48 protein-coding genes (2 of these 48 cut by a window edge) are annotated in these 56490 nt (G+C 68.7%); 30 read left to right on the top strand and 18 right to left on the bottom strand.

Features of this window, described 5'->3' with window-relative positions; genetic code table 11:
* The 4 genes from xdhC to CLU95_RS22825 form a co-directional block, all read left to right on the top strand.
* Window positions 1-547, top strand: partial view of a xanthine dehydrogenase accessory protein XdhC gene (gene xdhC / locus CLU95_RS22810; protein ID WP_099795697.1) — the 3' portion only. Its footprint begins 260 nt before the window's first position; only the last 547 of its 807 coding nucleotides appear in the window; its start codon lies beyond the left edge, outside the window; it ends in the stop codon at window positions 545-547.
* Window positions 548-762: 215 nt separating this feature from the next.
* The gene (locus CLU95_RS22815; protein ID WP_099795698.1) at window positions 763-1974 is read left to right on the top strand and encodes a urate hydroxylase PuuD; all 1212 of its coding nucleotides are present in this window, start codon (window positions 763-765) and stop codon (window positions 1972-1974) included.
* A 72-nt stretch (window positions 1975-2046) separates the two neighbouring features.
* Complete coding sequence (locus CLU95_RS22820; RefSeq protein ID WP_099795699.1) at window positions 2047-3390, top strand: glycerate kinase type-2 family protein; 1344 nt, start codon at window positions 2047-2049, stop codon at window positions 3388-3390.
* Between the two features lie 206 nt (window positions 3391-3596).
* On the top strand, window positions 3597-5039 hold the full coding sequence (locus CLU95_RS22825; RefSeq protein ID WP_099795700.1) for an NAD-dependent succinate-semialdehyde dehydrogenase: 1443 nt from the start codon (window positions 3597-3599) through the stop codon (window positions 5037-5039).
* On the opposite strand, the gene CLU95_RS22830 is transcribed toward CLU95_RS22825, so the two are convergent.
* The 5 genes from CLU95_RS22830 to CLU95_RS22850 form a co-directional block, all read right to left on the bottom strand.
* Window positions 5036-5752 carry an MgtC/SapB family protein gene (locus CLU95_RS22830; protein WP_099795701.1) on the bottom strand — a complete coding sequence of 239 codons (717 nt, stop codon included), beginning with the start codon at window positions 5750-5752 and terminating at the stop codon, window positions 5036-5038. The two genes, CLU95_RS22825 and CLU95_RS22830, sit on opposite strands and share 4 nt — an antisense overlap.
* Window positions 5753-5843: 91 nt before the next feature.
* A complete protein-coding gene (gene mgtA, locus CLU95_RS22835) occupies window positions 5844-8609 on the bottom strand; it encodes a magnesium-translocating P-type ATPase (protein ID WP_099795702.1) in 2766 nt (921 codons plus the stop codon).
* A gap of 24 nt (window positions 8610-8633) precedes the next feature.
* Window positions 8634-9377, bottom strand: coding sequence for a hypothetical protein (locus CLU95_RS22840; protein ID WP_099795703.1), 744 nt, complete (start codon window positions 9375-9377; stop codon window positions 8634-8636).
* Between the two features lie 218 nt (window positions 9378-9595).
* Window positions 9596-9817, bottom strand: coding sequence for a hypothetical protein (locus CLU95_RS22845; RefSeq protein WP_099795704.1), 222 nt, complete (start codon window positions 9815-9817; stop codon window positions 9596-9598).
* Window positions 9818-10106: 289 nt separating this feature from the next.
* Window positions 10107-10385, bottom strand: coding sequence for a hypothetical protein (locus CLU95_RS22850; RefSeq protein WP_257214700.1), 279 nt, complete (start codon window positions 10383-10385; stop codon window positions 10107-10109).
* Window positions 10386-10585: 200 nt separating this feature from the next.
* On the opposite strand from CLU95_RS22850, the gene CLU95_RS22855 reads away from it, so the two are divergent.
* Window positions 10586-11062 (top strand): low molecular weight protein-tyrosine-phosphatase, encoded by a 477-nt coding sequence (locus tag CLU95_RS22855; RefSeq protein ID WP_099795705.1) that lies wholly within the window; start codon window positions 10586-10588, stop codon window positions 11060-11062.
* A 21-nt stretch (window positions 11063-11083) separates the two neighbouring features.
* Here the strand turns inward: CLU95_RS22855 and CLU95_RS22860 are convergent, their stop codons facing one another.
* The 4 genes from CLU95_RS22860 to CLU95_RS22875 are packed head-to-tail and all read right to left on the bottom strand — an operon-like array spanning window position 11084 to window position 16360.
* Window positions 11084-11530, bottom strand: coding sequence for an acyl-CoA thioesterase (locus CLU95_RS22860; RefSeq protein WP_099795706.1), 447 nt, complete (start codon window positions 11528-11530; stop codon window positions 11084-11086).
* Window positions 11531-11551: 21 nt separating this feature from the next.
* Complete coding sequence (locus CLU95_RS22865) at window positions 11552-12550, bottom strand: Bug family tripartite tricarboxylate transporter substrate binding protein (RefSeq protein ID WP_099795707.1); 999 nt, start codon at window positions 12548-12550, stop codon at window positions 11552-11554.
* Between the two features lie 13 nt (window positions 12551-12563).
* Window positions 12564-14186 (bottom strand): indolepyruvate oxidoreductase subunit beta family protein, encoded by a 1623-nt coding sequence (locus CLU95_RS22870; protein WP_099795708.1) that lies wholly within the window; start codon window positions 14184-14186, stop codon window positions 12564-12566.
* Window positions 14187-14200: 14 nt separating this feature from the next.
* The gene (locus CLU95_RS22875; RefSeq protein WP_099795709.1) at window positions 14201-16360 is read right to left on the bottom strand and encodes a thiamine pyrophosphate-dependent enzyme; all 2160 of its coding nucleotides are present in this window, start codon (window positions 16358-16360) and stop codon (window positions 14201-14203) included.
* Window positions 16361-16447: 87 nt separating this feature from the next.
* Here CLU95_RS22875 and CLU95_RS22880 point away from each other — a divergent pair, with 87 nt between their 5' ends.
* From CLU95_RS22880 to CLU95_RS22935, 12 genes are all read left to right on the top strand, one after another.
* A complete protein-coding gene (locus CLU95_RS22880; RefSeq protein ID WP_099795710.1) occupies window positions 16448-17362 on the top strand; it encodes a LysR family transcriptional regulator in 915 nt (304 codons plus the stop codon).
* A gap of 351 nt (window positions 17363-17713) precedes the next feature.
* Window positions 17714-18967 carry an NRAMP family divalent metal transporter gene (locus CLU95_RS22885; protein WP_099795711.1) on the top strand — a complete coding sequence of 418 codons (1254 nt, stop codon included), beginning with the start codon at window positions 17714-17716 and terminating at the stop codon, window positions 18965-18967.
* A gap of 130 nt (window positions 18968-19097) precedes the next feature.
* Complete coding sequence (locus CLU95_RS22890) at window positions 19098-19895, top strand: sulfite exporter TauE/SafE family protein (protein ID WP_257214701.1); 798 nt, start codon at window positions 19098-19100, stop codon at window positions 19893-19895.
* 186 nt (window positions 19896-20081) lie between these two features.
* Window positions 20082-21698, top strand: coding sequence for a xanthine dehydrogenase small subunit (gene xdhA / locus CLU95_RS22895; protein ID WP_099795713.1), 1617 nt, complete (start codon window positions 20082-20084; stop codon window positions 21696-21698).
* Window positions 21699-21700: 2 nt separating this feature from the next.
* The gene (gene xdhB / locus CLU95_RS22900; protein ID WP_099795714.1) at window positions 21701-24160 is read left to right on the top strand and encodes a xanthine dehydrogenase molybdopterin binding subunit; all 2460 of its coding nucleotides are present in this window, start codon (window positions 21701-21703) and stop codon (window positions 24158-24160) included.
* A 94-nt stretch (window positions 24161-24254) separates the two neighbouring features.
* Window positions 24255-25250: a LysR family transcriptional regulator gene (locus CLU95_RS22905; RefSeq protein ID WP_099795715.1), complete on the top strand. Its 996-nt coding sequence runs from the start codon at window positions 24255-24257 to the stop codon at window positions 25248-25250.
* A gap of 77 nt (window positions 25251-25327) precedes the next feature.
* Complete coding sequence (locus tag CLU95_RS22910) at window positions 25328-26725, top strand: NCS2 family permease (RefSeq protein WP_099795716.1); 1398 nt, start codon at window positions 25328-25330, stop codon at window positions 26723-26725.
* 102 nt (window positions 26726-26827) lie between these two features.
* A complete protein-coding gene (locus CLU95_RS22915; protein WP_099795717.1) occupies window positions 26828-28384 on the top strand; it encodes an ABC transporter ATP-binding protein in 1557 nt (518 codons plus the stop codon).
* Window positions 28371-29534, top strand: coding sequence for an ABC transporter permease (locus CLU95_RS22920; RefSeq protein WP_099795718.1), 1164 nt, complete (start codon window positions 28371-28373; stop codon window positions 29532-29534). Before CLU95_RS22915 ends, CLU95_RS22920 begins: the two co-directional genes overlap by 14 nt.
* Before the next feature lie 3 nt (window positions 29535-29537).
* On the top strand, window positions 29538-30458 hold the full coding sequence (locus CLU95_RS22925; RefSeq protein ID WP_056574139.1) for an ABC transporter permease: 921 nt from the start codon (window positions 29538-29540) through the stop codon (window positions 30456-30458).
* A 52-nt stretch (window positions 30459-30510) separates the two neighbouring features.
* Entirely contained in the window at window positions 30511-31680 is a 1170-nt protein-coding gene (locus CLU95_RS22930) for a BMP family ABC transporter substrate-binding protein (RefSeq protein WP_099795719.1), read from the top strand.
* A gap of 85 nt (window positions 31681-31765) precedes the next feature.
* Window positions 31766-32143 (top strand): hypothetical protein, encoded by a 378-nt coding sequence (locus tag CLU95_RS22935; RefSeq protein WP_099795720.1) that lies wholly within the window; start codon window positions 31766-31768, stop codon window positions 32141-32143.
* A gap of 6 nt (window positions 32144-32149) precedes the next feature.
* Here the strand turns inward: CLU95_RS22935 and CLU95_RS22940 are convergent, their stop codons facing one another.
* The 3 genes from CLU95_RS22940 to fabA all read right to left on the bottom strand — a co-directional run bounded on the left by CLU95_RS22940 (window position 32150) and on the right by fabA (window position 34393).
* Window positions 32150-32542 (bottom strand): nuclear transport factor 2 family protein, encoded by a 393-nt coding sequence (locus tag CLU95_RS22940; protein WP_099795721.1) that lies wholly within the window; start codon window positions 32540-32542, stop codon window positions 32150-32152.
* A 104-nt stretch (window positions 32543-32646) separates the two neighbouring features.
* Complete coding sequence (gene fabB, locus CLU95_RS22945; RefSeq protein WP_099795722.1) at window positions 32647-33867, bottom strand: beta-ketoacyl-ACP synthase I; 1221 nt, start codon at window positions 33865-33867, stop codon at window positions 32647-32649.
* A 10-nt stretch (window positions 33868-33877) separates the two neighbouring features.
* The gene (gene fabA, locus CLU95_RS22950; protein ID WP_056574156.1) at window positions 33878-34393 is read right to left on the bottom strand and encodes a 3-hydroxyacyl-[acyl-carrier-protein] dehydratase FabA; all 516 of its coding nucleotides are present in this window, start codon (window positions 34391-34393) and stop codon (window positions 33878-33880) included.
* A 232-nt stretch (window positions 34394-34625) separates the two neighbouring features.
* Between fabA and CLU95_RS22955 the strand changes: the two genes are divergently transcribed.
* Window positions 34626-35693 (top strand): adenosine deaminase, encoded by a 1068-nt coding sequence (locus tag CLU95_RS22955; protein ID WP_099795723.1) that lies wholly within the window; start codon window positions 34626-34628, stop codon window positions 35691-35693.
* Here the strand turns inward: CLU95_RS22955 and CLU95_RS22960 are convergent.
* Window positions 35654-36946, bottom strand: a complete 1293-nt coding sequence (locus tag CLU95_RS22960; protein ID WP_099795724.1) for an MFS transporter — start codon at window positions 36944-36946, stop codon at window positions 35654-35656. The two genes, CLU95_RS22955 and CLU95_RS22960, sit on opposite strands and share 40 nt — an antisense overlap.
* A gap of 106 nt (window positions 36947-37052) precedes the next feature.
* On the opposite strand from CLU95_RS22960, the gene CLU95_RS22965 reads away from it, so the two are divergent.
* From CLU95_RS22965 to CLU95_RS22975, 3 genes are all read left to right on the top strand, one after another.
* Window positions 37053-38006 (top strand): LysR substrate-binding domain-containing protein, encoded by a 954-nt coding sequence (locus CLU95_RS22965; RefSeq protein WP_099795725.1) that lies wholly within the window; start codon window positions 37053-37055, stop codon window positions 38004-38006.
* Between the two features lie 102 nt (window positions 38007-38108).
* A complete protein-coding gene (locus CLU95_RS22970; protein WP_099795726.1) occupies window positions 38109-38918 on the top strand; it encodes a helix-turn-helix domain-containing protein in 810 nt (269 codons plus the stop codon).
* Window positions 38919-39034: 116 nt separating this feature from the next.
* Complete coding sequence (locus CLU95_RS22975; RefSeq protein ID WP_099795727.1) at window positions 39035-41563, top strand: penicillin acylase family protein; 2529 nt, start codon at window positions 39035-39037, stop codon at window positions 41561-41563.
* A gap of 1 nt (window position 41564) precedes the next feature.
* Here the strand turns inward: CLU95_RS22975 and CLU95_RS22980 are convergent, their stop codons facing one another.
* Window positions 41565-42800: an MFS transporter gene (locus tag CLU95_RS22980; protein ID WP_099795728.1), complete on the bottom strand. Its 1236-nt coding sequence runs from the start codon at window positions 42798-42800 to the stop codon at window positions 41565-41567.
* A 168-nt stretch (window positions 42801-42968) separates the two neighbouring features.
* On the opposite strand from CLU95_RS22980, the gene CLU95_RS22985 reads away from it, so the two are divergent.
* The 7 genes from CLU95_RS22985 (at window position 42969) to CLU95_RS23015 (ending at window position 49928) form a co-directional block, all read left to right on the top strand.
* Window positions 42969-44093 (top strand): BMP family ABC transporter substrate-binding protein, encoded by a 1125-nt coding sequence (locus CLU95_RS22985; protein WP_099795729.1) that lies wholly within the window; start codon window positions 42969-42971, stop codon window positions 44091-44093.
* A 105-nt stretch (window positions 44094-44198) separates the two neighbouring features.
* Window positions 44199-45485: a guanine deaminase gene (gene guaD, locus CLU95_RS22990; protein ID WP_095744216.1), complete on the top strand. Its 1287-nt coding sequence runs from the start codon at window positions 44199-44201 to the stop codon at window positions 45483-45485.
* A gap of 80 nt (window positions 45486-45565) precedes the next feature.
* On the top strand, window positions 45566-46132 hold the full coding sequence (gene dcd / locus CLU95_RS22995; protein ID WP_099795730.1) for a dCTP deaminase: 567 nt from the start codon (window positions 45566-45568) through the stop codon (window positions 46130-46132).
* Between the two features lie 122 nt (window positions 46133-46254).
* Window positions 46255-47139, top strand: coding sequence for a KPN_02809 family neutral zinc metallopeptidase (ypfJ, locus tag CLU95_RS23000; protein WP_099795731.1), 885 nt, complete (start codon window positions 46255-46257; stop codon window positions 47137-47139).
* Between the two features lie 130 nt (window positions 47140-47269).
* Window positions 47270-48745: a DEAD/DEAH box helicase gene (locus CLU95_RS23005; RefSeq protein WP_099795732.1), complete on the top strand. Its 1476-nt coding sequence runs from the start codon at window positions 47270-47272 to the stop codon at window positions 48743-48745.
* A 182-nt stretch (window positions 48746-48927) separates the two neighbouring features.
* Window positions 48928-49578, top strand: coding sequence for a hypothetical protein (locus tag CLU95_RS23010; protein WP_143606039.1), 651 nt, complete (start codon window positions 48928-48930; stop codon window positions 49576-49578).
* Window positions 49575-49928, top strand: coding sequence for a hypothetical protein (locus CLU95_RS23015; RefSeq protein WP_099795734.1), 354 nt, complete (start codon window positions 49575-49577; stop codon window positions 49926-49928). Before CLU95_RS23010 ends, CLU95_RS23015 begins: the two co-directional genes overlap by 4 nt.
* Window positions 49929-49971: 43 nt before the next feature.
* Here the strand turns inward: CLU95_RS23015 and CLU95_RS23020 are convergent, their stop codons facing one another.
* Genes CLU95_RS23020 through CLU95_RS23035 form a run of 4 tightly spaced genes read right to left on the bottom strand, consistent with a single transcriptional unit; the run spans window position 49972 to window position 54405 of the window.
* Entirely contained in the window at window positions 49972-51612 is a 1641-nt protein-coding gene (locus CLU95_RS23020) for a rhodanese-related sulfurtransferase (protein ID WP_099795735.1), read from the bottom strand.
* Window positions 51609-52208: a cysteine dioxygenase gene (locus CLU95_RS23025; protein WP_099795736.1), complete on the bottom strand. Its 600-nt coding sequence runs from the start codon at window positions 52206-52208 to the stop codon at window positions 51609-51611. Before CLU95_RS23025 ends, CLU95_RS23020 begins: the two co-directional genes overlap by 4 nt.
* Window positions 52205-53176, bottom strand: a complete 972-nt coding sequence (locus CLU95_RS23030; RefSeq protein ID WP_099795737.1) for an ABC transporter substrate-binding protein — start codon at window positions 53174-53176, stop codon at window positions 52205-52207. The genes CLU95_RS23025 and CLU95_RS23030 overlap by 4 nt, the downstream gene beginning before the upstream one ends.
* A complete protein-coding gene (locus tag CLU95_RS23035) occupies window positions 53173-54405 on the bottom strand; it encodes an acyl-CoA dehydrogenase family protein (protein ID WP_099795738.1) in 1233 nt (410 codons plus the stop codon). Before CLU95_RS23035 ends, CLU95_RS23030 begins: the two co-directional genes overlap by 4 nt.
* Window positions 54406-54552: 147 nt before the next feature.
* On the opposite strand from CLU95_RS23035, the gene CLU95_RS23040 reads away from it, so the two are divergent.
* Complete coding sequence (locus tag CLU95_RS23040) at window positions 54553-55551, top strand: ABC transporter substrate-binding protein (protein WP_099795739.1); 999 nt, start codon at window positions 54553-54555, stop codon at window positions 55549-55551.
* Between the two features lie 33 nt (window positions 55552-55584).
* Window positions 55585-56490: the 5' portion of an LLM class flavin-dependent oxidoreductase gene (locus CLU95_RS23045; RefSeq protein WP_099795740.1), read on the top strand. The gene runs 204 nt beyond the window's last position; the window shows 906 of its 1110 coding nt (coding positions 1-906); its start codon is at window positions 55585-55587; its stop codon lies off the right edge, out of view.

Here is a 56490-nt window from a genome sequence, read left to right on the forward strand (position 1 = left end):
CGGCGGCGTGATGTTCCTGACCTACCGGCGCATCGGCGCGGCCGACGCGCCCGCGCTACAAAAAGAACTGGTCGCCCAGCTCGAACCCGTGGCGCTGTTCGGCGGCGGCCACGTGGGCGCAGCGCTGGCGCGCCTGCTGGCCGTGCTGCCGTTCTCGGTGCGCTGGATCGACAGCCGCGACGGCGTGTTCCCCGACGCACTGCCTGCGCAGATCGACACCGAGCACTCCGAGCCCGTGCAGGACGCCGTGGCTGCGCTCGCGCCCGGCAGCCGCGTGCTGATCATGAGCTTCAGCCATGCCGAAGACCTCGACATCGTCATCGCCTGCCTGAAGCGTTTGCGCACGCGCAACGACCTGCCCTACATCGGCCTCATCGGCAGCAAGACCAAATGGGCCACCTTCCGCCACCGGCTGGAGGCGCGCGGCTTCACGGCCGACGAGCTGGCGCGCGTCACCTGCCCGATCGGCGTGCCCGGCATCACGGGCAAGGAACCCGAGGTGATCGCGGTGGCCGTGGCGGCACAGTTGTTGCAATCGCTGGGCTGAACAGGGTTTTCCCTTGGCGGCAACGCCGCAAATAGCATCCCGCCTCGTGTCAAAACTGTATACACTTTCGGTCCACAACAAGCCGCAGCGGAGCGAGGTCGTTTTCAACGGACCTGCGTTCGCGGCACTTTCTCTGCTTACAGCGCCCGCAGTGGTGAGCAGGCTGAAACCCCTCATCGGCGCCCCACGCGTCTAGAGGGTTGAGAGAGCGCTATATGGAAAGCTACTACCTCGACTGGGCCAACCTGCTGCTGCGCTGGGTCCACGTCATCACCGCCATCGCATGGATCGGCGCCTCCTTCTACTTCGTGATGCTGGACAACAGCCTCGAGAAGCCGCAGGACCCCGAATCGCTCGACAAGGGCGTGGGCGGCGAGCAATGGGCCGTGCACGGCGGCGGTTTCTACAACAGCCAGAAGTACGCGCTGGCGCCCAAGAAGCTGCCCGACCACCTGCACTGGTCGTACTGGGAGAGCTACTCGACGTGGCTCACGGGCTTTGCGCTGTTCACGATGTCGTACCTGTGGAACGCGAGCACGTACCTCATCGACAAGAGCAAGATGGACTGGCAGCCCGGCGCCGCCATTGCCGTGGCGCTGGCCTTCTTCGTCGTGTTCTGGATGGTTTACGACGGCATCTGCCAGATCTTCGGGCGCCGCAAGAACGGCGACACCATCGTCGGCGTGCTGATCGCGGTCTTCATCGTCTTCGCGACCTGGCTGGCCTGCCAGTGGTTCGCGGGCCGCGCGGCCTTCCTGCTGGTGGGCGCCATGATGGCCACCACCATGAGCGGCAACGTGTTCTTCTGGATCATCCCGGGCCAGCGCAAGAACGTGAAGGCGCTGCGCGAAGGCCGGCCGGTCGATCCGGTGCACGGCCAGCGCGGCAAGCAGCGCAGCGTGCACAACACCTACTTCACGCTGCCGGTGCTGTTCGCGATGCTGAGCAACCACTACAGCTTCACCTACACGCACAAGTACAACTGGATCGTGCTGCTGCTGATCATGCTCGGCGGCGCCGCCATCCGGCAGTTCTTCGTGGTGCGCCACCGCTTCAAGCTGGGCAACGCGGGCAACCCGCTGCCCTACGCCATGGTCGGCATCGCGGTGCTGGGCCTCACGATCGTGTGGATGAAGCCGGAGCCAGTGGCGCCGGTTGCGGCCACCGCCGCCCAGGCCGTGCCCGCCGTGGCCTACCAGGACGTGCAGAAGGTGCTCGAGCAGCGCTGCTTCATGTGCCACGGCGCGGCCGTGCAGATGAAGAACGTGCGCGTCGACACGCCCGACCAGGTGGCGGCGCATGCCCAGGCGATCTACCAGCAGGTCGTGGTGACCAAGATCATGCCGATGAACAACGCAACGAACATCACCGACGAAGAGCGGGCGTTGATCAGCCGCTGGTTCCAGGCCGGCGCCAAGACGAACTAGAAGAAGGCCGCGGTCCGCGAGCGTGGGCCGCCGGTCATCGCACAATCGCCGAACGGAGACAACACGCAAGCCATGACCGCATCGACCTCGCCCTCTGCCACCGCCATTCCCGATCCGCGCGAAGCCCCGCGCGCCTTCCTCGAACACCTGTACCGCGTGGCGGTGGACCGCGCACTGCCGCTGTCCACGCTGGGTGCGCATCTGCCGAAACCGCCCAAGGGTCGCACCGTGGTGCTCGGCGCCGGCAAGGCCGGCGGTTCGATGGTGCAGGCGCTCGAAGCCCTATGGCCGGCCGACGCCCCGTTGTCGGGCCTGGTCGTCACGCGCTACGACCACATCCCGCCGCGCCCCGCAGGCCTGCCGCAGCGCATCGAACTCGTCGAGGCCGCGCACCCCGTGCCCGACGCGGCCGGCAAGCAGGCGGCCGAGCGCATCCTGGCGCTCACGCAGGGCCTCACGGCCGACGACCTCGTGCTGTGCCTGATCTCCGGCGGCGGCTCGTCGCTGCTGGTGCTGCCGGCCGAGGGCCTCACGCTGGCCGACAAGCAGCGCATCAACACGCAGCTGCTCGACAGCGGCGCCCACATCGGCGAGATGAACTGCGTGCGCAAGCACCTCTCGCGCATCAAGGGCGGCCGGCTCGCGGCGGCCTGCGCGCCGGCGCGCGTGGTCACGCTCACCATCAGCGACGTGCCCGGCGACGACCCGGCCGTGATCGCCAGCGGCCCCACCGTGCCCGACGCCACCACCTGCGCCGACGCGCTCGCCATCCTCGACCGCTACGGCATCGAGGTGCCGGCGCCCGTGCGCGCGCAGCTCGACAGCGGCGCGCTCGAAACCCCCAAGCCCGACGACGCCGTGTTCGCCGGCCACAGCACGCACCTGATCGCCACGCCGCAGCAGTCGCTCGAAGCTGCCGCTGCGGCCGCGCGCGCCGCCGGCATCGGCGTGCACGTGCTGAGCGACGAAATCGAAGGCGAATCGCGCGAAGTGGGCAAGGTGCATGCGGCGCTCGCCCGTGCCGTGGCGCTGCGCGGCGAACCGTTCGCCCGGCCCTGCGTCATCCTGTCGGGTGGCGAAACCACCGTCACCATCCGCCCGCGCCAACCCGGCCAGGTCAAGGGCCGTGGCGGGCGGGCCGGCGAGTTCTGCATGGGCCTGGCGGGCGCGCTCATGGGCCAGCCACAGGTGTGGGCGCTGGCCGCCGACACCGACGGCATCGACGGCGTGGAAGACAACGCCGGCGCCTTCGTCACGCCCGACACCCTGGCGCGCGCCACGGCACAGGGCAAGAAGCTCTCCGACCATCTCGACCGCAACGACGCCTACGGCTACTTCGACGCCATCGGCGACCTGTTCGTGACCGGTCCGACGAACACCAACGTCAACGACTTCCGCGCGATCCTCGTGCTGTAGGCAGGTTCGGGCCGGCTCCCTCTCGGAGCCGGAGGACCCCCGGGCCCCTGCGGGGCCGCGGGCAAGCTTTGTGAACTCAGGTTAATCTACGGCCCCGGCGGCGCTTGGCCGCCGTTGTCGCATGCGCACCCCCACGGGGTGCCGCGCCGCGCGCCCGATTTCCCGTTTCGTTTTCACCATCCAGTCCTCGAAGGAAAGAGTTCGCCATGACCGCCACCTACACCGACACCCGCCTGCTGATCGACGGCCAATGGGTCGACGCCGCCGACGGCAAGACGCTCGACGTGCTGAACCCCGCCACCGGCAAGGCCATCGGCAAGGTGGCGCATGCCAGCATCGTCGACCTCGACCGTGCCCTGGCCGCCGCCCAGCGTGGCTTCGAAGCCTGGCGCGACACGCCCGCCAACGAGCGCGCCGCCGTGATGCGCCGCGCCGCCGGCCTGATCCGCGAACGCGCCCTGGACATCGCCAAGCTGCTGACGCAGGAGCAAGGCAAGCCGCTGGGCGAGGCCAAGGTCGAAATGATGGCCGCCGCCGACATCATCGAGTGGTTCGCCGACGAAGGCCGCCGCGTGTACGGCCGCATCGTGCCCTCGCGCAACCTGGCTGCGCAGCAGCTGGTCATCAAGGAGCCGGTCGGCCCGGTCGCGGCCTTCACGCCGTGGAACTTCCCCGTCAACCAGATCGTGCGCAAGCTCGGCGCCGCGCTCGCCACCGGCTGCTCCTTCCTGGTGAAGGCGCCCGAAGAAACCCCGGCCTCGCCGGCCGCGCTGCTGAAGGCTTTTGTCGACGCCGGCATTCCGGGCGGCGTCGTGGGCCTCGTGTTCGGCAACCCGGGCGAGATATCGAGCTACCTCATCGCGCACCCGATCATCCGCAAGGTCACGTTCACCGGCTCCACCCCGGTCGGCAAGCAGCTGGCCGCGCTGGCCGGTTCGCACATGAAGCGCGTCACGATGGAACTGGGCGGCCACGCCCCGGTGATCGTGGCCGAAGACGCCGACGTGGCGCTGGCCGTCAAGGCCGCCGGTGCCGCCAAGTTCCGCAACGCGGGCCAGGTCTGCATCTCGCCGACCCGCTTCCTGGTGCACAACAGCCTGCGCCACGAGTTCGCGAGCCTGCTGGTCAAGCACGCCGAAGGCCTGAAGATGGGCGACGGCCTGGCCGAAGGCACCAACCTCGGCCCGCTGGCCAACGCCCGCCGCCTTACGGCCATGGCCCACGTGCTGGAAGACGCGCGCAAGAAGGGCGCCACCATCGCCACCGGCGGCGACCGCGTCGGCGACACCGGCAACTTCTTCGCGCCCACCGTCATCACCGACGTGCCGCTGGACGCCGACGTGTTCAACAATGAACCCTTCGGCCCCATCGCCGCGATCCGCGGTTTCGACACGCTCGAAGAAGCCATCACCGAAGCCAACCGCCTGCCTTTCGGCCTGGCCGGCTATGCCTTCACCAAGTCGATCAAGAGCGCGCACCTGCTGAGCCAGAAGCTCGAGCTCGGCATGCTGTGGATCAACCAGCCCGCCACGCCTTCGCCGGAAATGCCGTTCGGCGGCGTGAAGGATTCGGGCTACGGTTCGGAAGGTGGCCCGGAGGCGATCGAGGCTTACCTGAACACCAAGGCCGTTTCGATCCTCGGCGTTTAATCCTCGGCGCTGGCGTTCCAGAACGCCTGCTGTACGCCTTCCAAGGCTTCCAGTTCTGCGATCACCTGGTCGAGCTCTTCGGGCTCGACCGCGGTGGCGTAGAGCGTCGCTGCAATCTCCGTGTCGGCCGTGCCGAAGGCGTGCTGGTCGATGTCGCGCACCGGGTAGTTCGCGGCTTCCAGCTGCACCAGCAGCTGGTCCATCACCTCGGGCCGCGCCGCGCGTGAGCAGATCACGCGCACCGTGTAGGTCGCCTCGCTCGATTCCTCGTGCACCGGGCGGCGGTTGATGCGGTTCACCACCGGGCGCAGCAGCGTGTTGCTCGCGAGCACGAAGAGCGCCGCGATCAGTGCTTCGCCCAGCAGGTTGGCGCCCGCGCAGGCGCCCACTGCCGCAGACCCCCACAGCGTGGCGGCCGTGTTCAGGCCCGTGATGTTGGCGCCTTCTTTCATGATGGCGCCCGCGCCCAGAAAACCGATGCCCGAGACCACGTAGGCGACCACGCGCACCGAGCCGTCGGGGCCGCCCAGGCGGGCCGCCATGTCGACGAACACGGCGGCGCCGACGGCCACGAGTGTGTTGGTGCGCAGCCCCGCGGTGCGCTGGCGCATCTGGCGTTCGAATCCGATCAGCGAGCCGAGCAGAAAGGCCGCGCCCACGCTGATGAAGGTGTTCAGCAGCGAGTGCAGGTTGATGTTGCGGATGGCTTCCATGGTGAGTGATCCTCCTGATCCTCTGTGTGCGGCGCAGGGTAGCGGCCTTGTGTGACAGCCGCAATCCTGCGTTCTTCTGGTGATGCTTGTCTTATTGCCAGCCGTACCTGCGCGCGTACCAGCCCTTCACGGCCTGCGTCAGCGTTGCGTAGCCGACCAGCATCAGCACCAGCCACGGGAAGTACGCGAGCGGCAGCGCCTGCAGTTTGAAGTAGTGCGCCAGCGGCCCCATCGGCAGCCAGATGCCGACCGCCGCAATCGCCGCGCCCATGGCCAGCAGCGGCCAGGCCGCGCGGCTTTGCAGGAACGGAATCTTGCGCGTGCGGATCAGGTGCACGATGAGCGTCTGCGACAGCAGGCCTTCGATGAACCAGCCCGACTGGAACAGCGTCTGGTGCTCCGGCGTGTTGGCCGCGAACACGAACCACATCACGGTGAAGGTCAGGATGTCGAACACCGAGCTCAGCGGTCCGAAGAACACCATGAAGCGGCCCAGGTCGGCCGGGTTCCAGCGCTGCGGCGTCTTCAGAAACTCTTCGTCCACGTTGTCGAACGGGATCGCGATCTGCGACACGTCGTACAGCAGGTTCTGCACCAGCAGGTGCAGCGGCAGCATCGGCAAAAAGGGCAGGAAGGCACTGGCCACCAGCACCGAGAACACGTTGCCGAAGTTCGAGCTGGCCGTGATCTTGATGTACTTGAGCATGTTGGCGAAGGTGCGGCGGCCTTCGATCACGCCTTGCTCCAGCACCATGAGGCTCTTCTCGAGCAGGATGATGTCGGCCGATTCCTTGGCCACGTCCACCGCACCGTCCACCGAGATGCCGATGTCGGCGGCGCGCAGCGCGGGCGCGTCGTTGATGCCGTCGCCCATGAAGCCGACCACGTGGCCGTTGGCATGCAGCGCCTGCACGATGCGCTCCTTGTGCGCGGGCGTGAGCTTGGCGAACACCTGGCGCATTTCCACCACCTGCCGCAGCTCGGCCTCGTTCATGCGCTCGACCTCGTGGCCCAGCACCATGCGCCCGGCGTCGATGCCGACGTCGCCGCAGACCTTGCGCGTGACCAGTTCGTTGTCGCCCGTCAGCACCTTCACCGCCACGCCGTGCGCGGCCAGCGCCAGCAGCGCGGGCGCGGTCGATTCCTTCGGCGGATCGAGAAAGGCCACGTAACCCAGCAGTGTGAGCCCCGCTTCGTCGGCCACGCTGTAGGCCGGCTTGCGCGCATCGGCATGGAGCGTGCGGCTGGCCACGGCCACCACGCGCAGGCCCTGGGCGTTGAGCTCCGAGGCCACGCGGTGGATGCGCGCCATCACGTCGGCGTCGAGCGCGAGCACTTCGGCGCCGCGTTCGACCGAGGTGCACACCGACAGGATCTCTTCGAGCGCACCCTTGCAGATCAGCAGGTGCTCGTCGTCGCCGTGCGCCACCACCACCGACATGCGGCGGCGCGAGAAATCGAAGGGCACTTCGTCGACTTTGCGCCAGCTGGTCTGCAGCTGCGCGTCGAGCTGCACTTCGGCGTGGCTGAGCACGGCCTTGTCGAGCAGGTTCTTCAGCCCCGTCTGGTGAAAGCTGTTGAGGTAGGCCTGCTGCAGCACGTGGTCGGAGTCTTCGCCCCAGGCGTTGGTGTGGCGTTCGAGCACGATGCGGTCCTGCGTGAGCGTGCCGGTCTTGTCGGTGCACAGCACGTCCATCGCGCCGAAGTTGTGGATGGCTTCGAGCCGCTTCACGATCACCTTCTGGCGCGACATCACGACCGCGCCCTTGGCCAACGTGGCGGTCACGATCATCGGCAGCATCTCGGGCGTGAGGCCGACCGCGATCGACAGCGCGAACAGCGCCGCCTCCCACCAGTCGCCCTTGGTCACGCCGTTGATCACCAGCACCAGCGGCGCCATCACCAGCATGAAGCGGATCAGCAGCCAGCTCACGCGGTTGATGCCGGCCTGGAAGGCGGTGGTGCCGCGATCGGTCGCGCTCACGCGCTGGGCCAGTGCGCCGAAGAAGGTGCGCTCGCCCGTGTGCACGATCACCGCGGTGGCGGTGCCGCTGATCACGTTGGTGCCCATGAAGAGCAGGTTGTCGCGTTCCAGCACGCCGGCCTGGTGGTCGGCCGCGGTGGCTGCGAACTTCTCCACCGGCATCGATTCGCCGGTGAGCGCCGACTGGCTGATGAACAGGTCTTTGGCCGAGAGCAGGCGCGCATCGGCCGGGATCATGTCGCCGGCCGACAGCGCGATCACGTCGCCGGGCACGAGGTCGCGCATCGGCACTTCCATGCGCAGCGTGCCGGCGTGCGCGAGGTCGAAGCCGTCGTCGCCCGCGCGTCCGGCCTTCTCGCCCGGCGCGGGGCGCAGCACCGTCGAGGTGTTGCTGACCATCGCCTTGAGCCGGTCGGCGGCCTTGTTGGAGCGCGACTCCTGCAGAAAGCGCAGCACGGTCGACAGCAGCACCATGCTGCCGATCACCACCGTGGCCTTCGTGTCCTCGGTGATGTAGGAGACCAGCGCGAGCACCGTCAGCAGCAGGTTGAAGGGGTTGCGGTAGCACTGCCACAGGTGGTTCCACCACGGCAGCGGCTGCTCGTGGCGCACCTCGTTGCTGCCCAGCCGCTTGCGCAGCGCCAGCGCGTGGGCCTCGGTCAGGCCTTGCGACGAGCTGTTCAGGCGCACCAGCACCTCGCCCGCGTCGGTGTGCGAGGCGGCGGCCAGCGCCTTGGCGATCTCGGGCGGCATCGCGGCCGAGCCGAGGCTGCTGGGCTTGGCGCTCAGCAGCGTCTGCCAGCGCTCGAAGTGATGCAGCATGTGGCGGCTGCGCAGGAAGCTTTCGAAAAAGGACTTCAGGACGTTCTTCATTTTTCTTCTCCTGTGTGGGGGCGCTCAGCGAGCGAACGCCCAGGTGAGGCCCAGCGTCCAGCCGCGCGGGCCGTCGTGGCGCAGGTCGCGTGCGTGGCTGAGATCGACGTTGACGGACGGCGTGGCCGTCCAGCGCAGGCCGGCGCGCCAGGCGTTGCGCCCGCCTTCGCGGAAGCGCTCGGCCACGAGCGACAGCGCGGGCAGGGCGGCCCATTCGAGCGCCGCGCCCGAGTGGCTGGTGCTCGGCTGTGCGCGATGGAAGTCGCGGCCCAGGTTCAGGTGGGCGCGCCATGCGTCGTCGAACTGCCAGGTGACGGGGATCACCACGCTGCTGTCGGTGAGGCGCAGCGAGGCATTGCCGGCGTTGCTGCGTTGCCACGAGGCCGAGGCCAGCACGCCGGTGCTCAGCGTGTCGGTGAGCGCAAAAGCCCACTTGATCTGCGGGCCGGCGCGCACGGTGCGGCCGTCGGCGTTGCGCTCACGCTCGAGGTTCAGGCCCAGCTCGACCGGGCCGACGCGGCAGGCGGGGCCGAGGTGTACGAGGCGCTGACCGCCCCAGGTCTCGATCTGGCACTGGCCCGGATCGAGGATGGCGGCGTCGTCCACCGAATGGTGGCCGCCGGCGGCGTGGGTCTGCGTGGCGGCAAGGCCGCAGAGCGTGGCGAGCCAGGCGTGGCCTGGCGCGGTGCGGCGGAAGGCAAGGGGGCGGGCGTTGGAACGGGCGGCCGTGGCCGTCCGCACGACACGCCGCAGGCGTTCGCGGGTCATGGGAGTTTCTCCTTCGGGTGCGGCGCGCCGCGAAGGAAGGAAACGCCCGTGACGACGTGCTTACTCAGCAGTCAGCCGGCGGGGCTCCTCCGCAGCACGGCAGGCTGCGAGGTGAATGGGGGATCGATCGGGCAAGGAAGAAGGCGGCGCACAGCGGCGCAAGCAAGGGTCCGGGTCCATGGGGGCCTCCTGTTCTGTGAGGGTGGCAGGGGCGGGCTTCAGCGGCGCGTGGTGCCGTGGCCGGGCTGTTCGAGCAGCAGGAAGAAGCTGCGGATGCGGCGCGTGGTCCACAGCGCGGCGGCGCGGTCCAGGGCCTGCTCGTCGTCGACGTGCGGCGCCGGGCCCACGCGGGCAGGCACTTGCGCAGCGGCGTGCGCCGACGGGCGACCGTGCGACGGTCGCGTCTGCGAATGCAACGGACGAATTTGATACTGGCGCATGACAAGGCTCCTTCACGCTGAAGGGCCTCGCGCACGGACGCACGCAAGCTGACTGACAAAGTCAGCGACGAAGAACAACGGGAATCGGTAGGGGGAGCCGCTTGCCCGTGGGGCAAGGGGTTCGCGCTGCGGACACGGCGGCCGCAAGCGCGGGAGCTGCCTGCGCTAGAGGGCCGGGGGTGTCACGCCTGCCGAGGCACGCGTCTTGTCACTGATCCAACTGGCACTGTCCACGCACGGGGCTCCGAAATGATGATCTCCGGATTGTTGCACCGCATCATTGCCAGCGTCAACCCTTGGCATGCAGCGAGAGGCTGCGTCGCGGTTGCGTGGGATGGAGCTGGGGCTCGTTCGCGCTGCGTTCGATGGGGCTCGGAAACCAGCGGAAGACGTTCGAGTCGCCGCGCCAACCGTCGCTGAAGCGCACGAACAGGAAGCCCGACATGGCATTGCCCAGGTCGTCCACCGGAATGCCCGCGGCGCGCAGGGCCTCGACCTCTTGCGCGGCGCTCATGTCGAAGGGAAGTTTCAGCGTGATGCTCGCGCTGTGAAGACTGGGTCTGGGCATGGTGACCTCCTTTGCTCTGACCATGGACCGTAGTGAAGCGCAAGGAGTTGTGTCAGGCGATACCGAAGATATGGGAGCTGTCCATAGGAGAGGGCGGTGCGATTCGCCATCGCTCCCTCGTGCCATCCCCCGACCGGGGGATGGCATGGGTAGGGTGGCCTATGCCGAATGCCTGCCCTCTGTGCCTATAGTCGACGCGCATGAAGACAAGCACCCCCGCCGTCCTGTTCATCTGCACCGGCAACATCTGCCGCTCGCCGACCGCGCACGCGCTGCTGGTCCACAAGGCGCGCCTCGCGGGCTTCGCGGTGGAGGTCGACAGCGCCGCCATCTCCGACGAGGAGCGCGGCAATCCGCCCGACCCGCGCTCGGTGGCCGAGGCGCTGCGGCGCGGCATCGAGATGCCCGCGCACCGCGCACGCCAGGTGCGTGCGGCCGACTTCGATCGCTTCGATTGGCTCGTCGGCATGACGCAGCAGCACTGCGCCGCGTTGCGCAGGCGCGCACCGGCCGATGCCGCGCGCAAGGTGCGCCTGCTCTCGGAGTTTGCGCAGGCCATCGGCGGTGACGTGCCCGACCCGTGGTACGGCGGCCACCAGGCCTTCATCGAGGCCTTCGACCTGATCGACCTCGGCGTGGAAGGCCTGCTCACGCAGCTGCGTCGCGACGCAGCCTGATGAGCCTGCAGGCCCCGTGGTTCAGCCCGTGCAGAGCGCGCGGATCGTCGGCGGAATCGGCACCGCGCGGATGCCGCCGCCTTCGCGCTTCGCCGCAAAGATCCGCACCTCTTCGCATTCGAGGATCAGGTCGTCGCCGCGCGTCACGCGGTAGGTCTGCACGAAGCTCTTGTCGCGCCACTCGGTGATGCGCACCGCGATGTGCAGCGTGTCGCCGTAGCTGGCCGCCTTGACGAAGCGCGTGTGCGTGTCGACCAGCGGCGTGCCGATCACGCCGAGGGTCTGGGCGGTTTCTTCCCAGCGCGGCACGCCGCACTCGGCGAAGAAGTGGCGCGAGGCCGCGTCGATCCAGCGGAAGAAATTGGGAAACCAGACGATGCCGGCCGGGTCGCAGTCGCCGAACTCGACGCGTGCGGTGTAGACGGCTTCCTTGCCGGAAGCGTCGGGAGAAGACGTGGTGCTGTTCATCCGTCGATTGTCCTAGGCCCCTCAGTCGGCCTTGATGCCGCGCTCGCGGATCAGCGCGCCGAAGCGTTGCGAGTCTGCCGCCGCACGGCGCTGGAAGTCGGCCGGCGTGCCCGGCGCCGGCTCGCCGCCGATGGCCGCGATGCGCTCCTTCACTGCCGGCAGCGCGAGCGCGCGGTTGATCTGCGTGTTGAGCTGCGCCACCACCTCGGGCGGCGTGCCGGCCGGTGCGTAGAAGCCGAACACCGTGTCGGCGTCGAAGCCGCGCAGGCCGGCCTCGTCGAGCGTGGGCACGTCGGGGAACTGCGACGAGCGGTGCGGGCTGCCCACGGCCAGCAGCTTGAGCTTGCCGGCGCGCACCTGGTTCAGCGCAATGCCGGGGTCGAAGGCGTAGTCGATCTGGCCGGCCAGCAAATCTTGCAGCGCGGGCGCGGCGCCGCGGTAGGGCACGTGCAGCGCGAACAGGCCGGCCTGGCTCTTGAACATCTCGCCCGCCAGGTGCGGCGAGCTGCCGTTGCCCGGCGAGCCGTACGAGAGCTTGCCGGGGTTGGCCTTGAGGTAGGCCATGAACGACTTCACGTCGGTCGGCGGCAGCGAAGGGCGCGTGACCAGAAACACCAGCACGCGCGCGGCGGCGGCCACGGGCACCAGGTCCTTCGCGGGGTCGAAGCCCATGCGCGCATACAGGTGCGGGTTCACCGACACCATGCCGCCCGAGCTCATGAGCAGCGTGTAGCCATCGGCCGCCGCACGCGCCACGGCCTCGCCGCCGACGTTGCCGTTGGCGCCGCCGCGGTTCTCGATCACCACGGGCTGCTTCAGCGCCTCCTGCAGCGGCTGCGAGACGGCGCGTGCGAGCTGGTCGGCCGCGCCGCCGGCCGGGAAGTTGACGATCACCTTGATGGGCTTGGACGGCCAGGTGTCGGCGTGCACGGCGGGCGCGCACAAGGCGGTACCCGCCAGGGCGAGCGCCAGCAGCAGCCGGCGTGACGGCGACGGGGCAGCGGTGGGGCGTGGGGTCATGGTTCTTTGTCTCTCAGGTCGTGGTCGTTGTCTTGGGCCGCTTCATCCAGCGGATGGGTTGCGCCTGCACCGGGCGCGGCGCGGCGCCGTGGCGCGTGAGCGCGGCGTCGAGCGCCTTGCCGCCTTCGTCCGCGAGCGCGGCCTCGCGGGCCGCCGCAATCGCCTCGGCGCGCGCGGCGGGCGGCAGCGCGGCGCGGCCGGCGAGCTCGTCGATCACATGCAGCAGGTTGTGCTTGCCGCGCTCGTTGGTGCTGCCGTAGCCCTTGATGAGCCGGCCGCACAGCGCCAGCTCGCGGCCCAGCGCCCAGTGCGTGCGCGTGCCGGTCTCGACGGCAGCGAGCCAGCGTTCGATCAGCGCCTGCTCCTCGGCAAAGCGGCTGCCGCGCCGGCGCAGCCAGGTGAGCGAAGCCAGCACGCGCAGCGAGGCCATGCCCAGCACCGAGTGGCTGCCCACCTGCAGCGGCAAGGCCCACGGCGCAAGTCCGCGCGACTGGCGGCCACGGTCCCATGCGGTCACGCGGCGCGCGAGCGACGGCGGCAGCAGCGCCGCGAACTCGGGCGCGCCGGGCTTGAAGTGGTCGAAGACCTTCACGATGTCTTCGTCGCCCGCGCGCACTTCCTGGCGCACGCGCTGCGCGCGGCTGGCGCGGCCCTTCAGCGTGGCCACGCGCACGATGTCGTCGAAGGCCATCCACAGCGCCAGCCAGCGCGCCATTTCGCGCGTGACCGCGAAGCCCTGCGCGCCCGACGGATCGGCGGCGCGCTCGGCCTCGAGCACCCGCGCGAGGCGCTCGGCATACAGCGCGGCGTAGGCGCCGTCCTGGTAGTCGCGCACCCGCGCATGGCCGAGCGCGAGCATGTCTTGCACGGCGGGCGGAAAGCGGCGCGCCAAGTCGTCGGGCAGGGCCTGCGGTGTCGGGGGCGCGTCGCGCGTGTCGTCGCTGGCCAGCACGCCCTGCACGAACGCGGCCTGGGCGCGCGGCGCGCGCACGGCCTCGAAGGCGGCGGCAAAGCCGCGCAGGCTGGCGGCGGCCATCTTGCCGAGCTTGTCGGGCGCGGCCGCGTCGCCGCCGCGCACCGCGCGCTCGTAGGCTTCACGCGGGAACGGGAAGAGGCCGCTGCCCGCGATCGCGCCAAACATCACGGCGCTGACCACCGTGCCGGCCTCGCGCGCCATGGCGCCCATGTCGAGCACGTGGTGCTCGTGGCTGAAGGCCTTGACCACGTCGAGCAGGCGCTGCGCGTCGGCGCGGCCGTCGCCGGGCACCATGCGCTCGGCCGTGGTGAGCACGCGCGCTGACGAGCTGATGACCAGCGTGCGCAGCGGCGCGCTCATGCCGTTGCCGATCTGGCGCGTGGTCTCCAGCAGCTCCGACGAAACGATGGCGTCGAGCGCGCCCGGCACCGGGCCCAGGCTGAACACGGGGCGCCGGCCGCCCAGTTGTGCCATCGGCACCGGGAACACCTCGATGTAATAGGTGGTGGCGCCGGTGCGCTGCGCCACGCCGGGGATCGACGTGCTCTGCGCCGCGTAGCCCGCATGCCGCGCGGTGTCGACCAGCCATTCGGTGAGCACGCCGCCGCCTTCGCCGCCGAGGGCGCAGACGAGGAGGGTGGTGGGACGGTTCTGTTCCATGTCGTGGTTCTCTTTCATGCGGGCCGCAACGCGCCGACGATCGCGCCGCGCAGGCCGTGCAACAGGCGTTCGTGCCATTTCGGGTTCTGCACCACCTCGGCCCGGTAGAAGCTCGGGCACAGCGTGGCCGCATGCGCGTTCGCGCCGCACAGGCCGCAGCCCACGCAGCCGTCGATGACCACGGCCACCGGGTCGACCTTCAGCGGATCGGGGTTGTCTTTCAGCGTGAGCGTGGGGCAGCCCGACAGGCGGATGCAGGCGTGGTCGCCGTTGCACACGTCCTCGTCGACGCCATACTTCACGCGCACCACGCGCTTGCCTTTTTTCAGCAGGCCGGCGATCCACGGCTTGATGCGGCGCTGCCGCTCGAGCTGGCATTCGCCCTCGGCGATCACCACCTTCAGGCCGTTGAAGTCGCTCGTGAGCGCCTCGGTGAGCGTCTTGCGCATGCGCTCCACGTCGTAGGTGGTGACGGTGCGCATCCACTTCACGCCCAGGCCCGTGAGCGTGGCCTCGATGGTCTGGTTCTTGTCGACCAGGCTCTGCTGCTTGTCGACGGCGCGTTCCTTGATCTCGTCGTCGGGCGTGGAGATGATGTCCTGCGTGCCTGTTGCCGAGGTGTAGCCGTTCTTGAAGATCAGCAGCACCGCATCGTCGTCGTTGAAGAGCGCGCTCTGCACGCCCGTGAGCAGGCCGTTGTGCCAGAAGCCGCCGTCGCCCATGATCGACAGCGTGCGGCGGTTCATCATCGGCGCCACGCCCGCGCGGCTGGCCAGGCTCATGCCGTAGCCGAGGATCGAGTGGCCCATCGAAAAAGGCTCGAAGGTGCCGAAGGCGTGGCAGCCGATGTCGGCCGCGATGTGCACCGGCCCGGTCTCCTGCTGGGCGAGCTTGAGGGCAGAGAACACCGGCCGCTCGGGGCAGCCGACGCAAAAGCTCGGCGGGCGGTTGGGCAGCGGCGCATCGAGTCGGCGTGCCACCGCTTCGCGGCGTTCGCGGTTGCCCGCCAGCCAGGCCTGCGCCGACGTGGCGGCTTCGCTCGCGCCGAGGTAGCGCTCGGCAAAGGCCGCGAGGCCGCCCGACAGCACTTCCACGCCGTACTCGCCGGCCTGCGGCAGCAGGTCCTTGCCGTGCAGCGGCGTCTGGATGTCGCGGCGGCGCAGCAGGGTGGCAATGTCCTGCTCGATGTACTCGGGCTGGCCTTCTTCCACCACCAGCACCGCGCGCTTGCCCACGCAGAAGTCGGCCACCTGCTCGGGCACCAGCGGGTAGGTCACGTTGAGCACGAGGATCGGAATGTCGGTGTCGCCGAAGGCATCGGCCAGGCCCTGCTGCTGCAGGCTGCGGATCAGCGCGTTGTACAGGCCGCCCTGCACCACGATGCCCAGGTCGGGGTGGCGCCGGCCGGGCATCAGCTCGTTGAGGCCGTTCGCCACGATGTGGCGGCGCGCGGCGGGCATGCGCTCGTCGCCCTTGAGCTTCTCGTGGCGGAAAGTGACGGGCGGGTGCGCGAGCTTCATGTAGTTGAAGCCGGCCGGCTCGTCCATCAGCGCGCGTGTCGACACGGCGGGCGCGATGTTGTCCTTGCAGTCGAAGCTGCCGCGCACGTGGCAGGTGCGGATGCGCAGCTCCATCAGGCAGGGCATGTTCGACGCCTCCGACAGCTGGAAGCCCTGTTCGACCATGCGCACCATCACGCCCAGGTCGGGCCGCGGATCGAGCAGGCACATGCTCGACTTGAGCGCGTAGGCGTGCGTGCGCTCCTGGATCACGCTGGCGCCTTCGCCGTAGTCTTCGCCCACCACGATCAGCACGCCGCCGGTCACGCCGGGCGACGACAGGTTCGACAGCGCATCGGCCGCCACGTTGGTGCCGACGATCGACTTCCAGGTGACCGCGCCGCGCAGCGGGTAGTGAATCGACGCGCCGAGCATCGCCGCCGCCGAGGCCTCGTTGGAGCAGGCCTCGACGTGCACGCCCAGCTCGTCCATGTAGGCCTTGCCCTGCACCATCACGTCGAGCAGGTGCGACACCGGCGCGCCCTGGTAGCCGCCGACGTAGGCCACGCCCGATTGCAACAGGCCCTTGGTGATCGCGAGGATGCCCTCGCCGTGGAAGGTGTCGCCCGCGCCCAGGCGCAGCATTTCCACTTCCTTGCTGAATGAAACTTCCATCGTGTCTCGTGCTTCTTGTCGTGGGGAGAACGCGGGAGTGTGGGCGGGCCTGCGTCATACTTCAATGCAATGAGCCAGCTATCGAATATGAATGGCGTGCATATCGACGCGGTCGACCTCAACCTGCTGCGGTTGTTCGACGCCGTCTACCGCACCCGCAACGTGAGCCGCGCCGCCGAGGCGCTGGGCCTCACGCAGCCGGCGGCCAGCCACGGCCTCACACGGCTGCGCCTGCTGCTGGGCGACGCGCTGTTCACGCGCAGCCTCGGCGGCGTCGCGCCCACGCCGCGCGCCGAGCGGCTGGCCGTGCCCGTGCAGTCGGCGCTGGCCATGCTGCAGCAGGCGCTGAGCGAGCCCGAGCGCTTCGACCCCGCCGCCTCGCGCAAGCTGTTCCGCATCCACATGAGCGACATCGGCGAGGGTCGCTTCCTGCCCGCGCTGATGGCGCGGCTGCGCGAGCTGGCGCCGGGCGTGCGCGTGGAAACCATGCCGCTCGCGCCGGGCGACATCGCCACCGCACTCGACAGCGGCAAGGTCGACTGCGCCTTCGGCTTCCTGCCGCACGTGAAGGACACCCAGCGCACCCAGCTGCTGAAAGACCGTTACATCGTGCTGCTGCGCCACGACCATCCCTTCGTGAAGCGCCGGCGCAGCGGCCAGGCGCTGCTCGCCGCGCTGCACGAGCTCGACTACGTGGCCGTGCGCACCCATGCCGACACCTTGCGCATCCTGCAGCTGCTGAACCTCGAAGACCGCCTGCGCCTGACGACCGAGCATTTCATGGTGCTGCCCGCCATCGTGCGCGCCACCGACCTGGCCGTGGTGATGCCGCGCAACATCGCGCGCGGCTTCGCCGCCGAAGGCGGCTACGCCATCGTCGAGCCGCCGTTTCCACTGCGCGACTTCACGGTGTCGCTGCACTGGAGCAAGCGCTTCGAGGCCGACCCGGGGAACCGGTGGTTGCGGCAGGTGATCGTGGCTTTGTTCTCGGAAAAGGCCTGAGGCGACGGGTTCCGATTCATGTGGCGGTCAGGTTGGGCGTGCAACCATCGGGCTTGCGTTGTGTGTCGGGTTCGGGGTGCGATCGCGCCGACGGGGCACCTTGCTCCGCGAATGTCCCCCGCCTGCGGCCTCTCCCTTTATTTCGCTGCGCAAGGCACCCCATCAGCGTGATCGTTGTCAGCGGCGGTCGTTGATCGGCGAGCACCAGCAGCGTGCCCAGGTGCGCAGGGCACCGGGTGCTCCCCGCAGCGAAATCAAGGAGGAGCGAAGCGGGGGACATTCGCGGAGGGGAGTACCCGGTGTCCTGTGCACGCGCCCAGAAACAACAGCGCCCAAAAAAGCCAGCAGAACATGAAGAAACGCATCCCCTCCTTCCTGCGCCACGTCGGCCCCGGCGTCATCACCGGCGCGGCCGACGACGACCCGTCGGGCATCGCGACCTACACCCAGGCCGGGGCCCAGTTCGGCACCGGCCTGCTGTGGACCGTGTTCCTGTCGCTGCCGTTCATGGTGGCCATCCAGCTCGTGTCGGCCCGCATCGGCCGCGTCACCGGTAAGGGCGTTGCGGCCAACCTGCGCGAACACATGCCGCGCGGCTTTCTCGTCACGCTCGTGGCGTTGCTCGTGGTGGCCAACACCATCAACATCGCGGCCGACATCGCCGCCATGGGCGAGGCGCTGCAACTGGTGGTGGGCGGCCACGCGCACTTCCATTCGCTGATCTTCGGCGTGGTCACCGTCCTGCTGCAGGTGTTCGTGCCGTACCGCAAGCTGGCCCACATCCTCAAGTGGCTCACGCTCACCCTGTTCGCCTACGTGGCGGCCGTGTTCGTGGTGCAGGTGGAGTGGGGGCGGGTGCTGCACGACCTCGTCGTGCCCAAACTGCAGTGGAGCAGCGACTACTGGATGATGCTCGTGGCGCTTCTCGGCACCACCATCTCGCCCTACCTGTTCTTCTGGCAGGCCTCGCAGGAAGTCGAGGAACGGCGCCTGAAGGGCGGGCGGCGCGGCACCGACAAGCAGGTGCGCCACGACCTCGGGCGCGTGCGCATCGACACCTGGATGGGCATGACTTTCTCCAACCTCATCGCGTTCTTCGTGATGGTGGTCGGGGCCTCGGTCCTGTACGCAGGCGGCGTGCACGACGTGACCTCCGCCGCGCAGGCCGCCGAGGCGCTGCGCCCGCTGGCCGGCGACTTCGCGTTCTGGCTGTTCGCCGGCGGCATCATCGCCACCGGGCTGCTGGCCGTGCCCGTGCTGGCCTCGTCGGCGGCCTATGCCGTGGCCGAGGCCTTCGGCTGGGAAGAGGGGCTGGAGCGGCACTGGCGCGAGGCCAAGGAGTTCTACGCCATCATCGCCGTGGCCACGCTGGTGGGCACGGGGCTCGACTTCACGCCCGTCGACCCCATGAAGGCGCTGTACTGGAGCGCGGTCATCAACGGCGTGGTGGCCGTGCCGATCATGGCGGCCATGATGGTGCTGGTGACCCGCGAGAAGGTGATGGGGGCGTTCACCTCCGGGCGGCGAACCCGCTGGTTCGGCTGGGGCGGCACCGCGCTGATGGGCTTCGCCGCGCTGATGATGGGCTGGGACCTGATGCACTGAGAGGGGTGGGCGGGCGCGGTATTCTCGGGTGGCCGCCCTCCGGCGTTTCCGTTGCCCTGATGTCCCCCCGCATGTCCGTTTCTTCCTTCCCCTCCCACGCCTTCTTCCACCGCCTCGCGCGCCGTCGCGCGTGCTGACGGCGTCAGCGGTGCAGGCGGTGCTTTCCGGCGCCGTCCCGGTGCTCATCTTCATGGCCTGCGTGGGCCTGGCCACCTACGCGCAGAACCTCACGGGCTTTGCATTCAGCCTCATCCTGCTGGGCCTGGTGTCGGTGTTCGACATCGCCAGCGTGAACGACGCGGCCAATGCCGCGACCGTGCTGAGCCTCATCAACGCCTGGACCTATTTCCGCGCGCGTCCCGGCCCCGTGCCCTGGCAGCTCATGAAGCCCGCGCTCAACGGCAGCACCGTCGGCGTCATCGTCGGACTCATGCTGCTCGTGTGGCTCAGCGGCAGCGCCGTATCGTGGCTGCGGGGCCTGCTGGGCGTGTCGATCCTGATCTGCGCCGTGCTGCTGTTGCTGCAGGGCAAGCCGCTGCCGGCCGTGTCGGGCCGCACCAGCTTCGCCCTCATCGGCGGGCTCTCGGGCGTGCTGGGCGGGCTGTTCTCGGCCTCGGGCCCGCCCATCGTCTTCCACATGTACCGCCAGCCGCTGGACCGCGAACTGGTGCGCCGCGCGCTGCTGCTGATGTTCGCCTTCAACTCGCTCGTGCGGCTCGTCATCGTGGTGCCCACGGGCCACTTCTCGTGGCACTCGGCGCTGCTGGCCGGTTGCGCCATGCCCGTGGTCTACGCCGCCACGCGGCTGCACCATCGCCTGCCCAACAAGCTGCAACCGCGCACCTTGCAATGGCTGGTCGCCGGCCTGCTGTTTGCGGCCGGCGTGACGCTGCTGGCCACCGCCTGGACCGCCATCGCGCACGGCTGAGAACCGGCTGAAAACCCTCGGTTTCCGGCGTGGCCCGGGAATTGCAACGTCAATCCAAGGGTTTCCCCGGACGTGGCATACCGACCCTCACATACGCGTTATGGGCGTGCCCGTATGCAAGACCCCACGCAAGCCGCTAACGTCCATGACTGGCCCATGACGGGCCGCCCACGAGCCTGAAAAAGCATGAGCACCGAGAGCCGCAGTAATCCGATTCAACCGATCCGCTTCTTCCATCGCGGAAAGATCGTCGACGTCAGCGGGGTCCATCCGACCCGCTCCGTTCTCGACTGGCTGCGCGAAGACGCGCGTTGCACCGGCACCAAGGAAGGCTGCAACGAAGGCGACTGCGGCGCCTGCACCGTCGTCATCGGCGAGCTGGCCACCGACGCCCACGCACCCGGCGCGGTCGACGGCCTGCAGCTGCAGACCGTCAACGCCTGCATCCAGTTCCTGCCCACGCTGCACGGCAAGGCGCTGTTCACGGTCGAAGACCTCAAGGGCCAGTGTGCATCGCAGTGCAAGCCCAAGACGGAACCCACCGCCAAGCACGCTGTCCACCCGCTGCACCCCGTGCAGCAGGCCATGGTCGACTGCCACGGCTCGCAGTGCGGTTTCTGCACGCCGGGCTTCGTGATGTCGCTGTGGGCCACCTACGAACACCACCAGGCCGAGGGCACGCAGCCCACGCGCCAGCAGCTGGCCGACGACCTGTCGGGCAACCTCTGCCGCTGCACCGGCTACCGCCCCATCCTCGATGCCGGCCAGCGCATGTTCGACCTGCCGGCCGTGCGCCTGGACACCGCGCCCGTGGTGGCCGCGCTCACCGCGCTGAAGCACGACGGCCTGGACTACGCGGCCCCGCTCGGCGCCCGCATCGACCACTTCCACGCGCCCAAGACCATCGCCCAGCTCGCCGCATTGCGCGTGCAGAAGCCGGGCGCCCAGTTGCTGGCCGGCTCGACCGACGTCGGCCTGTGGGTCAACAAGCAGTTCCGCGACCTCGGCGACATCATCTATGTCGGCGACGTGGCCGAGATGAAGACGGTCGAAGCGCGTGCCGACGAGCTGTACATCGGCGCCGGCGCTTCGCTCGAAGCTGCCTTCGGCGCGCTGGTCGAGCGCGTGCCCAGCCTCGCCGACGTGTGGCTGCGTTTTGCCTCGCCGCCGATCCGCCATGCCGGCACCATGGGCGGCAACGTCGCCAACGGCTCGCCCATCGGCGATTCGCCGCCGGTGCTGATGTCGCTCGACGCGCAGATCGAACTGCGCCGCGGCGACGCCGTGCGCCGCATGCCGCTGCCCGAGTTCTACCTCGACTACATGAAGAACCAGCTGCAGCCCGGCGAGTTCGTGCAGGGGCTGGCCGTGCCGCTGGCCGCCATGCGCCGCCAGGTGCGCGCCTACAAGATCAGCAAGCGCTTCGACTGCGACATCTCGGCGCTGTGCGCAGGCTTCGCCATCGAACTGGAAGACGACGGCAGCGACACGGTGAAGGCCGTGCGCCTGGCCTTCGGCGGCATGGCCGCCACCGTCAAGCGCGCCGCCAACGCCGAAGCCGCGCTCGTCGGCAAGCCCTGGACGCAGGCCAGCGTGGCGACCGCCAAGCTGGCGCTGGCGCAAGACTTCAAGCCGCTCTCGGACATGCGGGCCTCGGCCGACTACCGTTTGCAGGTGGCGCAGAACCTGATCCAGCGCCTGTGGCTCGAAACCCGCACGCAGGACGCGCTGTCCCTCGAGGAAACCAGCGTCTGGAGCGTGATGCCTCATGTCGTTGCCAAGGTGGCGGCGGAAGGACTCTGACCATGAACAAACCCATCGACGCCCGCCTGCTGCAGCCCGCCGAGGCCTTTGCCGACTACCTGAAGAACACCGCCGCCCGCATCGACGTGGGCGCCGAAGCGCTGGCGCACGACCGCGGCATGCGCGTGGGCATCAGCCGCCCGCACGAGTCGGCGCACCTGCACGTGGCCGGCGAAGCCACCTACATCGACGACATTCCCGAACTCGCCGGCACGCTGCACTGCGCGCTGGGCCTGTCGCCGGTGGCCAACGGCCGCGTGACGGCGCTGTCGCTCGACGCGATTCGCGCCATGCCCGGCGTGGTCGCGGTGCTCACCGCCGACGACATCCCCGGCACCAACGACTGCGGTTCGATCGTCCATGACGACCCGATCCTGCTGCCCGTGAACGACGGCGGCCAGATCCGCTACCTCGGCCAGCCCGTGTTCGCCGTGATCGCCGAAACCCGCGAGGCCGCGCGCCGCGCCGCCGCCAAGGCCAAGGACGCGATCACCCTCGAGGCGCAGCCGCCCGTCATTACGCCGCAGGACGCGCATGCGCGCGGCCAGTATGTGGTGCCGCCGATGCACATCGTGCGCAGCGGCGGAGCCGCCAACGAAGGCGACGAGGCCGCCGTGCGCGCCGCCATCGCCAAGGCACCGCACCGCCACCAGGCCACGCTCGATGTGGGCGGCCAGGAACAGTTCTACCTCGAAGGCCAGATCAGCTACGCCATTCCGAAAGAGGGCGGCACGCTGCACATCCACTGCTCGACGCAGCACCCGAGCGAGATGCAGCACCTGGTGGCGCACGCGCTGCACCTGTCCTCGAACGAAGTGCATGTGGAATGCCGGCGCATGGGCGGCGGCTTCGGCGGCAAGGAATCGCAGTCGGCGATCTTTGCCTGCGTGGCGGCCATCGCGGCGCGCCAGCTGCAGCGCCCCGTGAAGCTGCGCCTGGACCGCGACGACGACTTCATGATCACCGGCCGTCGCCACTGCTTCTGGTACGAGTACGACGTGGGCTACGACGACGAGGGCCGCATCCTCGGCGCCGAGATCACCATGGTCTCGCGCGCCGGCCATTCGGCTGATCTGTCGGGCCCGGTGATGACGCGCGCGCTGTGCCACTTCGACAACGCCTATTGGCTGCCCAACGTGAGCATGCACGGCTTCTCGGGCAAGACCAACACGCAGAGCAACACGGCCTTCCGCGGCTTCGGCGGCCCGCAGGGCGCCATTGCCATCGAGAACATCATGGACTCGGTGGCGCGCGAATTGAAGCGCGACCCGCTCGACGTGCGGCGCGTCAACTTCTACGGCAAGGGCGAGAACAACGTCACGCCGTACCGCCAGACCGTGACCGACAACATCGTCCACGAACTCGTGGCCGAGCTGGAAGCAACCAGCGACTACCGCCTGCGCCGCGAAGAGATCGCCGCCTTCAACAAGAAGAGCGTCGTGCTCAAGCGCGGCCTGGCGCTGGCGCCGCTGAAGTTCGGCATCTCGTTCAACGTGAAGCACTTCAACCAGGCCGGCGCGCTCGTGCACGTGTACACCGACGGCTCGATCCTCGTGAACCACGGCGGCACCGAGATGGGCCAGGGCCTGAACACCAAGGTGGCGCAGGTGGTGGCACACGAACTGGGCGTGAGCTTCGAGCGCGTGCGCGTCACCGCGACCGACACGACCAAGGTGGCCAACACCTCGGCCACGGCCGCCTCGACCGGCGCCGACCTGAACGGCAAGGCCGCGCAGGATGCCGCGCGCCAGATCCGCGAACGCCTGGCCGATTGCGCGGCCACGCGCCACGGCGGCAACGCTGCCGACGTGCGCTTTGCCAACGACCAGGTCGAAGTGAACGGCCGCACGCTGGCCTTCAGCACCGTCGTGGGCGAGGCCTACCTCGACCGCAAGCAGCTGTGGTCCGACGGCTTCTATGCCACGCCCGGCCTGAGCTGGGACAAGGACAAGATGCAGGGCCGCCCGTTCTACTACTACGCCTACGGCGCAGCGGTGAGCGAGGTGGTGGTCGACACCCTCACGGGCGAATGGAAGCTGCTGCGCGCCGACATCCTGCACGACGCGGGCAAGTCGCTGAACCCGGCCGTGGACATCGGCCAGGTCGAGGGCGCCTTCATCCAGGGCATGGGCTGGCTCACCACCGAAGAGCTCGTGTGGCATCCGGCGAGCGGCAAGCTCACCACGCACGCGCCGAGCACCTACAAGATCCCGACGGCCAACGACTGCCCGCCGGTGTTCAACGTGCGCCTGTTCGAGGGCCAGAACGTCGAAGACTCCATTCACCGCAGCAAGGCCGTGGGCGAACCGCCGCTGTTGCTGCCGTTCTCGGTGTTCTTCGCGATCCGCGATGCCGTGTCGGCCGCGGGCGGGCACCGGGTCGATCCGCCGCTGAAGGCGCCGGCCACGAGCGAATCCATCCTCCGCGCCCTGACCGCGGTGCAGGCAGCCTCTGGCGAATGAGCACCGGCCGTGCTCGCACGGTCCGAGCGTCCTTCCGTTCTCCAAATGTTGCGCTGTATAACTGTTCGCACAGACAAGAAAGGTGTGAACAGCCATGAGAGACCAGGCGCTTTTCGACAAGATCGATCTTCATCTCATACGGGTGCTTCATACCGTGCTGACCGACCGCAGCGTCTCGCGCGCCGCCATCCGCCTGGGCATGTACCAGCCGGCCGTCTCGGCCGCGCTGAAGCGCCTGCGCGAGCTGTCGGGCGACCCGCTGCTGGTGCGCTCGGGCTCGGGCATGGTGCCCACCGACGCGGGGCTGCGCATGATCGAGCCCGCGGCCAGCATTCTTCGGGCGGCCGAGATGCTGTTCTCGGATGCGCGCGGTTTCGAGCCGCAGTCGGCGGCCACCACCTTCCGCATCGCGGCCAGCGACTACATGGACCCGCTGTTCCTGCCGCTGCTGGTGGCGCAGGTCAAGCGCGAGGCACCGCTGTGCCAGATCGAGATCCATGCGCTCTCGCCCGATTCGGACTACCACGGGCACCTGGCGCTCGGGCAGGTCGACCTGGTGATCGGCAACTGGCTCAAGCCGCCGGAAGACCTGCACATGGCGCGCCTCTTCGGCGACGAGGTGGTGTCGCTGGTCAACCAGGACCATCCGGCCGTGCGCCGCGGGTGGGACCTGGAAACCTGGCTGGCGGCCGAGCACATCGCGCCCACGCCCATGCACCCGGGCGGGCGCGGCATCATCGACCAGATGCTCGACGAGCTGGGGCGGCAGCGCAACATCACGGCGCGCTGTGCGCACTTCAGCCTCATTCCGGACATGGTGGCCTCGAGCCTGCTGGTGCTGACCACCGGGCGCCAGTACTGCGAGCGTTTTGCCGCACGGCTGCCCGTGAAGATCCTCGAGTGCCCGGCCGCGCTGCCGCGCCTCATGTACTACCAGCTCTGGCACGAACGCACGCATTCGTCGAGCTCCGCGCGCTGGCTGCGCGAATGCATCAAGGGCGTGGCGGCGTCGCTGCGGCCCGGCTTCGATGCCGCGCCTGCCACTGCCGCCCGAGCCCTGCCGGCTGAGCCGCTTTCCGATCCTCCCTGAGCCCTCCGTCGCGCCGGCGTCGCGACCGAGGCAACGATGAACAAAACCGCCACATACAACAGCTGGAGACAAGCGAAATGAACAGGTATGAAGAGGTGCCCAAGGCCACCACTCCCCGGGCCGCCGGGGCCACCGAGGCGGCGCCGTTGCGTGCAGCCACCGCACCGGCCAACGCCGGTCTGCTGGAACGCTTTTTCAAGCTGACCGAGCACAACACCACCGTGCGCACCGAAGTCATCGCAGGGCTGACCACCTTCCTGACGATGGCTTACATCATCTTCGTGAACCCGTCGATCCTCGGGGACGCGGGCATGCCCAAGGGCGCCGTCTTCGTCGCCACCTGCCTGATCGCGGCCATCGGCACGCTGATCATGGGCCTGTACGCCAACTACCCGATCGCCATGGCGCCGGGCATGGGCCTGAACGCCTACTTCGCCTACGTGGTCGTGCTCGGCATGGGCTACACGTGGCAGGTTGCGCTGGGCGCGGTGTTCATCTCGGGCTGCCTCTTTTTGATCGTGACGGTCACCGGGTTGCGGGAGCTGTTCATCGCGGGCATACCGCAGTCCTTGCGAACGGCGATCACTGTGGGCATCGGCATGTTCCTGGCGCTCATCGCGCTGAAGAGCGCGGGCATCGTCGCCGCCTCGCCGGCCACCTTCGTCACGCTGGGCGACCTGCACTCGGCGCCGGTGGTGCTGGCCACGCTGGGCTTTCTCGTCATCGTGGCGCTCGACCGATTGAAGGTGCGCGGGGCGATCCTGATCGGGATCATGCTGGTGACGGTGCTGTCGTTCTTCTTCGGCGGCAACAAGTTCCACGGCGTGTTCGACGCACCGCCGTCCATCGCGCCCACCTTCATGCAGCTGGACATCCTCGGCGCGCTCAAGGGCGGCATCCTGAACGTGGTGCTGGTGTTCTTCCTGGTCGAGATGTTCGACGCCACCGGCACGCTGATGGGCGTGGCCAAGCGCGCGGGCCTGCTGGTGCCCGGCAAGATGGAACGCATGAACAAGGCGCTGCTGGCCGACAGCGGCGCGATCTTCGCGGGCTCGCTGCTCGGCACCTCGAGCACCACGGCCTACGTGGAAAGCGCGGCCGGCGTGCAAGCCGGCGGCCGCACCGGCCTCACGGCCGTGGTCGTGGCGCTGCTGTTCCTGGCCTGCCTGATGATCTCGCCGCTGGCGGGCTCGGTGCCGGCCTACGCCACCGCACCGGCGCTGCTCTTCGTGGGCTGCCTGATGCTGCGCGACCTGGTCGAGCTCGACTGGGAAGACACGACCGAGGTGATCCCGGCGGCCGTCACGGCGCTGGCCATGCCTTTCACCTACTCGATCGCCAACGGCCTGGCCTTCGGCTTCATCACCTACGCCGTGCTCAAGCTGTGCACCGGCCGGGCACGGGAAGTGCATGCGATGGTGTGGGTGATCGCGGCGATCTTCCTGTTCAAGTTCGCCTACATCGGCGGGCACTGAAGCAGAGCGCCGTCGGGCGCCGATGGTCGCGGAAGCCGCTATTAAACTTATAGCTGCTTCCGCTTTGTTGCTGTTGAACGAGACAAACCCACGAAACCCGGCATGACAACCCCCAGACTCCAGCTGGCGCACATCACCAAGCGGTACCCCGCGGTGGTGGCCAACAGCGACATCTCCCTGGCCGTGCAGCCCGGCGAAATCCATGCCGTGCTCGGAGAGAACGGCGCGGGCAAATCGACCCTGATGAAGATCATCTACGGCTCGGTCAAGCCCGACGAAGGCACCGTCACCTTCGACGGCCAGGCGGTCAACCTGCGCAACCCGCAGCAGGCGCGCGCGCTGGGCATCAGCATGGTGTTCCAGCACTTCAGCCTGTTCGACACGCTCACCGTGGCCGAGAACGTCTGGCTGGGCCTGGACAAGTCGCTCGCGCTGGCCGAAGTGGCCCGCAGCATCACGGCCAAGGCCGGCGAGTACGGCCTGGACATCGACCCCGCGCGCCCCGTGCACACGCTGTCGGTGGGCGAGATGCAGCGGGTGGAGATCATCCGCGCGCTGCTCACCAACCCCAAGCTACTGATCCTGGACGAACCGACCTCGGTGCTCACGCCGCAGGCCGTCATCCGCCTGTTCGGCGTGCTGAACAAGCTGGCCTCGGAAGGCTGCAGCATCTTGTACATCAGCCACAAGCTGCACGAGATCCAGGAGCTGTGCACGGCCTGCACCGTGCTGCGCGGCGGCAAGGTCACAGGTGTGTGCAACCCGCGCAACGAGAGCACCGAATCGCTCTCGCGCCTCATGATCGGCAGCGAGCCGCCGCCGCTGCAGCACCGCCCGTTGCATGCCGGCGCGGTGGCGCTGCGCGTGCAGGGCCTGAAGCTGGCGCGTGAAGACCAGTTCGGCGTCGACCTGGACGGCATCTCGTTCGACGTGCGCGCGGGCGAGGTCGTCGGCATTGCCGGTGTTTCGGGCAACGGCCAGAAGGAACTGCTGTACACGCTCTCGGGCGAGGACGTGCGCGCCGAGCCCGCCATGGTGCGGGTGTTCGACAAGCCGGCCGGCCGGCTGCGCCCGCGTGCGCGGCGTGCGCTGGGCCTGCATTTCGTGCCCGAGGAACGGCTGGGGCGCGGCGCCGTGCCCACGCTGGGCCTGGCGCACAACCTGCTGCTCACGCGCAGCAATGCGGTGGGCAAGGGCGGCTGGATTCGCACCGCCGAGCTCGAAAAGCAGGCGCGTTCCATCATCGAACGCTTCAAGGTGAAGGCCGGCGGCCCGGGCGCGGCGGCGCGCTCGCTGTCGGGCGGCAACCTGCAGAAATTCATCGTCGGTCGCGAGATCGACGCCAACCCCAAGCTCTTCATCGTCTCGCAGCCGACCTGGGGCGTGGACGTGGGCGCGGCGGCGCTCATCCATGCCGAGATCCTCGCGCTGCGCGATGCCGGCTGCGCCGTGCTCGTGATCAGCGAGGAGCTGGACGAGCTGTTCAACATCTGCGACCGGCTGCACGTGATTGCCAAGGGGCGGCTGTCGCCCTCGATCGACCGCGCGGCGGCCACGCTGCCGCAGATCGGCGAGTGGATGAGCGGCCTGTGGCCGCAGGACCAACCGCAGCACCACAACAACAAGAAGAAAGAGGAGGGCGTCCATGCTCAAGCTTGAACCCCGCCCGGAGCTGTCGCGCTTCTGGAGCTTTGCCTCGCCGATCCTGGCGCTCCTGATCACCGTGCTCATCGGCGTGGCGCTGTTCGCCGCGCTCGGCAAGGACCCGGTCAAGGGCCTGCAGGTGTTCTTCTACGAACCGATCAAGAGCGGCTACGCCATCGGCGAGCTGATGGTGAAGGCCACGCCGCTGCTCATCATTGCGCTCGGCCTGGCCGTGTGCTTTCGCTCCAACGTCTGGAACATCGGCGCCGAAGGGCAGTTCGTCTGCGGCGCCATCGCGGCGGGCGGCGTGGCGTTGCTGGCCGACAAGAGCACCGGCAGCTGGATCGTCGTGGCCATTCTGCTGGCGGGCATCCTGGGGGGCATGGTGTGGGCGGGCATCGTCGCGTTCCTGCGCGACAAGTTCAACGCCAACGAAATTCTCGTGAGCCTGATGCTGGTCTACGTGGCCACGCTGATGCTGAGCTACCTGGTCTTCGGTCCCTGGAAAGATCCGCAGGGCTACAACTTTCCGCAGACCAAGACCTTCGAGGCGGTGACGCAGATTCCGCGGCTCATGAAGGGCTCGCGCGTGTCGATCGGGCTGATCATTGCGCTGGTCGGCGCGGGCGCGCTGTGGGTGTTTTTGTTCCGCACGCGCGCGGGCTTTGCGCAGCAGGTCGGCGGGCTGGCGCCCGCGGCGGCGCGCTATGCCGGTTTCTCGGCACGCCGTGCCGTGTGGATCGCGCTGCTCACCTCGGGTGGCGCGGCCGGCCTGGCGGGCGCGCTCGAAGTGGCGGGCCCCATCGGCCAGCTCACGCCGTACGTGCCCGCAGGCTACGGCTTCGCGGCCATCATCGTGGCCTTCGTCGGGCGGCTGCATCCGGTGGGCATGATCTTCTCGGCCCTCCTGATGAGCATGTTCTACATCGGCGGCGAACTCGCGCAATCGCGCCTGGGCCTGCCCAAGTCGCTCACCGGCGTGTTCCAGGGCCTGCTGCTGTTCACGCTGCTGGCCTGCGACACGCTCATCGCCTACCGCATCCGCCGCAAGGCCGGCGCCAAGGCCGCGACGCTGACCACGAGCTCGCTGCAGGTCAGCACGCCGATCACTGCGCCAACCGCGCCTGTCGCGCCGACCGCGCGCGCCACCGAAGGGGGTCTCTGAACCATGGAAAGCTACGCACTCCTGCTGGGCTCGACCCTGAGCGCGGGCACCGTGCTCGCCATCGCGGCGCTGGGCCTGTTGATCAACGAGAAGGCCGGCATCGTCAACCTCGGCGCCGAGGGCATGATGCTGTGCGCCGCCATCGCGGGCTTTGCGACGGTGGTCATCACGCACAACCCCTGGCTCGGCTTTCTGGCCGGCATGGCGGCCGGTGCCTTGCTCGCCGCGTTCTTCGGCGTGCTCGTGATCTGGCTCAACACCAACCAGTACGCCACGGGGCTCGCGCTGAGCCTGTTCGGCGTCGGCTTCTCGGCCTTCGCGGGCATCAGCTTCGTGCAGGCCAAGCTGCCCGAGAGCACGCCCTTCGCCATTCCCGTGCTGGCCGACATTCCGCTGGCCGGCCCGGCGCTGTTCCGGCACCACCCGATGGTGTACGTGGCCGTGCTGCTGACCATCGGGCTCATCTGGTTTCTGTACCGCACCCGCGCCGGCCTCGTGCTGCGTTCGGTGGGCGAGTCGCCCGAGTCGGCGCATGCGCTGGGCTACCCGGTGCGGCGCATCCGCTTCCTGGCGGTGATCGCGGGCGGTGCGCTGTGCGGGCTGGCGGGCGCGTACCTGTCGACCGTGTACACGCCGCTGTGGGTCGAGGGCATGGTGGCCGGCCGCGGCTGGATCGCGCTGGCGCTGACCACGTTTGCCACCTGGCGCCCGATCCGCGTGCTGCTGGGCGCCTACCTGTTCGGCGGCGTCTCGATGCTGGGTTTTCATCTGCAGAGCAGCGGCGTCGACGTGCCCTCGCAGTTCCTCAGCATGGCCCAGTACATCGCGCCGATCGTGGTGCTGGCGCTGATCTCGCGCAACCCCGCCTTCATCCGCATCAACATGCCGGCGTCGATGGGGAAACCGTTCTACCCCGGCTCATAATCGCGTTCTCGTTTTTTTGCCAACCCGTCCTTTTCTTCTGAGGATTTCGACAATGAATGATCTGAACAAGCGTTCCCTGCTCAAGCTCGCGGCACTCACCGCGGTGGCTTCGGCGGCCCTCATCGGCTGCGGCAAGAAGGAAGAGGCGGCCGCTCCCGCTGCACCGCCGGCACCGGCGCCCGCAGCCGCTCCGGCCTCTGCACCGGCCGCTCCGCTGAACATCGCTTTCGCCTATGTCGGTCCCGTGGGCGACGGCGGCTGGTCGTTCGCGCACGACAACGCCCGCAAGGCGCTCGAGAAGGAATTCGGCGACAAGATCAAGACCACTTTTGTCGAAAGCGTGCCCGAGTCGGCCGACGCCGAGCGTGTGTTCCGCGACTTCGTGGGCCAGGGCAACAAGCTGATCTTCGGCACCACCTTCGGCTACATGGAGCCCATGCTCAAGGTCGCCAACGACAGCAAGGACGTGAAGTTCGAGCATGCCACCGGCTACAAGACCGCCGAGAACATGCGCACCTACGACAGCCGCACCTACGAAGGCGCGTACATGGCCGGCGTGATCGCCGGCTCGATGACCAAGAGCAACACGCTGGGCGTGGTCGGCTCGGTGCCGATTCCTGAAGTGCTGCGCAACATCAACAGCTTCACGCTGGGTGCGCAGTCGGTCAACCCGAAGATCACGACCAAGGTCGTGTGGGTGAACGAGTGGTTCAGCCCGCCCAAGGAAACCGAAGCCGCCACCGCGCTGATCAACGGCGGCGCCGACGTGCTGTTCCAGAACACCGACTCGCCGGCCGTGCTGAAGACCGCCCAAGAGAAGGGCAAGCGCGCCTTCGGCTGGGACTCCGACATGACCGCCTACGGCCCGAAGGCCCACCTGGGTTCGGCCATCATCAACTGGGCGCCGTACTACATCAAGACCACGCAAGATGCGCTGGACGGCAAGTGGACCACCGGCCAAACCTGGTGGGGCGTGAAGGAAGGCGCGATCGACATCGTCTCGATCGCCGAAGACGTGCCGGCCGAAGCCAAGGCCAAGGTCGAGGAAGTGAAGAAGGGCCTGAAGGACGGCACCTTCTCGATCTGGAAGGGCCCGATCGTCGGCCAGGACGGCAAGGAGCTGATCGCCAAGGACGCGGTCGCCGACGACAAGTTCCTGTCGGGCGTGAACTTCTACGTCAAGGGCGTGGAAGGCAAGGTGCCGGGCGGCGACAAGAAGTAATCATTGGTCGATCGCTTCGGCGATTGCCACGAGAAGGGTCGTCTGCGGACGGCCCTTTTTTCATTCAGAAAGAGGGATTCACACCATGAAGCTGCAGAGGGTCATGGCGGCAGGCGCGGCACTGCTGGCCGTGTCGATGTCGTTCGCCGCACCGCCGACGTTCTCGAAGGAAGAGCAGCGCTTGCGCAAGGCCGTGGACGACGCGGAAATGTGCTTTCACTTCGCCGGCGAATTCAACGGCGACGGCTCGGCGCACGACAAGGAAGTGGCGCGCCAGCAGCGCCAGCATTGCGGCAAGGAAGGCCAGCAGCTGGTGCTGCGCGCCTACCGCAAGAACCCGCAGGACACGCGCCTCTACCCGGCGGTGCTGCGGCTGGACGGGCTGATGCCGGGGCTCACGTTGCCTGCGGCCGAGAAGGCCCGGCTGTGTGCCGTGGCCAAGACGGAACTGGCCTGCCCCTGAGCGGGCTTACTGCGCTGCTGCCTGCAGCTGCGCCGCCATCTTCTGGTGGATCAGGTTCACCGCCTTCAGCGGGCGCAGCATCACCTTGAACTCGGTGATCTGCCCGTCGGCGTTCCACTTCATCATGTCGACGCCGTTGATGGCGATGCCGTCCAGTTCAAGTTCGAACTCGAGCACGGCATCGTTCGGGCCCTGGAGCTCGCGCACATAGCGGAAGCTTTCGTTGAAGAAGACCTGGAACGCCGCGGCGAGGTACTGCTTCGTGATGGCCTTGCCGACCTGCGGCCGGTGCACCACGGGCGACAGGAAGACGGCGTCGTCGGCCAGCAGGGCATCGAGCCCCGCCACGTCGCGTGCCTTGGCGAGCCGGTGCCAGGTGGAAAGGGTGTCGATCGCCATGGGTCTGTCTCCTCGCGGGGTGGATGGAAGCACGGAAAACCCAGTCTAGCGAAGCACCTGCAGGCCCGTCGTCGCGGGCGCGACGGGGCCGGCAGGCGGCAGGCTTACGCGCCTTGCCAGCGCTTCAGCACCAGCGTGGCGTTGGTGCCGCCGAAGCCGAAGCTGTTGCTCATCACCGTGTCGACGGTGGCGTTCTCGCGCGTCGCGGTGAGGATCGGCATGTCGGCCACTTCGGGGTCGAGCGCTTCGATGTTGGCCGAGCCGGCCATGAAGTTGCCTTCCATCATCAGCAGGCAGTAGATCGCCTCGTGCACGCCGGCGGCGCCCAGCGAGTGGCCCGACAGGCTCTTGGTGGAGCTGATGGCCGGCGCCTTGTCGCCGAAGACTTCGCGCACGCCCTTCATTTCCATGGCGTCGCCGACGGGCGTCGAGGTGCCGTGGGTGTTCAGGTAGTCGATGGGCGTGTCGACGGTGGACATGGCCATCTGCATGCAGCGCACGGCGCCTTCGCCGCTGGGCGCGACCATGTCGTAGCCGTCGGAGGTGGCGCCGTAGCCGACGATTTCGGCGTAGATTTTGGCGCCGCGCGCCAGTGCGTGGTCGAGCGCCTCGACCACGACCATGCCGCCGCCGCCGGCGATGACGAAACCGTCGCGCTCGGCGTCGTAGGCACGCGAGGCCTTTTCGGGCGTCTCGTTGTACTTGGTGGACAGCGCGCCCATGGCGTCGAACAGGAACGACTGGGTCCAGTGCTCTTCTTCACCGCCGCCGGCGAACACGATGTCCTGCTTGCCCATCTGGATCTGCTCCATGGCGTTGCCGATGCAGTGCGCGCTGGTCGCGCAGGCCGAGGCGATGGAGTAGTTCAGGCCCTTGATCTTGAAGGGCGTGGCCAGGCAGGCGGACACGGTGCTGCTCATGGTGCGCGTCACGCGGTAGGGGCCGACGCGCTTGACGCCCTTTTCACGCAGCAGGTCGAGCGCTTCCATCTGGTTCAGCGTGGAGGCGCCGCCCGAGCCGGCGATGAGGCCGGTGCGCGGGTTGGACACCTGCTCTTCGGTCAGGCCGGCATCGGCAATGGCGTCCTTCATGGCCAGGTAGGCGTAGGCCGCCGCGTGGCCGACGAAGCGATACAGCTTGCGGTCGATGAGGTCTTCGAGGGGAAGGTCGATGGAGCCGGCCACCTGGCTGCGCAGGCCCATCTCGGCATAGGCCGGCTGGAACCGGATGCCGGGGCGGCTGGCGCGCAGGTTGGCGGAGACGGTCTCCTTGTCGTTGCCCAGGCACGAAACGATGCCCAGACCGGTGATGACGACGCGTCGCATGGAGAAACCCTCAGAAGTTGTCGGTGGAAGTGAACACGCCGACCCGCAGGCCCTCGGCGGTGTAGATCTGGCGGCCGTCGACGCTCACCGAGCCGTCGGCGATGGCCAGGTTCAGCTTGCCCTTGAGCACGCGCTTGATCTGGATGCTGTAGGTGACGAGCTTGGCGGTCGGCAGGACCTGGCCCGTGAACTTCACTTCGCCCGAGCCCAGGGCCCGGCCGCGGCCCGGCAGGCCCTGCCAGCCGAGGAAGAAGCCGACCAGCTGCCACATGGCGTCCAGGCCCAGGCAGCCCGGCATGACCGGGTCGCCCTCGAAGTGGCAGGCGAAAAACCACAGGTCGGGCGTGATGTCGAGTTCGGCCGTGAGTTCGCCCTTGCCGTAGGTACCGCCCTCGGCGCTGATGTGGGTGATGCGGTCCACCATCAGCATGTTCGGGGCGGGCAGCTGTGCGTTGCCGGGGCCGAACAGTTCGCCGCGGCTGCAGCGCAGCAGGTCTTCGCGGGTGAAGGCGTTTTGTAGGGTCATGCGAGTCGATCAAGAACGGCGCCAGGGCACAAATGCACGCTGGGCGCGGATTGGAGGGAACACACCCGATGCCGGGCCTGCCGGGGTCCAAGCCTATCGCATCCTGCGCGGCCCGATTTGACCCAGATCAGTTTGGGGGAAAAGGGGTGGGCAGCGTATACGTTTTCGGGAATGCCGCGCAGGGTGTCTGCCCTTATGCTGTGCGCGATCACAACGTCGATTTCCCACGCCCATGACCGATTTCAGCCGCCCCCTGTTCGACCCCAGCTTCGCGCAGCGCATTCCCGCCGAACGCCTGCCCGAGCTGCTGCGCGCCATGCCCAAGGCCGAGCTGCACATGCACATCGAAGGCTCCCTTGAGCCCGAGCTGATCTTTGCGCTCGCCCAGCGAAACGGCGTTTCGATTCCGTACGCCAGCGTCGAAGAGCTGCGCAAGGCCTACGCCTTCACCAACCTGCAGACCTTTCTCGACATCTACTACGCCGGCGCCAGCGTGCTGCTCAAGGAGCAGGATTTCTACGACATGGCCTGGGCCTACCTGGAGCGCGCCGCCGCCGACCACGTGGTGCACACCGAGATGTTCTTCGACCCGCAGACCCACACGGCGCGCGGCGTGTCGATGGACACGGTGGTCAACGGCCTGCATCGCGCCTGTGTCGATGCGCTGCCGAAGCTGGGCGTGAGCGCCTCGCTCATCCTGTGCTTCCTGCGCCACCTGAGCGAGGAAGAAGCCTTCGAGACGCTGGAACAGGCGCTGCCGTACCGCGACAAGTTCATCGGCGTGGGGCTCGACTCGAGCGAGGTCGGCCACCCGCCCGAGAAGTTCGCGCGCGTGTTCGCGCGCTGCCGTGAGCTGGGCTTCCACCTCGTCGCGCACGCAGGCGAAGAGGGCCCGCCGGCCTACGTATGGAGCGCGCTCGACGTGCTGAAGGTCGAGCGCGTCGACCACGGCGTGCAGAGCGCCAAAGACCCGGCACTGATGAAGCGGCTGGCGCAAGACCGCATTCCGCTCACCGTGTGCCCGCTGTCGAACCTCAAGCTGTGCGTGTTCCCCGACCTGTCGCAGCACAACCTGGGCGCGCTGCTCGAGGCGGGGCTGGTCGCCACCGTCAATTCGGACGACCCGGCCTACTTCGGCGGCTACATGAACCAGAACTTCACGCAGACCTTTGCAGCGACCGGGCTCGGCGTGCAGCACGCCTGGCAGCTCGCGGCGAACAGCTTCGAGGGCAGCTTCATCGACGCGGCGGCCAAGCGCGCCTACGTCGACCGGCTCAACGCCGTTTTCGCGACCTTCTGATTCGCCACGGCGATCCGTGGCACGAGCAGCGGCACCGCCACCAGCGCACACGCACTGGCCGCCAGCCACACGAGCGGCCAGCCCTGCAGCGTCAGCAGGTGCGGAATCGAGAAGGGCGTGACGAAGCACACGAGGAACACGCTGGTGTTCGCCATGCCCAGCGCGGTGCCGGCGCGCGCCGCGCCGGCCAGCGTGGCCAGCTCGGTGTAGGCCACGCCGTGCCAGGCGGACACGCACACGCCGCTCAGGGCCAGCAGCGCGATCAGCGCCCCGCGCAGCGCGGGTGATGGCGCCTCGGTGCCCGCCGCCATCACCAGCGCGGCCAGGCCCGCGAACAGCACCACGCTGAGCGTGCTGCAGGCCCGCAGGTAGGCCGGGCGGTTGCGGCGGCGGTCGGTCCAGCGACCGCTCCATACGCGCATCGCCATCGCACCGACCTGCACGAAGACCATCGCGGCGGTGATCGTGCCCAGGCCTACATGGCCGAAGTCGTGCAGGAACACCGTGCCGAAGGAGAGCACCGCGAACTGCGGCGCGCACAGGATGCCGATGCCGGCCACGATGCGCCACACGCGCACGTCGCGCAGCGGGCCGGTCTTCGGTGCAGACGCTTCTGCGTTGGCATGACGAGGTGCGATGGGCGGCTCGTGCACCCAGGCCCAGCTCATCGCCGCGCTCAGCGCGCACAGCAGCGCGAGCAGGCCGTACATCGCGGCAAAGCCGGAGTGCAGGGCGACGAAAGGCAGCACCAGCGCGCCGATGCCGCCGCCCAGCGGCACCGCCGTCTGTCGGATGCTCATGGCGAGGCCCCGCTCGCTGGCGTCGAACCAGGTCATCACCGCGCGCCCGCTCGCGCCGTTCACGCTGCCGCCGAGCAGGCCGACCAGCAACAACCCCGCACCGAGCACGCCAAGGCCGGGAATGTGGCCATGCCCCGGCGCGGCCCACAGCGCCATCGCCACCAACGCGATCGCCGTGCTGCCCAGGCCGGCCAGCAGCACGGGCCGGTCGCCCCAGCGGTCGGTCAGCAGCCCCCACGGCAGCTCGCTCACGGCGATGCCCAGGCCCATGAGGCCGAGCACCAGGCCGAGTGCGGCGTTGTCGAGCTGGTAGCCGGTGCGCATGAGCACGGCGGTCATGGGGATGCCGCTGAAGGCGACCGAGAAAGCCGCGTTGGCGGCGACGCCGGCGGCGAGCACCTTCCAGCGGTGGCGGGGTGAAAACACCGGGGAAGAAGAGGGCGAATGTGTCATGTTGCAGCGCAGTGTCCGTTGCTGCAAAGGTTTTGAAAATCAGAAAATAATGGGCGAATCGTCCCGAAATTCAGGACGATGAAAGAACCGACGCAAGGACTCCGCAATGACCCAGGTGATGTTCGATCTCGACGTGCTGCGCACTTTTTCCACCGGCATGGCGCTGGGCAGCTATGCGCGCGCGGCCGACAAGCTGGGCCGCTCGACCTCGGCCGTGAGCGCGCAGCTCAAGAAGCTGGAGGCGCAGGCCGGCACCGTGCTGTTCCGCAAGGAGGGCCGCGGCCTGGCGCTCACCGATGCCGGCGAGACGCTGCTGGCCTATGCGCACCGCATGCTCGAACTCAACGACGAGGCCAGCGCCGCCCTGCGCGGCGTCGACCTGCAAGGCTGGGTGCGGTTGGGCCTGCAGGAAGACTTCGGCGAGACGCTGCTGCCGGCCGTGCTCGGCCGCTTTGCGCGCGCACACCCCAAGGTGCGCATCGAGGCCTGCGTGGCGCGCAGCGGCGAGCTGCGCGAGCGGCTCGAGCTGGGCCAGCTCGACCTGGCGCTGGCCTGGGACGCGGGCGACCAGCCGCTGTCGCCGTACGCCGAGCGCGTGGCGCGGCTGCCGCTGCTGTGGATCGGCCCGACCGCGCCCGAGCGCGTCGATGCGCCCTGGTGGACCGAGCGCGAGCACCGCCCGGGCGTTCGCGCGGTCAAGAGCAAGGAGCCGCTGCCGCTCATCATGCTCGACGCCCCGTGCCCGCTGCGCGAGATCGTCATCACCGCGCTCGACCGCGCCGGCCTGCCGTGGCGCCGTGCCTTCGGCAGTGCCAGCCTGGCGGCGCTGTGGGCCGCGACCTCGGCCGGCTTGGGCCTGACCGTGCGCACGCCGTTCGGGCTGCCCTCGCACGTGCGCACGCTCGACCGCTCGGTGCTCTCGTTGCCCGCGCTGCCGCAGATCTCGCTCGTGCTGTACCGCGCGCAGGCCCGCGCCGAAGCGCCGGCGAGCCGGCTGGCCACGCTGCTGCTGGAGGCGGTGCGCCAGCACGCGCAGTTGCAGACGGTGCCACCGCGCTGACCCCGCGGAGCACAGGCCCTTGCCGGGGCCGGGGTCGCAATGCGTGAGAATCCGCCGCGAGAGACAAGACAAGCGCAAGAGACAAGACCCAAGCGAGGCGGCATGACCATTACGCGGCACAACTCCCTGCATCTGTGGGACGACAGGTTCCTCTACATCACACCGGCGATTCAGTCGGGGCTCACGGCGCGTTCGTCGGCCACGCTGCTGGCGTCGGTGAGCGGCCATCCCTTCACGCTGGAGGCGCTCGACGGCACGCGCGTGCGCTGCACCGCCGCGCTGGTGGGGCCGCATGTGCCGCGCCGCCTCGACGTCGACGGCTGCGGGCTGCTGTCGCTCAACCTCGACCCGGCCTCCAGCGCCTACCGCATGCTCGCGCGGCACATGGGCGGCCACGGCATCCAGCCGATCGATGCGCGCCGCTTCGGACGCACGCGCGACGACTTCGAACCGGCGCAGCACGGCGCGCTGTCCGACCGGCGCCTGCAGGTGCTGAGCGCGAAGCTGGTCACGTCGATCACCGAGAGCCCCGAGCTGCAGGCCGCCATCGACCCGCGCATCGACCGCGTGCTGCAGGCCATTCGCACGCATGCGGGGCAGATTCCGCTGCGCGAGCTGTCGGCACTGGCCTTTCTCTCGCCCGACCGGCTCACACATTTGTTCGCGCAGCAGGTGGGCGTGTCGATCAAGCGCTATGCGCTGTGGACCAAGGTGCGCCGCACGGTGCAGCAGTTCACCGCCCGCCGCCCGCTGACCGACGTGGCATTGGTCAGCGGCTTCACCGATGCGGCGCACATGAGCCGCACCTTCCAGCGCTACTTCGGCCTGTCGCCGTCCTTCCTGTCGAACCAGGTGCGCGTGACGGCCGACGCGCATGCGTCACACGCGTGGGGGCGCGGGATGGCGCACTGAGTCTTCCGCAGTCTCCAGGCGCGCAGCAGCAGGACAGCGGCTGCGTTCAAGCCGCAGCCGGTCTGCCTGCCTAAGCTGGGGATGCTCCATCAAGAGAGCATCAACCGGAGACATCCATGAGACAGACATCCTCGCGCGGCGCCATGCCGCTGTCCCTGCTCGCGTTGGCCACAGCCGCTGCACTCACCGCTTGCGGCGGCGGTGGTGGAGGCGGCGGCGGGTTCCCGTTCTTTCCCGGCGCCGGCAACCCGCCCACCAACCCACCGGCCGAAGGCGCCTACAAGGCCGAGATCCGCCGCACCGCCCTGGGCGTGCCGCACATCAAGGCCGACAACTGGCCCGGCGTGGGTTACGGCTACGGTTTTGCGCAGGCCGAAGACGACCTGTGCACGATGGCCGATTCCTTCCTCACCTACCGCGGCGAGCGCTCGCAGTACCTCGGCGGCGATGCGCAGCTCGTGGCCAGCAGCACCATCGCGCGGCCGAAGAACATCGACTCCGACTTCTTCCACAAGCAGGTGATCTCGGCCGATGTGCTCGCGAAGATGATCGCGGCCCAGCCCGACAACCTGAAGCAGCTGGTCGAGGGATTCGCCGCTGGCTACAACCGCTACGTGCGCGACGTGAAGGCCAGCGGCACCGCGCACGCAGCCTGCCGCAGCGAAGCCTGGGTGAAGCCCATCACGGCCGAGGACATCTACCGCCGCATGTACGCGGCCAACCTCGCGGGCGGGTACAGCAACTTCCTGCCGAACATCGCCAATGCGATCGCGCCGGCACCGGCAGCGCCCACCAAGATGGCCGCGCGCAGCGGCGCGAAGAAGGCCGCGCTGCAGCTGGCGGCGGTCAACGTGCCCGAGCTGCAGGTCGGCGGCAAGGAGGGCGTGGGCAGCAACATGATCGGTTTCGGCACGGCGGCCACCGGCGACAGCAGCCCGCTGCTCTTCGGCAACCCGCACTGGTACTGGCGCGGGCCCGACCGCTTCTACCAGGCGCAGCTCACGATTCCGGGCCAGCTCAACATCAGCGGCACCTCGTTCCTCGGCATTCCGGTGATTCTCATCGGCTTCAACGACAACATCGCGTGGAGCCACACGGTGTCGACCGCGCGGCGCTTCGGCTTCTACGAACTGAAGCTCGCAGCGGGCGACCCGACCAGCTACATGCGCGACGGCAAGCCCGTGAAGATGCAGGCGCTGAACATCACCGTCAACGTGAAACAGGGCGACGGCAGCGTGGCACCTGTGACACGCACGCTCTACAAGTCGGAGTACGGGCCGATGGTCAACCTCACGGCCTTCGGTGCGCCGTTCGCCTGGAGCCAGACCACGGCCTTCGCGATCCGCGACATCAACGGCGAGAACTACCGCACCTTCAAGAACTGGCTGCGCTGGAACCAGGCGAAGTCGCTCGATGAGTTCATCGCCATCCAGCGCGAGGAAGCGGCCATTCCGTGGGTCAACACCGTGGCCGTGGGCCGCGGCGCAGCCAAGGCCTGGTATGCCGACATCGGCGCGATTCCCAACGTGTCGCCCACCCAGGTGGCCAACTGCACCACGCAGTTGGGCGCGGCGGCTGGCGCTTCGCTGCCGCGCGTGCCGTTCTTCGACGGCTCGAAGAGCGAATGCGACTGGCAGACCGATGCCGACTCCGCACAGAAGGGCGCGCTCGGCGCTGCCCGCATGCCCAGCCTGATGCGCGACGACTACGTCGAGAACTCGAACGACAGCTACTGGCTCGCGAACCCGAAGGCGCCGATGACCGGCTTCCCGGACATCATGGGTCCCGCGGGCACGGAGGCCGTGAGCTTCCGCACGCGTCTGGGCAACCTGATGGCGCAGGGGCGGCTCGACGGCACCGACAACTACGCCGGCAAGGTGGCCACGGCCGACACCGTCAAGCAGATGGTGCTCAACAGCCGCGTGCTGACGGCCGAGCTGTTCAAGGACCAGGCGCTGGCCATGGTGTGCGCGACGGCGACGATCAACGTGGCGACCGATCCGCAAGGCGGCGCCGCCATCGGGCGTGATGTGGACACCGGGCCGGCCTGCGCGGCACTGCGGGCCTGGAACAACACCGGTGTGACCGGTGCGCGCGGTGCGCACATCTGGGACGAGTTCTGGAGCCGCGCGGCGCTGCAGTCGTCGGCCACGCTCTACAACGTGCCGTTCAGCGCGAGCGATCCGATCCACACGCCACGCGACCTGAAGGCGGGCGCCGCGAGTGTCCTGCAGCAGGCCTTCGGCGCGGCCGTCGCGCGCGTGGAGGCCAGCGGCTTCGCACTCGATGCGCAGCGCGGCGACTACCTGTTCGCCACGCGCGGCGGCCAGAAGATCCCGCTGTACGGCGGCTGCCACGGCCCGGGCTACTTCACCATCGCGTGCTCGGAGAACCGTCTGGGCAAGGGCGGCTACACCATGGACGGCAACCCGAACGGCAACAGCTACATGCAGATCGTGCGCTTCCCTGAAGGCGGCGTGGAAGCCCACACCTTCCTGACGTTCTCGCTGTCGGACGACCCGGCCTCGGCGCACAACGCCGACTACACCCGCGCCTACAGCGCCGGGAAGTGGCTCAAGGTGCCGTTCTCCGAAGCCGAGATCAAGGGCGACGCGGCCTACCGCAGCGCGGTCGTCAGCGAGTAGATCAGCGAGTAGTGGACGACGTACGGGACGCGGCTCGCTGCGCGAGCCAGTTCCACCCGGCGCCTGCGGCCATGAGCACGCAGGTGCCGAGGAACACGGCGCGCATGCCGATGTGCCCGCCCACGAAGCCGCCGAGCAGCGGGCCCGCCACCTGGCCCGTGTACTGCGCCGAGGTCGAGTAGCCGAGCATGTTGCCGGCCACGCGCTCGGGCACGTTGTGGCGGATCACGCTCGCGATGCACGGCAGCAGCCCGCCGAGCGACAGCCCCATCAGGAAACGCAGCACCACCAGCTGCCAGCCCGACGTGACGAAGGCCTGCGGAATCAGCAGCAGCGCCGACACCGCCAGGCACCCGACGATCACGTTCCAGTGCCCCACGCGGTCGGCCAGCTTGCCCAGCCGCGAGGCCGAGAGGATGCTGCCGAGCGCGGCGGCCGACATCACGAGGCCGGCCATCATCGTCACGCGCTGCGGGTCTTCGACCAGCGTGGCAACGTAGACCGTGATGATCGGCTCGATCGACATGTTGGCCAGCATCAGCAGCATGCCGGTGAAGAGCATCGCGACCAGCGGGCGCTTGTCGGGGATGGCGGCCCAGCCGGTGTCGGCGGCGCCGTGCTGCTTTGCGGTGGTGGGCGCTTTCTTCTCCTCGCGGATCAGGAAAGCAGTCGCGAGAAAGGCCACGAAGATCATCGCGCCCGCCGCGAAGAAGGTCGCGCGGATGCCGATCAGCGGCGGCAGCACGCCCCCCACCAGCGGGCCCACGAGGTTGCCGGCCATGATGGCCGACGACATCGTGCCCAGCGCCCAGCCGGTGCGGTCCTTCGGCGTCTGCGTGGCGACCAGCACCATCGAGCCCGAGGCATAGCCGCCCAGCAGGCCCGCGAGCAGCCGCAGGCCCACGAGCTGCCACACGTTGCCCGCCATGCCGATGAGCGCCATCGCCACCGCCATGCCCAGGCTCGCGCGAATCAGCATCGGCTTGCGGCCATAGCGGTCGGCCAGGCGCCCCCACAGCGGCGCCACCAGCGCCGCGCTGAAGAAGGTGGCCCCGTAGGCCGCGCCCGACCACTGCACGATGGCCGCATGGTCCTTCACGCCCAACTGCTCGACGTACAGCGGCAGGAACGGCAGCAGCAGCGTCATCGCCACGATGGTGGTGAAGGAGCCGAACATGCAGACGGCGAGGTTGCGTTGCCAGTGCGCGTGGCTGGCGGGGGTGATCAGGTTCGTCATGGGGGAATCGATTGTGTGGCGCGGGGAGCGAAAGCCGCACTGCCGATTCGCGGCGGGCCCCATCGCGCCACCCGACGGATCGCCGCGGACTAAAATTCGCCCCCCGCAGCCGGGCGTCCCGGCCGGCTGCGGGTTTCTTGTTCGACCGGGGCCATGTAGAGGACCACCATGTACAAAAACCTCGCGGGCCGCGCCGTTCTGGCGTGGGTGACCGCCTGTTTTTTCTGTTTCTTGTCCCCCGCCTTTTCACAGACCGCGCCGCCGAAGCCACCCCTGGCCAAGGACGCGCTGAAGATCGGCTTTGTCTACGTCACGCCGGTCACCGATGCCGGCTGGGTGCGCCAGCATGAAGAGGGCCGCAAGGCCGTCGAGGCGGCGCTGGGCGGTCGCGTGAACACCACCTTCGTCGAGAACGTGCCCGAGGGCGCCGACGCCGAGCGCGTGATCCGCGACCTTGCGCAGCAAGGCAGCCAGCTGATCTTCACGCCCAGCTTCGGCTACATGGAGCCGACGCTGAAGGTCGCGAAGGACTTTCCGGGCGTGAAGTTCGAGTCGATCACCGGCTACAAGACGGCGCCCAATGTGGCGACCGCCAACGCGCGCTATTACGAAGGCCGCTACCTCGCGGGCATCGCAGCCGGACGCATGACGAAGACGAACGTGGCCGGCTACGTGGCAGGCTTTCCGATTCCCGAGGTGCTGCAAGGCATCAACGCCTTCACGCTCGGCATGCGCTCGGTGAACCCGAAGGCCAAGGTGATCGTGGTGTGGCTCAACGAGTGGTTCGATCCGCCGAAGGAGCGCGACGCGGCGATGGCGCTGTTCAACCAGAACGCCGACGTGCTCGCCTTCCACACGGGCTCCACCGCTGTGATGGCCGCCGCGCAGGAGCGCGGCAAGATGGCCGTGGCCTACCACTCCGACATGCGCAAGATTGCGCCCGACGCGCAGATCGTCGCCGTCACGCACCAGTGGGGCGGCTACTACACGCAGCGCGCGAAGGCGGTGCTCGACGGCACCTGGAAGAGCGGCAACCTCTGGGGCGGCGTGAAGGAAGGAATGATCCGCGTCGGCGACTTCGGCACGAAGGTGCCCAAGGCCGTGCAGCAGGAGGTGCTGGCGCGCCAGCAGGACATCGCGGTGGGCAAGCTGCAGCCGTTCCGAGCAGTGGCAGGCGATGTGCGCGACAACGAAGGCCGCGTCGCGATCGCCAAGGGCGCGCAGTTGACCGACGAGCAGATCCTGCAGATGAACTGGCTGGCCGAGGGCGTGCAGGGGCGGGTGAGCCGCTGAGCGCCGCCCCTTTGCCTTGCGTCTGAAGAGTGCGTTCCGCGTATAGCACTCATACGCGCAGGGCAATTCCCGCCGTCCGGGGCTGGATTACCCTCCGAATCCACGATGAAAAAAGCCTACCGCGCCTCCCTCCTGCGATTCGACGCCGCCGGCCTGCCTGTCTTCGATGAAGACGGCCTGCTGGTCGTCGCCCCCGACAGCACCGGCCGCCAGCGCGTGCTCGACGCCGGCAGCCATGCCGACGTGTCGCAGCGCCATGCCGGCGCCCACACCACCCACCTGCCGGGCCGCATCCTGGCGCCGGGCTTCGTGGACATGCACGTGCATTACCCGCAGACCGACATCATCGGCGCGCCCGCCGCCGGCCTGCTGCCCTGGCTCGAGAACTACACCTTCCCGGCCGAGAGCAAGTTTGCCGATCCGGCGCATTCGCGCGTGGTGGCCGACGTGTTCTTTGACGAGCTGCTGCGCAACGGCGTGACCACCTCGCTGACCTTCGCGACCTCGCACGTCGCCTCGGTCGATGCCTTCTTCGAGAGTGCGCAGCGCCGCCAACTGCGCATGATCACCGGCAAGGTGCTGCAAGACCGCAACTCGCCCGACGGCGTGCGCGACGACACCGAGCAGAGCCTGGTCGACACCGAGGCGCTGATCCGCAAGTGGCACAACGTCGACCGCCTGGGCTACGCCATCACGCCGCGCTTTGCGCCCACCAGCACCGACGCGCAGATGCGCGGTGCCGGCGAGCTGGCCGCAAAGTACGGCGACACCTGGATCCAGTCGCACGTGGCCGAAAACCGCGACGAGGTGAAGTGGGCGCGCGAGCTGTACCCGAAGTCGCGCTCCTACCTCGACGTGTACGCCGACTTCGGCCTGCTGCGCGAACGCGCCGTGTACGCCCACTGCATCTACCTGGACGACACCGACCGTGCGCTCATGCACGAAACGAAGACGGCCGCCGCCGTGAGCCCCACGAGCAACCTGTTCCTGGGCAGCGGCTTCTTCGACTTCGGTGCGGCCGACCGCCTCGAGCAACCGTACGGCCTGGCCAGTGACGTGGGCGGCGGCACCAGCTTCAGCCCCTTCCACACCATGCTGGCCGCGTATTACGTGGGCCGCGAGGGCCAGACCAAGACCGGCCTGAGCATCGCGCCCTCGCGGCTGTGGTGGCACCACACCGGCGGCGCCGCGCGTTCGCTGGGGCTCGATGGCGTGGTCGGCAACCTGCAGCCGGGCTGCGAGGCCGACTTCCTGGTGCTGAACCCGTCCGCCACGCCGCTGCTGGCGCGCAAGACCTCGCTGGCCAACAACCTCGAAGAGCTGCTGTTCGCGATGATCGTGCTGGGCGACGACCGGCTGGTCGAGCGCACGGTGATTTCGCAGGCGGGCTGATCTGCGCCGGGGGAGGGCGCGCAGGGCGCCCATGCCACAATTCGGCCCCGATTCCCCCGCAGCAGCATCAGCGAGCGCATATGAGCATCAAGAGCGACAAATGGATCCGGCGCATGGCCGAAAACGAAGGAATGATCGACCCCTTCGAACCGGGCCAGGTGCGCGAGAACAACGGCCACAAGATCATCAGCTACGGCACCTCGAGCTACGGCTACGACATCCGGTGCGCGCCTGAATTCAAGGTCTTCACCAACATCCACAGCACCGTGGTCGACCCGAAGAACTTCGACGAGAAGAGCTTCGTCGACATGCACGGCGACTACTGCATCATTCCGCCGAACAGCTTCGCGCTGGCACGCACGGTGGAGTACTTCCGCATCCCGCGCAACGTGCTCACCATCTGCCTGGGCAAGAGCACCTACGCGCGCTGCGGCATCATCGTCAACGTGACCCCGTTCGAGCCCGAATGGGAAGGCTACGTGACGCTCGAGTTCAGCAACACCACGCCGCTGCCGGCCAAGATCTACGCGGGCGAGGGCTGCGCGCAGGTGCTGTTCTTCGAGAGCGACGAGGTCTGCGAAACCAGCTACAAGGACCGCGGCGGCAAGTACCAGGGCCAGCGCGGCGTCACGCTGCCCAAGACCTGACGCGCAATGACGCACTGATGCGCGCGTCCTGACCGCCGGTTACGTGATCGGTCGTCAGGCCAAGTACCATCCTGCGACGTTCCGGCAAAAACTCCGTTCAGCAAGCCGGTAAGGAGACTGCGATGAGATGGGAAGGCAACGAACAATCCGATAACGTCGAAGACCGCCGCGACGGCGGGGGTGGCGGCGGAGGCGGTGGCTTCATCGGTGGGCGCGGCATCGGCATCGGCACCATCGCGGTCGCGCTCATCGCGGGCTGGATCTTCGGCATCAACCCGCTCACCGTGCTGGGCCTGCTCAGCGGCGGTGGCGACCCGGTGCAGGTGCAACAACAGCAGGGCCCGGCGCCCAAGCCGCCCACCGGCGACCGCGAGGCGGCCTTCGTTTCCACGGTGCTGAAGAACACCGAGGTGGTCTGGACCGATCTCTTCCGCAAGAGCGGCGGCAACTACCAGGCGCCCCGGCTCGTGCTGTTCCGCGGCGCCACGCCCACGGCCTGCGGCACCGGTCAATCGGCCATGGGGCCGTTCTACTGCCCGGGCGACAAGAAGGTCTACATCGACCTGTCGTTCTACGACACCCTCAAGAACCAGCTCGGCGCGCCGGGCGAGTTTGCGCAGGCGTACGTCATCGCGCACGAGGTGGGCCATCACGTGCAGGACGAGCTCGGCATCACCGCCAAGGTCGACGGCATGCGCGGGCGCCTGAGCGAGTCGCAGAACAACGCGATGAGCGTGCGCGTCGAGCTGCAGGCCGACTGCTTCGCGGGCGTGTGGGCACACCATTCGCAGGAGTCGAAGATGTGGCTCGACCCGGGCGACATCGAGGCCGCCATGAACGCCGCCCAGAAGATCGGCGACGACGCTTTGCAGCGTTCCGCAGGCCGTGCGGTGGTGCCCGACAGCTTCACCCACGGCTCCAGTGCACAGCGCCAACGCTGGTTCGGCACGGGCTATCAGACGGGTGAAATGAAGTCCTGCGACACCTTCAACACGCGCAACCTGTAAAGATTGTGCCCCGAGAGCCCCGGATTCATTGGGGTTTTTGCTATTGAATAAATAGCAATTCGAGCTTTGCGGACGTTGTCGTTTCGTTGTCACTGCCGTTTTTTGCGGCAATGCGACAATAGAAGGCTCAATGACAATGTCCTTCTCCAATCTTTCGCTGGCAGAACCGCTGGCCCGCGCCGTGGCCGAAATGGGCTACGAGACCATGACGCCCATCCAGGCAGAGGCCATTCCGGTGGTGCTTTCAGGCCAGGACGTGATGGGCGCCGCGCAGACCGGCACCGGCAAGACGGCGGCGTTTTCGCTGCCCTTGCTGCAGCGCATGCTCAAGCACGAAAACGCCTCCACCTCGCCCGCGCGGCATCCGGTGCGCGCGCTGGTGCTGCTGCCCACGCGTGAACTGGCCGACCAGGTCGCGCAACAGGTCAAGCTGTACGCCAAGTACACCAACCTGCGCAGCACGGTGGTGTTCGGCGGCATAGACATGAAGCCGCAGACGCTGGAGCTGAAGAAGGGCGTCGAAGTGCTCGTGGCCACGCCGGGCCGCCTGCTCGATCACATCGAAGCCAAGAACGCGGTGCTCAACCAGGTCGAATACGTCGTGCTCGACGAGGCCGACCGCATGCTGGACATCGGCTTCCTGCCCGACCTGCAGCGCATCCTGAGCTACCTGCCCAAGCAGCGCACCACGCTGCTGTTCTCGGCCACCTTCTCGCCCGAGATCAAGCGGCTGGCCAGCAGCTACCTGCAGAACCCGGTCACCATCGAAGTGGCGCGGCCGAACGAAACGGCCTCCACCGTCGAACAGCACTTCTACAGCGTCTCTGACGACGACAAGCGCCGTGCGCTCAAGCAGATCGTCAAGCAGCGTGGCATTACGCAGGCCTTCGTGTTCGTCAACAGCAAGCTCGGCTGCGCGCGCCTCGCACGCTCGCTGGAGCGCGACGGTCTGCGTACCACCGCACTGCACGGCGACAAGAGCCAGGACGAACGCCTGAAGGCGCTCGCCTCGTTCAAGGCCGGCGAAGTCGACCTGCTGGTGTGCACCGACGTTGCGGCCCGCGGCCTCGACATCAAGGACGTGCCGGCCGTCTTCAACTTCGACATTCCGTTCAACGCCGAAGACTACGTGCACCGCATCGGCCGCACGGGCCGTGCCGGCGCTTCGGGCCTGGCCGTGAGCTTCGCCAGCGGCGGCAACGATGCGCGCCTGGTGGCCGACATCGAGAAGCTGATCAAGAAGAAGATCGAGCTCGAACCCGTCGAGTTCGAAGAAGACCGTCCGCGCGGTCGCATCAACGACGGACGTCGCCACTGGCGTGAAGAAGGCGAAGCCGGCGACGCACGCGACGCGCTCGACCAGCCGCGCGAACGCCGCGACGTGGAGCCCCGCCGCAGCATGAGCGGCAGCGCTGGCGGACGCCCGCACCGTGCGCCGTCCGCGCCGCGCGATCCGTTCTTCGACAAGCCCTACGAATCGGGCGAGCGCGAAGCCGCCCCGGCTTGGGAAGCGTCGGCCAAGGCCACGCCCGCACGCGGCATCTCGAGCAACATCAAGAGCAAGCGCAAGGTCGCAGCACTGTTCAAGGCGGCCGAACCGGGTTGAACCGGGGGCTCGCGCAGTGAAAGAAAAAACCGGGCATTGCCCGGTTTTTTGCTTTCTGCTCGGCCCGCTCCGGATGACCCGACGTACTTGTTTTCGGGGATTGTGAGACGCCGGGGGCTGCCTATCCTTGTCCCTGATTTCCGGGGGCGTTCGTCGGCCGCGAGCCCGGATCGGTGAGATGCATGCGCTTGCTTGCCAAGGCCAGCGCATGCCCGTTCGCCGCCATCGCACCGGCCGATTGCACGCAGGAGGAGGGGCATCCCATGACAGGCATGAGTTCGTCGCACCACGCGATTCCCGACATCGTTTCGAGTGCGCAATTGCTACCCAGGGCCGCGGCCGTCGACAGCGGCGAGATCAAGATCACCTTCATCAACTACTCGAAGTACGAGTTCAGGCGCGACGTCACCGGCTACACCAAGGACTTCGCACTCGGGAGCATCACGTCGTCGCCGGGGACGGTGCTCAAGGCCCGTTCGGGCATGGAGTCGCTCGACATCTGCCAGATCGCGTTCTCGTGGATCGCCGAAGGCGCCAACAACGCCTACGTGACCTGGTACAGCCCCGAGATTCCGGTGCGATTCGGTGCCCGGATCGTTGCACCGGTGCAGGTCTTCGGCATGGGCCCGCGTCCGCACTGGGAAGTGTGCTGGGACAACAACCCCGGTGGCGATCCCCATTGGGCCAAGTCCGGGTCCGAGCCGTCGGACCCTCGGGTGTTCTTCGCCGACGGCCATATCGCAGGCCTGACCGCGACCGGTCGCGCGCAGTCGTGGCACACCGCGCTCGACCTGACCATTACCCTCGGCGACTACACGCAAGGCAAGTCATGAACGATCTTCTGATTGTGTACATCGGCGGCGGGCGATGGGTCGCGCGGGTGACGAACACCGGCATCGAATATCCGTTCCGCTTCCTTGCAGAACAGCCGGACCTCAGCGAGCTCTGCGTGCAGTCGCTGGCGCTTGCCATGCAGAGTGGGCGCGAACAGGTGATCCAGAGCATTGCCGGAAACGGCATCTTCGACCTCCCCCGCGGTGTCCAGCCCGAAGCGGTGGTCAGCGATCTGTTCGATGCGACCCAGACCATGATCGTCGGTGAGGCGGAGGTCTTCGTCGCCGAAACCGTTCTGTCCGAAGAGTTGGAAGGCGCCGGGCAGGCCCTGTTGGCGGCCATGGCCTGAGCCCGGACCGCGCGCGTTGCTTGCTCGCGGCGTGGCGCTGCGCTCAGGCCACGCGAAAGTGATGCGTGCCGTCGCGCCCCAGCTGCGCCACCAGCCCGTACTCCCAGTCCAGGTAGCCCTGCATGGCCTCGACGGGTGCGTCGGTGCCTTCGTAGGGCCGGCGGTAGCGGTCGGTGCGGGCGGTGGCCAGGCGGGTCTCGCCGGTCTCGGCCGGCAGCCCGGCGGCGAACCAGGCAGTGTTGCCGCCCGTGAGCACCTGCACTTCCACATCGCGCTGGCCGCGTGCATCGAGCAGGGCGCGCAGGTCCGCGGCGGCGTAGCGCGCGAGCAGGCTGCTGCCGCAGGTCAGCACGTAGCGCGGCGCGGACGGGATGGCCTTGTGGTCGATCGCCTGCGCGAGCTGCGCGCGGATTGCGTACCAGGCGCCGGGAATGTGGCGCTTCACGTAGTTGGCGCTCGTGGTCACGTCGATCACAGCGGTGGTGGGTTGCTGCTTCAGCAACTCGGCCAGCGCCTCGGGCGCGATCTCGATGACCGTGACGGTGACGGGCGGGTAGGCCGACGTCGGCGTGCCGGCTTCGCTGAGCGCGGCGGTCGGCGGCACCACATCGGGCACGTACACCTCCCAGCCCATCTGCGCGAGCCATGACGCGCTCATCGATGCGCGCACGCCGTCGTCGTCGGCCAGCACGATGCGTGCGCCGCGCACCGGCACCTGGTGGTCGGTTTCCTGCACGAGCTGCCCGCCGGGCGCGCTCGCGAAGCCGGGCAGGTGACCGGCCGTGTATTCCTCGGGCGTGCGCACGTCGAAGCGGTACACGGTGCGGCCCGGGGCCTCGAGCGTGTCGAGTGCGTCGAGGGCGATGCGGCGCACGCCCGCGGCGTCGGCCACGCGGCGCGCGTCGGCCTGCGCCTGCGCGTGGTTCACCTCAGACACGGCGGTCGGCGCCTGCCGGCCCGCGCCGTGGTCGAGCACCTGGCCCGCGAGCTTCCAGCCGATGGTGCCGTTGCGCAGGGCTGCCACCGGGTTTGGGATGCCCGCATTCACGAGCGACTGCGTGCCGATGATGCTGCGCGTGCGGCCCGCGCAGTTCACGATCACGCGCGTGGCCGGGTCGGGCGCGAGCTCGCGCACGCGCAGCACCAGCTCCGCGCCGGGCACGCTGGTGGCTGAAGGGATGCTCATGGTCTGGTATTCGTCGAAGCGGCGCGCGTCGAGCACGACCAGGTCGGCGCGGCTGTCGATGAGCGCCTTCACCTCGGGCGCCGACAGCGACGGCGTGTGCCGCTCGTGCTCGACCAGTTCACCGAAGGACTTGCTTGGCACGTTGACGTCGCGGAACAGCTCGCCGCCCGCCGCGCGCCAGCCTTCGAGGCCGCCGTCGAGCAGGTGCACGTTCGTGTAGCCGAGCGCGGCGAAGGTGCGTGCCGCGAGGGGCGCGAGATCGACACCGTCGTGCGCACCGTACAGCACGATGAAGGTGTCGCGCCGCGGAATGCGTCGCCACGCTTCGATCTCGATGCGCGACAGCGGCAGGTTGGCGGCCCACAGCGGGTGCTCCTGTGCAAACGGGTCTTCCTCGCGCACATCGAGCAGCGCGGTCTCTTCGCGCGCGATCAGCCGTTCGCGCAGCGTGGCGAAGGGCAACAGGGGAAAGGAGTCAGTGGTGGCGGTCGTCGTCATGCGGCAGTGTTTCGGAGTTCGGCGGAGCGGTCCCACAGGTTGGGCAACAGCGTGTTGGAGTAGCCGGAGACGAAGGGCTTGCGCCCGCCTTCGGCCGGATAGGTGTGGCGACGCACGGCGCCGATGTTGGCGCCGTACACATGGATGCTGATCGACACCCGGTCGGCGTGCGCGTTGTGCACGCGGTGCAGGTCACCCACGGTGGGCGACACGGCTTCGACATGGCCCGCATCGAGCCGCACCGGCGCGCCTTGCGGCCGGGCGGTGCCCCCGGCGTCGAGCGCGTAGGGCTGGCTGTATTCGGCGCCGCGCAGCATGCCGATGAGGCCCCACACCGTGTGGTCGTGGATCGGCGTGGCCTGGCCCGGTCCCCAGACGAAGCTCACGACCGAGAAGCGCTCGGTGCTGTCGGCGTGCAGCAGAAACTGCTGGTAGTAGGTCGGGTCGGCCACGGCGAAGGCGTCGGGCAGCCAGTCGTCGCGCGCCACCAGCGTGCGCAGCAGCGCGCCGCCTTCGGACAGGATGCGCGGCTCGTCGGGTTGGCTGTCGAGCAACCGGCCGAAGGCGCCGACGAAATCGCGCAGCGGAGCAATCATGCGGGGCGTTTCCAGAGTTGGGTGTCGGTAATGGCGCGCACGTCCACGCGCACCGGAAGGATACCGTCGCGCGCCGAGCGGTCGGCCACGGTCTGCAGCGCGGTGATGTCCGCTTCGCTCACCGGACGCCCCGCCACCGAGGCGCGCGCCGTGATGAGGCGTGCCGACGCGATCGGCAGCCGCGTGAGCTGGCTGTAGGCCTGCGCGTAGGCCTCGGGGTTGGCCAGCGCCCAATCGCCCGCACGCGCGAGCCGGTCGAGAAACTGCACGATGGCCTCGCGCTTGACCGCGTCGGCCAGCGAATGCTCGCTCGCGGTGATGAAGCCCAGCGCCGTGTTGATGCCGCGCCCGTCGCGCAGGATGCGCCCGCCCTGCTGCAGCGCGATCGCGTAGTAGGGGTCGAAGATGGCCCAGGCGTCGATCTGCTTCGAGGCGAACGCGGCGGCCGCGTCGGTGGGCAGCACGAACTTCACCGTGACCTCGTCGCGCCGCACGCCGGCCTCTTCGAGCGCGCCGTAGAGCTGGTACTGCGAGATGCTGCCGCGCGCCGACGAGACGATCACCGTCTTGCCGCGCAGGTCGGCCACGCTGCGCAGCGGCGAGTCGGGCTGCACCACGAGGCCCAGCGACTCGGCCTTGCCGACGCGCGTGGCGACGATCTTCAACGGTGTCTTGCCGACGGCCGCTGCGAGCACGGGCAGGTCGCCGGCCATCGCGGTGTCGACGGCGGCACTGCGCTGCGCCTCGAACAGCGGCGCGGCACCCTGGAAGTTGGCCCAGCGGTAGGCAAAGGGCGCGTCGTCGAGGGCCTTGGAGGCCTCGAACAGCGAACGCAGGCCGCCGGCCTGGTCGCCGAGCACCAGCGTGGCCTTGGGTTGCGCCATCGCGCGCAGCGGGCCGGCCACGGCCAGCGACAACGCGGCGCCTTGCGCGAGCCAGGCGCGGCGGGAGAGTTGCAGCGCGCTCATGCGGCACCTCCCGATGCCTGCAACGCACGCTGACCCGCCGCGACCAGAATCGCGTCGTTCTGCGGGGTGTGAATGCGGCTGCACAGCACGTCGCGATAGTAGCGTTCGAGCGGGTTCTGGCGTGTGAGGCCATGGTTGCCGCTCAGCTGCAGCGCCAGCTCGACCACGCGGATGGCGTGCGTGGTCACGGTGTGCTTGAGCAGGCCGCTGTCGGCGGCGGGCGGCGTGTGGCCGCTGTCGACCGCGGCGGCTGCGTCGTCGAGCAGCACGCGGTTGGTGCGCAGCAGCGCCTCGATCTCGCCCACCTGCTCCTGCACACGCGGCAGGCTGGCCAGCGGCGCGCCGAGGCTGCCGGGCGCACGCCGGTTCAAGAAGTCGACCAGCCAGTCGCGCGCGGCGCGTGCCACGGCGTCGTAGAGGCTGCCCAGCAGCACGACCATCCAGGCCTGCTGCGCCGCATGGGCGTCGATGTCGGTCTGGCTGCCGGCGCCGGGTGCCCAGTCGGCGGGCGCGCGCAGGTCGACGGCGTGGTCGGCGGCAATGGCGACGTCTTCGAACACCACCTCGTGGCTGCCCGAGGCGCGCAGGCCCAGGTGGTCCCAGCTCGCGATCACGCGGATGCCGAGCGCATGGCGCGGCACCAGGAACACGCCGGTGCGCGGCGCGGCCTCGTCGGTGCGGGCCCAGACCGCGAGCCACGACAGGCCCTCGATGCCCGTCGTGTAGAGCTTGTGGCCGTCGATGCGCCAGCCCTCGGGCGTGCGCCGCGCCACGGTGCCGGGCAGGCCGCCGCGCGCCGGTGAGCCCAGCGCGGGCTCTACGCGCAGTGCGTTGATGAGCGCGCCGTGCGTCACCGCATCGCGTGCCACGCGCTCGCGCAGGTGCGCGGGCCAGCGGCTCTCGCGGCGTGCGAGCGCTTGGTGCTGCAGGTAGGTCATGGTGAGGATCAGCGCGGTGGCGGGCTCGCCGCGCGCCACCGCCGCGATCACGCGACGCGCCGTGGCCAGTGTGGCTGCGCCGCCGCCGTACGCGGCAGGTGCGACGAGGCCGAGGAGCCCGTGCGCCTGCAACGCCTCGAAGTTCTGCCGCGGAAAGGCGCCGCTGCGGTCGTGGTCGGCCGCCGTGGACGCGAACTGCGCCGACAAGCGGGCCAGCACGGCGGGATCGACGGAGGGCGGGGTGTCTGTTTCGGGAACGGCCGGCGCGCGGCGCAAGGGGAGTGCACTCATGGTGCCCGCACGGTAAAGGCCCGCTGCCAGCGCGCGAAGGATGCATCGCGCATATCCAAATTCGTTTTTCTGCGTTCGTTTTCAGGGCCCGTCTCGGTACGGTCTCGCTTCTCCTCGAGCGTGAGTGAAGAAGAAAGAACACAAGGCATGACACCCGATTTCCCGCTGGACCGCCGCCGCCTGCTGCAGGCCGCCGCCGCATGGGGCGTGGCTGCTTCGGGCGTGGCGCAGGCCGCCACGCCGTCGCGTGACCTCTCCGGCGTGACGCTGCGCGTGGGCACCTACAAGGGCCTGTGGCGCCCGCTGCTCACGGCCTCGGGCCAGGCCGACACGCCCTACAAGATCGACTGGCGCGAGCTCAACAACGGCGTGCTGCACATCGAGGCCATCAACGGCGATGCGCTCGACCTGGGCTCGGGCAGCGAGATCCCGCCGGTGTTCGCGGCGCGGCAGAAGTCGAGCGTGCGGCTCGTGGCCGTGACGCACGAAGACCTCAACAACCAGGCCACGCTGGCGCGCAAGGACTCGGCCATCCGCAGCATCGCCGACCTCAAGGGGAAGCGCGTGGGCTACGTGCGCGCCACCACCTCGCACTACTACCTGGCCAAGCAACTGGCCGAGGCGGGGCTGTCGTTCGCCGACATCCAGCCCGTGAGCCTCACGCCGGCCGACGGCCTCTCGGCCTTTGCGCGCGGCGACCTCGATGCCTGGGCCATCTACGGCTACAACGGCCAGCTCGCGCGCACCCAGTACGGCGCGCGCACGCTCAAGACCGGCGTGGGTTATCTGTCGGGCAACTTCCCCATCTATGCCAACCCGCGCGCGCTCGACGACACGCTGCGCCGCGCGGCGCTGGGCGACCTGCTGCAGCGCCTGCAACGCGCGTTCGCCTGGATCAACGGCAACTTCCTGGCCTACGCCCGCGCGCAGTCGGCCGAGACGCGCGTGCCCGTGGGGGACATCGTCGAGCTGTTCAACGGCCGCAGCGGCGACTACAGCCTCGGCCCCGTCACCGACGCCGTGGTGCGCAGCCACCAGGACGTGGCCGACACCTTCCAGAAGATCGGCGTGCTCGACGGCCCCGCCGACGTGAAGCCGCTGTGGGACCGCCGCTTCGAAAACCTGCTGCGGCTGCCCGCCGCCTGACCCCTTCATTCCATCCGCATCCACGAGGACACCATGAGCCAGAACGACGTTGAATTCATCGGCATGATCCAGGGCCAGAAGGTCTCGGAGATCCACGCCGCCAAGGGCCCGGCCCTCGACCGCGACTACGTGCGCGCCTTCGCGCAGGCGCACGAAAACGCCGGCTTCAACCGCGTGCTGGTGCCGCACCATTCCACCAGCCCCGACGCCACGCTCACCGTGGCCTACGCGGCCTCGGTGACCGAGCGCATCCACTTCATGCTCGCGCACCGCCCCGGCTTCGTGGCGCCGACGCTCGCGGCGCGGCAGTTCGCCTCGCTCGACCAGTTCAGCGGCGGCCGGCTCGGCGTGCACTACATCTCGGGCGGCTCCGACGAAGAGCAGCAGCGCGACGGCGACTGGCTCGACCACGACCAGCGCTACGCCCGCACCGACGAATACCTCGAGGTGCTGCACAAGGTGTGGACGGCCGAGAAGCCCTTCGACCATGAAGGCGCGCACTACCGTTTCCAGAACGCGTTCTCTGAAGTGAAACCGCTGCAGACGCGCCACGGCAAGCCGCACGTGCCCGTGTACTTCGGCGGTGCGTCGGAGGCCGCGATTCCGGTCGCGGGCAAGTACGCCGACGTGTACGCGCTGTGGGGCGAGTCGCTCGACCAGGCGCGCGAACTCACGACGCGCGTGCGCGCCGAGGCGGCCAGGCATGGGCGCAGCGTGCGCTTCTCGGTGTCGTTCCGCCCGATCCTCGCGGCGACCGAAGACGCCGCATGGGCGCGTGCCGAGAACATCCTGGCGGAGACGAAGCGCCTGCGCGTGGTGCAGGGCTACAACCGCGGCGGGCCGCAGCAAAGCGAGGGCGCCAAGCGCCTGCTGGCCGCGGCCGAGAAGGGCTCGCGGCTCGACAAACGGCTGTGGACGGCGGTCGCGCAAGAGATCGGC

The sequence above is a fragment of the Variovorax sp. 54 genome, assembly GCF_002754375.1.
GTDB lineage: Bacteria > Pseudomonadota > Gammaproteobacteria > Burkholderiales > Burkholderiaceae_C > Variovorax.

What these genes read in the sequence shown, in the direction of transcription:
- CLU95_RS22980 (WP_099795728.1), bottom strand. Translation starts at nt 42,800, where the DNA reads ATGACGAACCTGATCACCCCCGCCAGCCACGCGCACTGGCAACGCAAC.
- CLU95_RS23025 (WP_099795736.1), bottom strand. Translation starts at nt 52,208, where the DNA reads ATGATTGCTCCGCTGCGCGATTTCGTCGGCGCCTTCGGCCGGTTGCTC.
- CLU95_RS22970 (WP_099795726.1), top strand. Translation starts at nt 38,109, where the DNA reads ATGACCATTACGCGGCACAACTCCCTGCATCTGTGGGACGACAGGTTC.
- CLU95_RS22850 (WP_257214700.1), bottom strand. Translation starts at nt 10,385, where the DNA reads ATGCCCAGACCCAGTCTTCACAGCGCGAGCATCACGCTGAAACTTCCC.
- CLU95_RS22955 (WP_099795723.1), top strand. Translation starts at nt 34,626, where the DNA reads ATGACCGATTTCAGCCGCCCCCTGTTCGACCCCAGCTTCGCGCAGCGC.
- CLU95_RS23005 (WP_099795732.1), top strand. Translation starts at nt 47,270, where the DNA reads ATGACAATGTCCTTCTCCAATCTTTCGCTGGCAGAACCGCTGGCCCGC.
- CLU95_RS22820 (WP_099795699.1), top strand. Translation starts at nt 2,047, where the DNA reads ATGACCGCATCGACCTCGCCCTCTGCCACCGCCATTCCCGATCCGCGC.
- CLU95_RS22905 (WP_099795715.1), top strand. Translation starts at nt 24,255, where the DNA reads ATGAGAGACCAGGCGCTTTTCGACAAGATCGATCTTCATCTCATACGG.
- CLU95_RS22860 (WP_099795706.1), bottom strand. Translation starts at nt 11,530, where the DNA reads ATGAACAGCACCACGTCTTCTCCCGACGCTTCCGGCAAGGAAGCCGTC.
- CLU95_RS22880 (WP_099795710.1), top strand. Translation starts at nt 16,448, where the DNA reads ATGAATGGCGTGCATATCGACGCGGTCGACCTCAACCTGCTGCGGTTG.
- CLU95_RS22915 (WP_099795717.1), top strand. Translation starts at nt 26,828, where the DNA reads ATGACAACCCCCAGACTCCAGCTGGCGCACATCACCAAGCGGTACCCC.
- CLU95_RS22985 (WP_099795729.1), top strand. Translation starts at nt 42,969, where the DNA reads ATGTACAAAAACCTCGCGGGCCGCGCCGTTCTGGCGTGGGTGACCGCC.
- CLU95_RS22930 (WP_099795719.1), top strand. Translation starts at nt 30,511, where the DNA reads ATGAATGATCTGAACAAGCGTTCCCTGCTCAAGCTCGCGGCACTCACC.
- CLU95_RS23040 (WP_099795739.1), top strand. Translation starts at nt 54,553, where the DNA reads ATGACACCCGATTTCCCGCTGGACCGCCGCCGCCTGCTGCAGGCCGCC.
- CLU95_RS22885 (WP_099795711.1), top strand. Translation starts at nt 17,714, where the DNA reads ATGAAGAAACGCATCCCCTCCTTCCTGCGCCACGTCGGCCCCGGCGTC.
- CLU95_RS22910 (WP_099795716.1), top strand. Translation starts at nt 25,328, where the DNA reads ATGAACAGGTATGAAGAGGTGCCCAAGGCCACCACTCCCCGGGCCGCC.
- CLU95_RS22865 (WP_099795707.1), bottom strand. Translation starts at nt 12,550, where the DNA reads ATGACCCCACGCCCCACCGCTGCCCCGTCGCCGTCACGCCGGCTGCTG.
- CLU95_RS22965 (WP_099795725.1), top strand. Translation starts at nt 37,053, where the DNA reads ATGACCCAGGTGATGTTCGATCTCGACGTGCTGCGCACTTTTTCCACC.
- fabA (WP_056574156.1), bottom strand. Translation starts at nt 34,393, where the DNA reads ATGACCCTACAAAACGCCTTCACCCGCGAAGACCTGCTGCGCTGCAGC.
- CLU95_RS22975 (WP_099795727.1), top strand. Translation starts at nt 39,035, where the DNA reads ATGAGACAGACATCCTCGCGCGGCGCCATGCCGCTGTCCCTGCTCGCG.
- mgtA (WP_099795702.1), bottom strand. Translation starts at nt 8,609, where the DNA reads ATGAAGAACGTCCTGAAGTCCTTTTTCGAAAGCTTCCTGCGCAGCCGC.
- CLU95_RS23020 (WP_099795735.1), bottom strand. Translation starts at nt 51,612, where the DNA reads ATGACGACGACCGCCACCACTGACTCCTTTCCCCTGTTGCCCTTCGCC.
- CLU95_RS22870 (WP_099795708.1), bottom strand. Translation starts at nt 14,186, where the DNA reads ATGGAACAGAACCGTCCCACCACCCTCCTCGTCTGCGCCCTCGGCGGC.
- CLU95_RS23010 (WP_143606039.1), top strand. Translation starts at nt 48,928, where the DNA reads ATGCGCTTGCTTGCCAAGGCCAGCGCATGCCCGTTCGCCGCCATCGCA.
- xdhB (WP_099795714.1), top strand. Translation starts at nt 21,701, where the DNA reads ATGAACAAACCCATCGACGCCCGCCTGCTGCAGCCCGCCGAGGCCTTT.
- guaD (WP_095744216.1), top strand. Translation starts at nt 44,199, where the DNA reads ATGAAAAAAGCCTACCGCGCCTCCCTCCTGCGATTCGACGCCGCCGGC.
- CLU95_RS22920 (WP_099795718.1), top strand. Translation starts at nt 28,371, where the DNA reads ATGCTCAAGCTTGAACCCCGCCCGGAGCTGTCGCGCTTCTGGAGCTTT.
- CLU95_RS22855 (WP_099795705.1), top strand. Translation starts at nt 10,586, where the DNA reads ATGAAGACAAGCACCCCCGCCGTCCTGTTCATCTGCACCGGCAACATC.
- CLU95_RS22960 (WP_099795724.1), bottom strand. Translation starts at nt 36,946, where the DNA reads ATGACACATTCGCCCTCTTCTTCCCCGGTGTTTTCACCCCGCCACCGC.
- CLU95_RS22840 (WP_099795703.1), bottom strand. Translation starts at nt 9,377, where the DNA reads ATGACCCGCGAACGCCTGCGGCGTGTCGTGCGGACGGCCACGGCCGCC.
- xdhA (WP_099795713.1), top strand. Translation starts at nt 20,082, where the DNA reads ATGAGCACCGAGAGCCGCAGTAATCCGATTCAACCGATCCGCTTCTTC.
- CLU95_RS23015 (WP_099795734.1), top strand. Translation starts at nt 49,575, where the DNA reads ATGAACGATCTTCTGATTGTGTACATCGGCGGCGGGCGATGGGTCGCG.
- dcd (WP_099795730.1), top strand. Translation starts at nt 45,566, where the DNA reads ATGAGCATCAAGAGCGACAAATGGATCCGGCGCATGGCCGAAAACGAA.
- CLU95_RS22830 (WP_099795701.1), bottom strand. Translation starts at nt 5,752, where the DNA reads ATGGAAGCCATCCGCAACATCAACCTGCACTCGCTGCTGAACACCTTC.
- CLU95_RS22875 (WP_099795709.1), bottom strand. Translation starts at nt 16,360, where the DNA reads ATGGAAGTTTCATTCAGCAAGGAAGTGGAAATGCTGCGCCTGGGCGCG.
- CLU95_RS23035 (WP_099795738.1), bottom strand. Translation starts at nt 54,405, where the DNA reads ATGAGTGCACTCCCCTTGCGCCGCGCGCCGGCCGTTCCCGAAACAGAC.
- CLU95_RS22825 (WP_099795700.1), top strand. Translation starts at nt 3,597, where the DNA reads ATGACCGCCACCTACACCGACACCCGCCTGCTGATCGACGGCCAATGG.
- CLU95_RS22815 (WP_099795698.1), top strand. Translation starts at nt 763, where the DNA reads ATGGAAAGCTACTACCTCGACTGGGCCAACCTGCTGCTGCGCTGGGTC.
- fabB (WP_099795722.1), bottom strand. Translation starts at nt 33,867, where the DNA reads ATGCGACGCGTCGTCATCACCGGTCTGGGCATCGTTTCGTGCCTGGGC.
- ypfJ (WP_099795731.1), top strand. Translation starts at nt 46,255, where the DNA reads ATGAGATGGGAAGGCAACGAACAATCCGATAACGTCGAAGACCGCCGC.
- CLU95_RS22925 (WP_056574139.1), top strand. Translation starts at nt 29,538, where the DNA reads ATGGAAAGCTACGCACTCCTGCTGGGCTCGACCCTGAGCGCGGGCACC.
- CLU95_RS23030 (WP_099795737.1), bottom strand. Translation starts at nt 53,176, where the DNA reads ATGAGCGCGCTGCAACTCTCCCGCCGCGCCTGGCTCGCGCAAGGCGCC.
- CLU95_RS22935 (WP_099795720.1), top strand. Translation starts at nt 31,766, where the DNA reads ATGAAGCTGCAGAGGGTCATGGCGGCAGGCGCGGCACTGCTGGCCGTG.
- CLU95_RS22940 (WP_099795721.1), bottom strand. Translation starts at nt 32,542, where the DNA reads ATGGCGATCGACACCCTTTCCACCTGGCACCGGCTCGCCAAGGCACGC.
- CLU95_RS22845 (WP_099795704.1), bottom strand. Translation starts at nt 9,817, where the DNA reads ATGCGCCAGTATCAAATTCGTCCGTTGCATTCGCAGACGCGACCGTCG.